This is a genomic window from Chroococcidiopsis sp. CCNUC1, from assembly GCF_023546805.1.
In the GTDB taxonomy this organism is placed as follows: domain Bacteria; phylum Cyanobacteriota; class Cyanobacteriia; order Cyanobacteriales; family Chroococcidiopsidaceae; genus Chroococcidiopsis; species Chroococcidiopsis thermalis.
Genome location: NZ_CP097482.1, coordinates 173,015 through 228,616 on the forward strand (window position 1 = coordinate 173,015; position 55,602 = coordinate 228,616).

The following is a 55,602-nucleotide window of genomic DNA, read 5'->3' on the forward strand; positions in this document are numbered from 1 at the left end:
CTCGAATTTTACTTTGTAGTGATGTCTTGAGATGAGGGATGGCTCCAAGGATTAGTTAGATTTAACTATGTCGTCGAGTTCTATGCCATTCTGGAGCAGCACAGCCACGTAAATTAGCTCCTTGAGGGCATACGGTAAAGGGCAGTGTTGCAGATGTGTCGGTCAATCTGGAAAAGTATTTGCTCCTTCCTACCGCGATCGGCATCAGCAACAGCTTTAGATTATTACCCTAGATGCGCCTACAACTACAAGTTCTAGCTCTGAGCTGTGAAACCTTTGTGATTCAGGCAGTTGCCCAACTCAACTTCGGCTTGACTTAGTTTGGGGTTAGCTTTGAGGTTGAAAGCTCGCTCCAGCTGATCGTTGCCCATTTCGTCCCAGGCACGCTTGAGGCTGGGCTGGCTGAGTTGCTTGGGTAAGCAGCTAATGAGAGCGTTTAGACGCTCACCACCTTGGGCGGGAGCTGCGATCGAGGCAAGAGGATTGGGCATGGCTAGTGCTGAGTTGAAGGGAAGCCCTGGCAGCCAGATTAAGCCAGCCAGCAATCCTGTGAGGAGCGTACGACGCAGTAAATTAAGAAATTGGTTAAAGGTAAACACTGTCAAATTCCCTCTTCCTAAGCGAGCTGATTTTTGAAATTACGTGAGAGCGGCAGAGAACCCTTCTGTTGGATAGCCGATTGCTTTCCAGGCTGCTAGACCATCTAACAGTTCAGCAACGTTCTCATAACCCGCTGCACGCAGATTGGATGCTGCTTCAGCGGTTTGCTCGTTCGTCTCTCCGTAAACATAAATGTCGCGGATGAGTTCAAGGTGAGCGATCGCACGGGCAACTAGTTCGTTCATGGGTATCGAAACAGCTCCCATGATGTGAGTAGCGTTGAAGGCATGGCGATCTCTGACATCAACAATCGTTAAGGCTGGTTCGCCCCAATCGAGTCGCTCTTTAAGGCTGGCAACGCTGGACTTATCCTCGATTGGTTTAGGAATGGGAATGAATTTAGATAGAATATTCATGTTTCACCTTTGGTATACTACCAACAGCAGTCGATCTGAGGCAGTGTAAAACAGTTGACCGAAAACTACGGTTTTACTGATTTCTCTAAATAGCCTATTTGTAAGTGAGGCTGACCTAGCCGACGGCAAAGGCGCGATCGCGGTCAGCGTCACAGCAGGACAACTGCTAACCTATAGAAGATTCCAGAAGTGAAGAAAGCCTTGACCGGAAAACATCTCAATTAAGACGGCGGACATAAAACCAATCATTGCCAAACGACCGTTCCAAATTTCAGACTGGGGTGTAAATCCCCAAAGCCAGGCATTGCGATTTTTGAGCGAAGGAGAGGTAAGATTTGTGTTAGCAGACATAGTTAATACTCCAATTTTTGGTAGCGATTTACTTGGTGATGTAAAGTCATCACTGATTCTTAGTTTTCAGCGAATCAAAATCTCGATCTAGCTTCCAATCCTTTTTCAGGAGTTCTTGATACGTCGTTTCCTGAATCATCATGTGCTTGTATTGCACGAGCAAGAACTCTTGAGCTTGTTCGCGTGACATTTGCTGCACTTGGTCGGCAAAATTTCTCAGGCTAAATTCCTGCTCTAAAGTTAATTCGATAGTTTGAGCCATAGCTGCCTCCTGTACCCAATTTAGGGTGAAAACTGTCAGCCGATGTTGCATTAATTAGCTGGAAATCTAAATCTGAAACTAATCGACTCGCAGTGTTAACATCTCGCCAAAAGCAAAGGCAGTTAACCCAATTGGCGTAGCGATCGCGACAGTAAAGACATCTTGGAAAGCATCACAACATTGCTCTCCATATATGGGGTACTCGGATAGGAAATCGACTCTTGAATCGTGTAGGTATCGAACGCGCCTTTGCGATCGGGGCGTACAGAGCTAGCTCTCCTACTTTTCGCCTCACACAGTCAATGTAACATACTATTTACAAATTTAGATACCTTGCGCTGATTGTGATATTATTTTTATCTTTGCCAATAATTATGCACCGATCGCGTAGAAGTATGTTAAACCTTGACGTTAAAGGCTGACTTCCGATCGAGGATACTTTGTAAATAGAGCGTGAGACTAATCGTAGATTTTTTGAGGAGGAGTTTTTAAATCCCATACAATTCCCAGCCATGAAAGTAGCTTCAGGATGTAATGGGTAATATCTATTTCCCACCAGTAAAAACCTTGTCGTTCTGAAGCAGGATAGTAATGATGGTTGTTATGCCACCCTTCACCTAAAGTAATCAGCGCTAAAAGTAAGTTATTGCGACTACTATCTACTGTATTGAAACGACGAGTACCAAAGACATGAGCTAGAGAATTAATCGTAAAAGTTGAGTGATAAAGCAGCAAAGTACTTAATAAAAAACCCCATACAAGCATCTGCAAGCCAGTTGTTTCGATCTGAGGTATGTAATGCTGTAACAACAGTCCAATCGCGGTTACTGCGATCGCCAGGATTACAGGAATGATGACTGGAAAGCGATTCAAGTACCTTAATTCTGGGTATCGAGCAAAATCTCGAATATTCTGCTCGTTAGTTTTAGAATACTTAGGACACATAATCCAGCCGATATGCGACCACCAGATGCCGTCGATCGTAGGAGAATGAATATCCTGTTGTGTATCTGCATGGCGGTGGTGATGGCGGTGATGCGCCGCCCACCATAGGGGATCTAACTGCGCTGAAGAATTGCCCAGAACAGCAAGAATAAATTGAAACCAACGCGATGTTTTATAAGTGCGATGTGAGAAATAACGGTGATATCCGGCTGTGATGCCAAACATTCGCACAAACCAGAGAATGAAACAGGTGATTAGAGCAGTCCAACTAAAACCTGCCCAAAAAATTAGTAGGCAACCAAGGTGAATCAAGATAAAGGGAATATTGGCTATAATATCTATCTGATATTTTTGTTTTGATAGCATGTGTGAGGTTATATTGTGGCGAAGAGCCAAAATGAAGTAAAATAAGCTTGCAGTGTTTGATTTTGTTGCAAAAATTTAAAAATCGGACGATACCGCAATTTCATTTATTATTTATTATTCAAAGTCATTCAAAGCCTAGAACTAAGCATTCCTTGAATTTTCGCAGAATAAAACTCTCAAACTTAACTGGAGTTTCCAGGATAATGAATGTTTGAGTTAATTTCATTACCTTAATCATTAGTGTAGATCTCTTAAATTTGTCTAACTTCGACCGAGCGACTGATTAGTAGCGCGGAGAAAATTATACACATATAGGTATAGGTTTTAATCAAACAGGTTAAAAATGTTTGATTTTTTGATTCAGCGCGATCGCCTGTGGCAAACAGTCCATTTAGCTAGAACGAGAGATAGGTTAGCCGATGCCTAATATTTTTAATCGGTTCGGATGACTGCTAAACTGACTAATTACCTAGTTGTAGAGCTTGATACGAGCTTTCCTTGGCTCAGCTCTATCGTTGGAGCAGTTGACTTCTGGGTAAGTTGCGCTTCAATTTCGCCACGCACGATTTCTCGATAGTGGAAGAAATGCTCGCCTAGAGCGCAATTGCTCAGATAAGAGACAAATACTTTGGGACGATGCTGGATAATTGCAATTAACTGTCGCCAAAATTGGAAGCGTGTTTTGCGTTTGAAACCCTGTTTCCAGAAGATCGATAACACTGCTCGCAGCTCGATCGGTTCCAGCATTCGGAATGGGACTTGATGAGGAGTAGGCTTGAGTTGCATATAATGCCGATAAACTCGTGACAAGTAACGGCTCGGCTCGTACAATTCCCAAAAACAACTGAGGTACTCGCGGGCTAACTCTTCTACAGGACGGGTTGGCACAAAGTTAGTCAGTGCCATTTGATGCCCTTGCGTCTCTTGCATTGCCTCCAGCAACCGACCTTCCGTTTGGAGTCGTTTCCATAAAGCCGTATTGGGGAGAGCTTGTAGCATCCCGAACATCGCTTTATGAATCGCTGTCGCTTCTACGAAATCAATGATGCGTTGACCCGCACCCGATCTTTCACCATCGAAGCCCAAGATAAAGCCAGCCATGACGCTCAAACCCGCCTGATTAATTTTTTGGACGGATTCAATTAAGGAATCGCGAGTATTTTGAAATTTCTGCGTCAGAGCTAGGGAATCGGTGTCTGGTGTTTCAATACCGATAAAAACAGCACCGAAATTAGCATCGATCATCAAATCTAGCAATTCACGATCTTGTGCTAAATCGATAGAAGCTTCAGTCGCGAGGCGAAACGGGTAACGGTGCGCTGCCATCCAGGGACCGAGTTCGCGCAATAACAGCTTGACATTGCGCTTGTTGCCAATAAAGTTATCATCCACCATAAAAACAGAACGCCGCCAGCCAAGATCGTAAAGAGCTTGCAATTCAGCTAGCAACTGCGTTGGTGTTTTCGTGCGGGGCTTGCGTCCATAAAGGACAATGATATCGCAGAATTCGCACTGGAACGGACATCCCCGTGAAAACTGTACCGACATCTCGTTATAGGCGCTCAGATCCAGCAGGTCGTAGCGTGGAATCGGCGTATTGGTGACATCTGGCTTCTCGCCTTCAGCTCGAAAGATACCGGAGGTTTTGCCTTGCGCGATCGCACTGACTAATAGATGCAGGGTAATCTCGCCTTCATCTAAAACTAGAAAATCTGCTCCTGCTTCCTTTGCTGGTTCTGGAACTGAGGTAACGTAAGGTCCACCCACAGCTACTAATTTGCCTCGTTGCTTTGCCTGAAAGATTAAATGCAACATATCTGGCTTCTGGACGATCATGCCGGAAATAATCACAAGTTCTGCCCAATCCCAGTCTGCTTCAGTCTCGCATCGGACGTTGCGGTCTACCAAGCGGAACTCCCACTCTTGGGGCAGGATAGCTGCGACGGTGATGAGTCCTAAAGGAGGCATTGAAACTTTACGCCCAATCAGTTCTAGAGCTTTGTCAAAAGACCAGAACGATGGGGGGAAGAGTGGATGAAGGAGTAAAACTCGCATTTTAAATGGTAATTAGTAGTGTAATGAAAATGGGAATTTAAACAGAGGCATTGTTCTACAGAGGGCGATCGCTCGCACTCACGTAACAACTGGGGTGTTGGATGGGTCGAAGCAAAGGTTTTGCTTCTGCACGATGACAGGGTGTTGTTTGATTTCTTTAATGAATTGCTTGATTACGTTACAAAAGTTTAAAAAAATCTCTATCCGCGCTCAAAAATAGCTATTGTCGAGCTGGATAGCGAAATAAAACATACAATCGGCAAGATTGCGATCGCAATTACCAGTTGTCAAGCTAAAAAGTCCTAAAAACAGTTTTGTCAAATTTTTGCAATTTGGATAAATACCCCAAAACATATTGATTTAGGTCAAAATAAAAATAACCTCTATTGGGGAATAAGTATGCCAGAGCAGAAAAAAGGTAATAAAGAAGCTAAAAAGCCAAAAGCAAAATCTGATGGCGCTAAAAAGCAAAAAAAAGACCCCAAGAGACATGATGGAATAGCATGATCGAATAGGAGATAATTAGTCTTAGTTTTTCCGCCTTTACTTGACTACCCAGGTATACCCCCGATTTTTGGATCGGGGGCTAGTTTTTAGGTGCTAAAGCTGTCACGCCATACCTTGTCCTCTTGCTCCTATGCGATAATTTAACCCAGCATCCCTTGAGAAAATAACCCCAGAATTTAATCTAGCCGCTTGAGATTTTTAGCAGAAAATATACAATTTATACACTATTCAAACATTGCTGAAACACGATTTCTAACACTAGGGTGTGATACTAGTTTTTGTTAGCAGAATACTGTTAGCAAATTGCACAAAACCAGGTGAATTACATGGCTGATATTGTTGATACTGCCGTCAAGGCTGGTTCTTTTAACACGCTGGTTGCTGCTGTCAAGGCTGCTGGTCTGGTAGATACTCTCAAAGGTGCTGGTCCGTACACTCTATTTGCACCTAACGATGAGGCGTTCGCCAAGCTTCCAGCAGGCACAGTAGACGCATTACTGAAAGACATTCCCAAACTCAAGAAAATCTTGACTTATCATGTTGTTTCCGGCAAGGTAATGGCGGCTGACGTGGCTAAGATGAAGTCAGCTAAAACGGTTGAAGGTTCAGATGTAAAAATTGATGCTTCCAAAGGCGTTAAGGTGAACGATGCCACAGTCTCAACAGCAGATGTTGCGGCTGATAACGGTGTGATCCATGTCATCGATACAGTATTGATGCCTGCATTAACACCTGCTTAAGTCTGGGATGACAACAAAGTCAAGCGCTCCGACTAAGTAAAGGCTCGACTACTCTGATGGCATTTACTTCAACGGCGTAAATGTTTTGGAACCCGTGTAGTTGAGATTCCCCAACCCCCTAAAAAAGGGGGCTTTCTCGTTTCCTCCTTTAATTAACATCTTTAGGGGAGAACATTTGTCAGGAGATATGGTGTGCAGAATAAGATAAAAGCTCTACAGCAGGAATTCACCGCAGGCAATTGTACCAAAGCCGCAGAACTGGCACAGAATTGGCGATCGCGCCTAGTTTTAGACTGTCCAAAACAAGCTGCTGCAACGAGAGAGAGTATTGTTTGCTGGCTCGTAGGAGAGGATTTAGAGCGGTTTGAGATGCTCGACTCTGCTCAGCTAGAAATTATCCGGCAAGAATTGGCATACCGCTACCGCCTTTTGCAGCAGAGATATCTAGATCGATCGCCACAGCAAGCTTATTACAATTTAATGACTCGCTTCACTAGTTTAGTCGTGTTGCAGAAAATCTGCGATCGAGTTTTCTTCTGCCGCGATCGCGAAGCGCTGCCCCCAAAGCGAGATCGCATCTTGACCGCAGTGGATGTGCTACAAGCAGCGATCCAGGAATTACTGCAAAGCGATCGCTACATGCAGCAGCAAATCGCTTGGATTACTCAATGCACCAACGATCCTAGGTTGCGGAATGCCCTGCTTTTAGCCAATCTGGAAGAGTATTGTTTACAACCAATCGATCGTCAACCATCGATCGTTTATCTGTTTGTCAACTATATATATTGTGCTTCTATAGTGGTGTGAAGCAGCTGTCTAAAGGTAGCGTTTGATTTTATTACAAAACTTATAAATACTCCCAGATGCCTCGCCACACCGCAAGCTGGGGAAGCAGATGCCGAGCTATTGCAAGCTGGAAATCTAGCGTCTGCCTGCTTTTCGAGCAGACGAATTTGCTCGGAAATCGCAGTAGGAAACGCTTTTAGCTGTCGATTGACTGACCGATTGAAGTGTAACTCCTGCGATTTTGTATAACTTAGTCGCAGGAAAATGCTGATAGCATAGAAAAGAGTATAAGATTTTGCTTATTAACATAAGTTTAAGATTTTTGGCAATGGTAATTTATCCAAGCTCTTTTTTATGGCAAAACGATCGCTGCAAGCGTCACTTACGGGAATTCAACAGGCTAAAAGAGCGTTTGCCCTGAAGGGATGGACTCAGGAAAATCTGGCGGGAGAAATTAACTTAAAGACTCGCCAACCGATTTGGCGGTTTTTCACTGGTCGTCCGGTCGATCGCTACATTTTTCTGGAAGTTTGTTCTGTATTAGAGTTGAATTGGCGGGAGATCGCGATCGATCCGCCAGCAGAATTCTCCGATCCTGGAGCCATCGCAGCAGCCCAACTTCTAGATATTGATGTTTTGGTGCAACAGGTGCGATCGCAACGCCGAGACAAAATTCAAGACCAGTGCGGGACGTTGCAGCTATTGGATACCAGCCGTCTGGTTGGCATAGACGACATTTACATTGATGTGAATATTTTAGAAGAGATTGCCAGCGATCGGTGGTTAGAAATCGCTGACTTGCAAAGCTTGACCTCAAAAGAATTTGACCGCTTTGGTTTGGGTGAGGTGTCCCAAAAACAAATCGCCGGTACGAAAGCAGTCGAAACCGATTCTAAGCTCAGGGTGTTGGGTAAACCAGGCTCGGGTAAAACTACTTTTTTGCAACATCTGGCAATCCAGTGCGATCGTGGCGAGTTTGCAGCAAACCGAGTGCCAATTTTTATCACCTTGAGAGATTTTGCCGACGAGCTTGTAGAGGCAGACGATTTCAGCTTATTAAACTACATCCAGGCAGAATTTCTCACGTCTGAAATTTCCACCCCGTCCGTTCTAGAAACCCTGCTGCGTCAGGGCAGAGTGTTGCTGTTGCTGGATGGACTGGATGAAGTACTCGATCGCGATCGCAACGTCGTTTTAAAGGAAATCCGCCGCTTTTCTGAGAAATATCAAAAGAACCTGTTTGTCGCCACCTGCCGAACTACAGCTAAAACATTCAAGCTTAGGGGCTTCAGGGATGTCGAAATTGCCCCGTTTACCCAAGACCAAATTGCCGCCTTTGCTCTGAAATGGTTTGCGGCATTTACGCAGACGAATCCCCAAGATGAGCTGGAACGGTCAGTTCAGTTCATTCAGAAACTAGACTTGCCCGAAAACTTCCAATTCCGCCAACTCGCAGTCACTCCCTTATTTTTGCACCTTGCCTGCTGGGTGTTCCATCGCCAAGAAAAATTCCCCACCAAACGAGCCGAGTTTTATAAGCAATGTCTAGACCTACTCTTGGTCAAATGGGATGAAGCTAGGGGCATTCAGCGAGATCGAGTTTACCGAGAGTTTTTATTGCCACAAAAGCTCAGGCTGCTAAGTCAGATTGCAGCGGTGACTTTTGAGCAGGGGGATTACTTCTTTAAGCAACGTGCGATCGAGCGACACATTAGCAACTATATTCGCGATCTACCGAATGCTTCCACCCAACCAGAGGAATTGCAACTTGATAGTGAAGTCGTACTCAAGGCGATCGAACTGCAACACGGATTATTGGCAGAACGAGCGCGGGGAATTTTCTCCTTTTCCTATTTAGCGTTTCAAGAATACTTCACCGCCAGAAAAATCGTTGCCAGTCATAATTTACAAGCATTAGAGCAAGCCCTAGAACGTCTGGTGAGTCACATTACAGAACCCCGTTGGCGCGAAATCTTTTTGTTGACGGCTGCCATGCTGCGGAGTGCAGACTCTCTGGTGCAGTTGATGAAGCAACAAATTGATGCGTTAGTTGCCCAAGATCCCTATCTCCAAGAATTTTTAACCTGGGCAAGCCAAAAATCCCTGGTTCTACCCCAACCATCGCTAGCTGCAACTCGTGCGTTTTACCTTGCCCTGACCCAGACTCCTCACCTTGCGCCTCACTTTGCCCTGAGCTGTACCCTCGACCAGGGTATGTTTCTGGATGTAGCGTTGGATAACCTGATGTTGGAGTGTGCCATTGACTCCAGCTCGGATTTTGCCCATGCCCATGCCCTCAGTAATGCTTTAAGCAATGCCCTGGCAATTGTGCTGGATGTTGGGTTACATCAATCTCTGCAACAACTCAAAGACCAACTCCCCGATCCCCAGCAGGATCGAGAAAGGTTTCAGGCATGGTGGTCAACGCACCATCTAGCTTGGGTTGAGCGCTTAAGAGCGGCGATTGCCCTGCATCGAAATATTCAGCATCACTGGCACTTTAGCCCCCAGCAACAGCAAACATTGCAACGCTATTATGATGCCAATCAGTTGCTGATCGATTGCCTTAATAGCAACTGTGAAGTCACAGTTGCAGTGCGCCAGGAGATTGAAGCTGCCTTGTTATTACCGCAGAAAGAACTTGAAGAGAGAGAATGGCAAAAGTTCTGAGTATTAATCTGGGTTAGGTTCTATCAGGATTTCAGGGAGTTTCCAGAGAACTAAAGTGTTTCCAGGCAGAGTATTTTAGCTTCTTTCCCTACATCATTTCCCCAATACACTAATCGAGCTATTTTCATTTTTTAGTGGTAGAAAGAAAATTGTAATTAAAAAAACAGTATATGCTGATACGCCAATTCCATAAGAAAACTGCTCGAACGCATTTACAAAATAAACCCAAGTAAGACTTGGTTTAGTATTGTCAACTTAACCCTATTTTGTCACTCTCGCAGTGGTATAATCCCTCTTCTGTTGCTTTGGCAGGATTAAAATAGAGAAAGAAGTGATAGAAGCTAAGCTGTGACTATGGTTGAGCGTAGAGAGCCAGTATCAACGGTAGCCTTTATTGATGAATACTGCCAAACTTACCGAAATCTTTTCCCAGATGTCAGAAATTTTGAAGCCTTTAAGTTTCTACATTTAGGCGTAATTTCTGAAATTAACCGAAAATCTTTACCAGCACTTGCTCGGATTGTTGGGCTGTCTGATGGGCAAGAATTACATCATTTCTTGCGAGATACACCTTGGGATGTGAAAGGATTGCGAGAACTGCGATTGCAGATAATTAAAGCATCAGTTGGGGATGAACCAATCGTACTATGTATAGATGAAACAGGGGATGAAAAAAAGGGTAAAGCAACAGATTACGTCGCCAAACAATACATTGGTAACTTGGGCAGAACAGCGAATGGTATTGTTTCGGTTAACGCTTACGCAATAGTTGATAATATCACTTATCCATTGAGTTTTAAAATCTTCAAACCACGTCACCGACTCAAAGAAGGAGATGTCTATAAAACTAAACCACAGTTAGCAGAAGAAATTATTCGAGAACTTTTAGCATTTGGATTTAAATTTCACCTAGTTCTAGCCGATAGTTTGTATGGCGAGAGTGGGAATGTGATTGGAGTTTTAAAAGAGCTAAAGTTAAATTTTATTGTGGCGATTCGCAGTAATCATGGAGTCCTAATTGCGCCAGGACAGCGCGTGCGCTACAACAGTTGGCGCGCCTACCAGCAGAACTTATCTCACCGTCAACCAGAAAGACGCTATATTCGGGAAATTATTTTTGGCAAGCGGCGCACGGTTCGCTACTATGAAATCACTAAAAGCGATACGAAGAATCCCAAATCAGACACCTGGTTTATTATGACTAACTTACCTGGCAACATTCAGCTTGTTGTCGGCAACCTCTACAGCTTGAGAAATTGGATTGAGTATGGTTTTAAACAGGTAAAAAATGAATTGGGTTGGGCGGATTTTCGCTTAACAGATTATGCTAGCATCGAGCGGTGGTGGGAAATAGTTTTTAGTGCCTATTTGCTGATTAGCTTGCAGGCTGAAGCTTTCAAAGACGAAGCAGCTAGAAGCAGCTTATATCTGAATTCTAGATTGTTAGAACTGACTGAATTTAAACGGCATCCCTACTGGGAGTCAGGCACTAATTGGAAGAGTGCTTTAAATAACTTAAGACTAATTATTCAGCCCCACATCTTTTGGTGTTTAATTGAGCCGTGGTTGAGGCTATTTCCGATTCCTGGAATGAAACGAAGCTTTTTCAAATTGATAAAAATTATGAATGGTTTTCGAGCTGTTCCTATCGAGTATGCTGTGGCAAGTTAGATGTCTCTTTTATTTTACTCCGCTTGTAGTAACAGAAGAGGGGTTATACCAATTTAATATGAAGGAGCATAGAATATCAGGAGGAAATCAAGCATGAGTGAGAGCTATGAGCCGCCAATTCAAAATTGAGATTGCCGAGAGCGAAGCAGATCTGAAGAAACGACTGCAACATGCTCGCGAAGCGATCGACAAAGAGAAACTCCAGATGCTTTGGTGGCTGAAAAGCGGACAAATCACTCAGCAACAGGAGATTGGTCAACGACTGGGGCGAGATACTTCAACCGTCAGTAGGTGGCTCCAGAAATATCGCCGTGGCGGACTGAAGGAATTGCTGCAAATCAACAAAGCACCTGGCGCACAGCGAAAACTGAGTGATGCGGTGCTGGCGGATTTGCAACAGCAGTTGAACCGTCCTGAAGGCTTCAGTAGTTATGGAGCGATCGTGGAGTGGTTGCAACTCAAACATGGGTTAAGCGTTGAATATGGCACAGTTTACCATTGGGTTCACTATCGTCTGGGTGCCAAGCTCAAAGCGCCACGTCCTGTGAGTTACCAGCAAGATGAGGAGGTGGTTGAAGCCTTTAAAAAAACCTTGGTGTAGTCCTGCTGACATTAGAGAGTCTGCTGGCTCAGGGGAAAGTGATTCATTACCTGTGTCAGGATGAAACACGAGTGGGACTGAAGACCCAGCAGGGCAAGGTGATTACTGGCAAGGGTGTGAAGCCCAAGGTGGAGGTGCAATGGGGGCGAGAGAATTTCTGGATTTATGGAGCGATTGCGCCTTTGAGCGGGGCACATTTTTTACACGAGTACCCCAAGCTCAATGGACAATATTTTCAGGAGTTTTTAGATTGGCTCTCCGAGCAACTTGGGGAAGATTGGGCGATTTTACAGCTCGACCAAGCTCCAGCTCACATAGCAGCAGCGATCCACTGGCCAGAGAACATTATTCCTTTGGCTCAACCAGCTCACTCTCCTGAACTCAACCCAATTGAGCGGTTTTGGCAATCGCTCAAACAACCCCTCAAAAATCAGTGTTTCCCTTCACTTCAAGCGTTACGGGAATGCGTTCAAGAACTGTTCGATCAACTCACATTGGGGTAAAAGTAGCGAAGAGAGAATTTGCCGCCATGCTTTGGCTGAAACGATTAGTGGATAAGGATTTCAGATTTATTTCTCCGAGGATGATTTCTTTGGTGACTGTCTGTGGCGTTTGACAATATCATTGACAGTTGTCTTGCTGAGGTTGAGTTTGTCGGCAATTTTGCGGTAAGAATACCCGTCATTAACCATCTGCAAAACTTTGGGTGCCAACTTATCTGCTTTCACACGTTGTCCTGGTTGCCTGCCAAACTTTTGACCTCGCGCTTTAGCCGCCGCTACCCCCGAACGCACCCTTTCTCGCAGCAAATCTCGTTCAAATTCAGCCAAAGATGCCATAAGATGGGCGATTAACCTGCCTTGTGGTGTATTCAGATCGAATTGCAATCCGGTTTGAGCAATTAAGGAAATATGCCAACTATGGAGTGACTGCAACGTCTCAATCAGGTCAATGGTGCTACGTCCCCACCGGGTCATCTCTGTCACCAAAATCGCATCAATGCTATGACTTTGCGCTAACGCCATAATCTTTTGTCGCTCACAGCGGTTGTGTTTAATTCCAGAGGCTGTTTCCTTCCAAACACCAACCACCTCAAAGCCACAAACAGCAGCATACTCTAATAAGTCCCGTTCTTGCCGCGTACAGGACTGGTCAGTTGTAGAAACCCGACAATAAATGGCAACTCTTTGTACCAATTAAACCCTCTGAATTTTTTCGGTCTCAAACCTGTACTGCGCCGTTCAAATTTAGTGTACCAAATAACTTACACTTTAGCTGATACGATAATTAGATAAACTTTTGTTTCATATGGCTAGAGTGAGGAGCGGTAAGAATTGAAACGTCAATGGGATGCAGAAGAACTGGTAGAAAATTTTACCCTCCTGCCATCCGAAATGGCACTGCTGTTAAACAAAAGTGAGGAAAATCGCCTAGGCTTTGCTGTGCTACTGAAATTCTTCCAGATGGAAGCAAAATTCCCCCGCACCAAACAGGAAGTTCCCAAACAGATTGTTTCTTACATTGCGAGACTTCTCTCCGTTTCGCCAAAACAATATGCTGAATACTCGTTTAATGGACGCACTATTGAACGTCATCGTGCTGAAATCCGGGAGTTCTTTGGTTTTCGAGAATTTAACCCACAAGACAAAAAAGAACTGATTGTTTGGTTGTGTGAATTTGTTTTAGCATACGACCGTCAAGTCTCCTCATTAGAAGCAGCAGTGTATCAACGTTTACGGGAGTTAAAGTTAGAACCACCAATACCCGAAGCAGTGGAACGGCTGATTCGGTCTGCGAGCGTCACTACAGAAAAAGAATTCTGTGCTGGCATCTTCAAGCAAATTGAATCAGGAACGCTGACCAAAATGGATGCCCTTCTCAATACTCAAGATGCTCTAGATGATGACCAGAGCCAATTTAAACAGTCGGTCTTCAATTTCCTCAAAACAGACCCCGGTCGTACCAGTCTCAAGAGTATCTTCAAAGAAGTCTCCAAACTTGAATGTATCCGGGATTTGGGACTACCAACCAAACTGTTTGCTCATGTTCCCCCCAAAATTATTACTCACTACCGTCGGCGGGCAAGTGCAGAGACACCCCGCGAACTGCGTCGTCATCCGGCGAAAATTCGCTACACATTGGTTGCCGCTTTCTGTTGGCAACGCAACCAGGAGATTACCGACAGTTTGGTGGAGTTGCTCATTCAAATTATCCACCGCATTTATGTTAATGCCGAACGGCGGGTGGATCAACAACTCATTGAGGAATTTAAACGGGTGGATGGTAAGCCACGCTTGTTATTTGAAATTGCTCAAGCTTCACTCGAACGTCCTGAAGAACCTGTTAAGGATGTTGTTTACCCAGTAGTTGGCCCGAAAACACTACAAGCAGTAGTCAAAGAATATAAATCTAACAGTCCTACATATGAGGAAAAAGTTTACACAGTGATGCGTTCATCATATCTGCATCACTATCGGCGCATGGTTCCTCAACTGCTATCCACACTGGAGTTTCGCTCTAACAACGATATGCACCGCCCAGTAATTTCTGCTTTGTCATTGCTTAGAAGATACCAAGACAGCAATCAGCGATACTATGCAATCGGTGAGGAATTGTTCATCAATGGTGTTCTCTCCAAGGAGCAACGCCACCTGATTTTAGAAGAGGACAAGGATGGGCAGGAACGGGTAAATCGAGTCAATTATGAAATATGCGTGCTACAGGCACTACGAGATAAGCTGCGCTCGAAGGAAATTTGGGTAGTTGGGGCTAAACGCTACTGTAACCCAGAAGAAGACTTGCCCCAAGACTTTGAAGTACATCGAGAAACCTACTACAAGGCTTTAGGACAACCATTAGACGCGCTCACTTTTATCAGCCAACTCCAACAGGAAATGACCCAGGCTTTAACAATGCTGGATAGAGCAATGCCAAGCAATACTAAAGTCAAGATTCAAAAGAAGAAAAATGGCTGGATTAGCGTTGCTCCTCTAGAAGCACAGCCAGAACCACTCAATATCTTGCAACTTAAGCGTGAGATAGAAAGACGCTGGCCCCTTACCAGTTTGCTGGATATGTTGAAAGAAGCTGACTTGCGGATTGGTTTTACTAATCATTTCAAGAATACGGGTGTGCGCTCTAACCTAGACCGAGAAACCCTGCAACGACGACTATTGTTATGTTTGTATGGATTGGGTAGCAATACCGGACTCAAGCGTATGTGTGGGGGAATTAATAGTGACTTAGAGTACGACCTGCGTTATGTCAAAAAGCACTACATTCACCGAGAACACTTGCGTAATGCTATTGCAGAAGTTGTAAATGCTGCTTTTAATGTTCGTAAGGTAGCAATTTGGGGAGAAGGTACAACAGCGTGTGCTAGTGATTCCAAAAAGTTTGGCTCGTGGGATCAAAATTTGATGACAGAATGGCACATCCGCTACGGAGGTCGGGGGTGATGATCTATTGGCACGTTGAGAAAAAATCTGCCTGCATCTACTCTCAACTTAAGACTTGTTCCTCCAGTGAGGTGGCAGCAATGATTGAAGGCCTCTTACGTCATTGCACTGATATGAAGGTAAAGAAAAACTATGTAGACACTCACGGTCAAAATGAAATTGCCTTTGGCTTCTGCCGTTTACTGGGCTTTGAGTTGATGCCTCGGATCAAGCGCATCGGCTCCCAAAAGTTATATCTACCAAGTGCTGGGCAAAAACAAGATTTTCCTAACTTGCAACTTGTACTTACTAAAGCAATTGATTGGGAACTGATCGCAACTCAGTATGACCAGATGATTAAATACACTACTGCTTTACGTTTGGGAACGGCGGAAGCAGACACGATTTTGAAACGTTTTAGCCGTTCTTCTCCTCAACATCCGACACAAAAAGCACTTTCTGAGCTAGGGAGAGCGGTTAAAACCATCTTTCTCTGTCACTACCTCAACTCTGAAGCATTACGGCGTGAGATTAATGAAGGGCTGAATGTGGTGGAAAACTGGAATAGTGCTAATGGTTTTATTTTTTATGGCAAAAACAGTGAAATTGCTAGCAACCGCCTGGATGAACAAGAATTATCGGTTTTGTGCTTGCACCTGCTGCAAATCAGCCTTGTTTACATCAATACCCTGATGATTCAAAGGGTTTTGGCAGAAGCTAATTGGATGAAGCAGATGAGAAAAGAAGATTTCCGGGCGTTATCACCGTTGATTTGGGTACATGTTAACCCTTACGGCACTTTTCGACTGGATATGAACGAGCGATTACAAATTGATGCTGTGCTTCCTTGAGTTTTTTTCTGAAACCTAATCTGGGTAAGTTTTTCAGCCGTTGCGTGGCGGCAAATTAGCTCTTCGCTACTTTTACCCCATCTTAGGTAGAGCAGATTCCCTCATCCCTGACGACTCTATGATGGAAAAATACCACAAACTAATCAAACGCCAACGTTCTGCAAAGAGTGAAGAAAGTGCTGATTCTGGTTTGCCAGCATCAACGCTAGCTCAAGCCGAGCGACCGATAAAGTCTCCAAAAGCACCTGATGGGGAGCAAGAGATCGATGAAACAGCGGCAGTGCCAAGCTCACCAGAGCGATGGGAACCAATAGAAGTATATACACCGAACTCATTGACTTATTCTCAATGGCAGCAAGAGTTGAGGGAGATTGAGTGGGAGATTGAGAACGAAGTTTGGGAGTCTTGTCCCTATGACTAAATTGTTAGTAGTTTTGACCTAATGGGAATTTTAGCTCGATTGCGCAAGCGAGAGAACAACTTGGTTTGAGGCTATTTTTGCGGAAGAAAGTTTTGCGATTGAGTGCTCTTTGAACTATGCCGAATCTTTCATTCATCCCGCTAATTTTGGGTAAGAAGTAGTCCCGATCAAACTTTGCCTGTATTCGATATCATCAATCCTTAAACATTTATGTTTCATCTAATTGTAAGACAGCGATCGCACCTAAAGAAACCCAAACTCCAGTTTGACTGTAGAAATCTTCCCGTTGTTCTAACTCAAAATCTCCCGACAGAACAGCTAACCAAGTTTTGACTAATCTCATTTTCCGCTCTGGCTCTAATGTAGTTGGAGATTGAATTTGCCATGCGAGTTCGACCAAGGGTAAAGATTGGACAGAGGTATTGAAAAAATAATTAGCAATCGCACCTATCCAGCTAGAAACATCTTCGTCATGCGCCACTGCAAGCGCTTTTTGTTTCTCTTCTTCCTCCGAGTGCGGTGAGGAGGCAGTAATTTCGCAGTTGCTTTCCAACTGTCGCACCATTTCCAGGACGGCAGATTTATCGACTGGAGCTACGATAGAAGATTCCACCTTAAAGCTGGGTACGATGCGACGCTTGCGCTTTGGAGCGGGTTCGATCAAATCGCTCAAATCCACTGCCATTGACTGCCGCACTAAATCTGAAAAAAAACCATTAGATACAACTGGGTCGCGGTAGGAATGCTCCCAGCTCTCGATCGATACCTCAGCCCGGAATGCAAGTAGTTGCGCTACTTGAAGCATCGCTGACCCAGCGACTTGCAATTGTAGAGACTCCGGCAGTTGGGCGACGATCGAGTCCACCCGATCCAACAATACTCTTAAATCGAGAGTTTCAGGAGTGAGCCTTGCAGCTTGTAGTTGAAACCAAAGAAGATTCAGTTGCTCGGTCGCCATCATCTGCTGGGTGAGAATTGGTAAGGGTTAAGGTGAGCGGCATGGTAGGAGCAGGGACGCACGGGACATTGAGCAATTGAGTGCTGCTCCTCACGAGCAAAGCGTTCAAATCCCGTTCGCCTCCCATGACCGTATTTCAAATAAAGCGCCTCCAGCAACTGAAGAGCATACTCTTTGACTAAGCGAGGCGGATATCCAAAAGTATGTTCCGGTCGAGTCATTGCTTTGGGAGCATTCCCCAGCCAGAATTCGGCACAAATAGCATGAATGACGACTGCATCGTTCGGCTGACGGGGTTTGTCCAGGTAGGTATGCAGCACTACATAGGGAATTTCTGGAACGGATACTACCACTTCGTCAATCATCGGACGGCGTTGAATCGGTCGCTGCCTGCCCTTACGGTAATACGAGCGCTTACTGTGGCATGAATCTCCAACCCAACAACCATCGCCACCACAAGCAGCATCGTGGAGTTTTCGAGCTTCTGCTGGTGTGAGTAAGCTACACGCCCAACACTTTTCATTTAACGGTCTAGACATTGAAGAACAATAATGTGGACAACGCTTAGCTTTGGTTTTCTGCGGCAATAACTTTCGCCAGCAAGTCTGGTGCAATCCGAAACCCCGCAGTTGCTACCAGAGCATCGATCGCTTCCGACAGAGAGTGTAATTCGCCTTTATGTTTCGCCCGCAGTAGAATCCCCAAAACTCCAGTTACCCTTAACCCAAGGGACTTGGCAACCTTGCGCCCATCTCGTTCATCCAGTAATGTCCAATCTGCTTGCATTTCCATTGCTAGAGCAATCGCCTCCGCTTCACCTTTATCTAGAGTTTGTTGCAACAATTTAATGCTGGAGAGTGAGTTGACCGCTCGTACCTGAATCCATCCTGCCTTTAGTGCTGCTTGAATCTCCTTCGAGCCTGGTCTGTCCTCTTGCACTTTTAATTCTGACAACACCGCAGGTGGAATCTGCACCGTTTCAAACTGCTGATACATCAGCTCAAGCTGTCCCACAATTGCCAAGTTGAGAATTGGCGATGTATTACTCACCACTGGCATAATTCAGGTCATCCTCTAACTCCTGATTCGTATAGTGTCGTAGGACTCCCCGTTGTCCTAACAACTGTCCAAATTCATAATTATCCATTTGGGCTAGCTCTCTAGCTTTACCCAAAGATAGCAACTCTTGAGCGTAAAGAGCGATCGCTAACTCCTGTAGTAAAGCTTTCTCAATCCGAGTTTCTGGCAGTCGGATAGCAGATAATACATCGTCAGGAATAGACAGTTGCAGGCTCATGGGATGAAGCGCGATTTTGGATTTTCTCTAGCTTATCACCACTATGGTCTGCTAATATTCTGAGAATAATCAAAGAAAGATAAGTGAAGTTATCTTTACCTAACCATGAGCGATCTTTCCTCTGACGACCCGATTCTGCCTATCGTTATCGTTCCCCTTGACGGCAAACGACAGCAGGAGCAACTGCGATCGGAGCAGAAAGACACTCTTGCCGACTTACGCCATTGGCAGATTGAAGAATTCTTGCGGCAGACGGGGAAGGCGGAGAATACGCAGCGCTCTTATCGACAGCAACTGAAAAAATTTGCCTGCTGGTGCAACAAGTCATGGCTGGACGTAACAGCTAGCGATCTTGGCAAGTACCGCACCCAACTAAAGCAACAGGGGCTAAAGCCTACCTCTATCAACCACGCGCTCGATAGTTTGCGCTCGTTTTACCAGTGGCTGCGGCGCAGTAACGGTTATCCAGTCAACCAACCTCTCCCGACTGATGCGATTGGCAAAGAGCGCCTTGAAGAACCACAAGCCCTAGACATTGACAAGGAAGACATGGCTGAGATTTGGCACTTCCTCGATTGTCAGCGACCGACCGGCATTCGCGATCGGGCGATCGTGGCGATTCTCTCTCATGGGTTAAGGGCTTCTGAATTATCAGCCTTGGATGTCAAGCACTGGAATGGCAAGAGATTGATCGTGCATCGTTCCAAGGGGCAAAACGTCAGCGAAGTCCCCTTGAGCCGAGAGGCAAGACAGCACTTAGAAGCTTATTTGGAGTGGCGGCGCTCTGTTGGGGGGATATTTACTCCCACGAGCGATCGCCCCATGTTTGTCTGCCAAGACCCCAAGCATAGTGGAGAGCGATTGGGATACAACGGACTCTACAAAATGGTGAAGAAAGTGGCGGCGAGCGCGACGATAGAGGAGTTAAAACCGCACCATTTTCGGCACTCTTTTGGCAATACCATCACGCGAGCGGGTGTCGATCCTTTATATGGAAAGGAGTTGATGGGGATTAAGACGGATAAGGTCTACAGGCGCTATACGCAGGGATCGTTAAAACAAGCCGCTGCCCAGGCTTACTTAAGGGCAATCGGTGAGGATGAAGGGAATAACGAACAGCCCGAAGAGAATTGACGCGCGATCGCCTCCTAATTGGAGAGCGAAAAATTTCGGGGGAGATGAGGGACACAACGCGGTAGGATGACTCAATCGTGTAATGCTACTTATTTTTGTCCGTGTGCTATGCCAATGTCTATCCCTTCATCAAGACATTGTTTTGTTAACCAATCCTGAAAGCTGTAATGATATAGGCTGTAACGTGTTTCTGTGCTTACTTTCCGCTGTACAAGAAACTCAAACCAATTTTCTAGCACTTCTTGAACTTCGTATTCATCTTCATCAATTATTTTTGCGATCCTCTCTGGTGATATTCCTCTCCCGTTTTCCTGGTGGCTAAGGACGCTTAGTACACTTAACACCATATGAGATAAACCCTGCTCCTTCATCTTCCGCCAATGTTGCTGGTAATATGCCTCTAAATCAGGGGGAAGTCGCTCAAACAAGAAGGGTTGGGAGTAGAAAGCAGAGGCAATGGCAGCTAATATCTGACTCAAGTACATGAAATTGTTTTTGCTTTGCGATGTTAGCTGTTGACTGAATTCCTCCTCAGTTAAATGGTGCGCCCTCAGCCAGGCTTTTAAGTTTGCTCCTACCTCGCCTAAAGTGAGACAATGTTGAATGTATGAGCATAGATCTTTCCAATTTTGTTCTGGATAATCATCTAAATTAAAGATTTGGGATGGGGTTTCGATGAACAAATCAGCTTTCTCTCTCACAAAGGGTCGGCGGGAGAGAAGGAAATAAACTCTCTTTGGAAGATATCTAGGGAGATAGAACAGATTTGAGGCTAGGCGTTGGCTGCTGTGGTCTATTGCATCCAAGGCATCAATAGCAATAATCAGGCGTTGATTAGGTTGTAGCTGGTTGCTGATTTTCTGAAGGAGGAAAGAGAGAAACCGACTCCCCTGTGTGGTATTACCAGCTGGAGATGTGGAAGGGGAATCTTCTGTAGTTAAACCATCGTCGAGCGAGTAATGAGTGACTAGTTGGGTGCAGATAATAGGGAGAAACTGGTCAACCCGATTTTTACCCGAAACTTGGGCGTTGTAGTAAATAACAGCGGAATTTTCGGTTGCGTATTTAGCAAGAATGGCACTTTTGCCACTGCCAGGTGCGCCAACTAGAGTGAAGTAGCCTCGGTCATGGCGGTAGAGGAAGTCAGTAATGCCTGCAGAGACAAATTGGCGAGCGACAAAGTTTTTGCTTTTCTCTTGAAGGAGTTGCTGAAATTCAGTTGGGTAGAGAGCAGTATTATGGGGGGTTGGCGGTCGAGGTGTAGTATTCACGGGGTTAAGTTGTAATATTAAGTTTGTTTCAACCGTAAATAGTGCATCCTCCCTGATTTTTCTCCTGCCACAATTGTTATCCCATCCACATCCGATTCTGCCCCAAACTTTATCCCATCTGGTGCAACAGCACAGCACAATATCTCACTATCCCCAGTGAAGCTGGCAATTACATTTCTACTAAATAAATTCCAGACTTTAAGAGTGTTGTCAGAGGAACCAGAAATCGCCAAGCAGCCATCTGGGGTGACGGCAACTGCATTTACCGAGTCCATATGACCTCGAAGAGTAAACAACTCTTTCCTATTTGTTAGATTCCAGAGTTTGAGAGTGTTGTCAGAAGAACCAGAAATCGCCAAGCAGCCATCTGGGGTGACGGCAACTGCATTTACCGAGTCCATATGACCTCGAAGAGTAAACAACTCTTTCCTATTTGTTAGATTCCAGAGTTTGAGAGTGTTATCAGAAGAACCAGAAATTATCCATGGCGAATAGGGAATAACGACAATAGTGTTGACCGAATCTCTGTGACCAGTAAGGGTGAACAGTATGTTTCTAGATTTTAGAGCCCAGACTCTGATATTGCCCCCTCTTGAACCAGAAATGACCTTCTCACCATCTGGGGTGATAGCAAGAGTTACATCAGAGTTATTTGATTCTATATTATAAAGATTATAGAGTCTAGGATACTTTGCTACTATCAGGCTTATGGGTATTACGACTATGAAAAACAACAAAGCAAAATAAAAAAAAGTTTTACTCTGACGACACATAATCTCAGCATGATTTAGGTTGGGGGAGGGCAATAAGGAAGGGGGCGAAAAGGAGGAGGGCGAAGAGGAGGGCGAAAAAAAGGACGAGAGATAGGCAATAAAATCACAAGAATAGTTAATTAAGAAGTAAGAACACACTAATCCAATACATAATATTAGACAAGATAATACAATTTCTAGCCATTTTTTACAGGGATCAAACGATTGAAGAGGTAAAAAATTTTCCTCAGTTTCTAGATTAGAAACGCCAAGCTCGCTGTTACTTAAGCTAGATATCACCTGATTGCTATCGGGTGTGATGGCGAATGCATCACTTGAAGGGAGATCGAAAGACACCTTTTTTCCCTTCTTAAGTTCCATATCCAAAGCCTTGAGGTTTTTGCCAGAGAAAGCCGTAATTAACCACTTACAATTAGAGGTGAAAGCGAGAGCTTTTAACGGGGTGCTTTTAACATCATTAATATCATCGATATCATCAATGTCATCGATATCATTAATTGTCACATCGGTATCTTTCAACTTCCAGACTTTGAGTGTATTGTCAGACGAACCAGAAGTTACCAATTTGTTATCTGGAGTGACGGCGATTACATTTATTGAGTTACCATGATCTCTAAGGGTAAACAATTTTCGTCTATTTTCTAGATTCCAGACATGGAGAGCATTGCCAGACGAACTAGAAGTTATCAATCTACCATCTGGGGTAACGGCAACAGCTCTCATAAATCTGGTAAAACTTATGAGTATGCCCTCATTCTTTCTACTTTTTAAGTTCCAGGTTGTGAGAGTATTGTCAGATGAACTAGAAATTATCAGCTTGCAATCTGGAGTGACAACGATAGCTTGTTTTAAGTTATTAACAATCTTTTTATCTAACCTTACAGTTTCGTTGCTGAGAAGCTGTTTTTTCCCTGTTTCCCAATTCCAGATTATTAGCTTTCTTTCCACAGTCTTTGCATTCGCAGTTATGTTCGTGTTAACTGAACTATAAATTACTAGCCTGCAATCTACTGGATTGACAGCAACTGCATTTATTGAGTCGGTTTTATCAGAAACCTTCATCTTCCCAGTATTCAGGTTCCAGACTTTTACAGTCTTGTCAGAGGAACCAGAAATTATCCACTTGCCATCTGAGGTAACGGCAACTGCATTTACCGAGTCGGTATGCTCAGGGAGAGTGCGTAGCAACTGCCCAATATTCAGGTTCCAGACTTTTACAGTCTTGTCAGAGGAACCAGAAATCACCCACTTGCCATCTGGGGTGACGGCAACTGCATTTACCGAGCCGGTATGACCAGTGAGGGTAAGCTTTATATTCCCAGTCTTCAGGTTCCAGATTTTTACAGTATTGTCAGAGGAACCAGAAATCACCCACTTGCCATCTGGGGTGACGGCAACTGCATTTACCGAGTCGGTATGACCAGTGAGAGTGCGTAGCAACTGCCCATTAGGGCGAATTAAGCTAGCTTTCAAGGGATACAGCAAAGTCAGTTCACTCTGCTTTGCTTGTTTCAGTAATTCTTGAATATCTGGCATTTTATAGTGTTGCAAACGCCCGCACAATTGCCCTGCCAATTGCGTCTTATCCTTATCCAAAATATGCGCCGATAACTGCAACGCATCTTGAATTGATTTCAGCGTGTGTTTCTGCTCCGGTGGAGTTGAGATTTCTGAATTGTCAATCAAGTCATAATCATTAATCAGCGCCTGCACTCCAAAATCATCATTGTCAATCTTTACTGCTATGAACTTGAAATGAGTCAGAATTTTGTAATACTTTGCTAAATTTTCTGGTTTTTCTGATTCCACTAAACTAGATAAACTTCCCAGATAAGCGCGTAATACCGCAGGGCTGTTGGCAGCCAGTCTATCGGTAATTTTCTTCATGTTATGCCATTCCTACGATTTAATATAAATAGTCAGAAATGCGTTGATGAACCTCCTTAAGTAGTTTCCGCTTTGAATCCAAATCTTTCTTTCCCTTTAGGAAGTCAAGGAAACTGGTGTGATAGATCCTGTAACAGATTTCCCCTTTTTCTATTTGCTCCTTTAAATACTCAATCCACTCATCTAGAATTGATTGCACATCATATTCATCTTGCTCAAGAATATCAGCAATTACTTTACAACTTGGCCTACAAGCTAACACCAAAGTAAACAGAATCTTCACCTTTATTTCATTGAGTGCGTCATCCATTCTCATCCGCACCCAATGAGTATGATAATAGTTTTGAAGACCAACGGGTAATTGCTTTAAACTCAGGTCATCATAATCGCCGCGAGCAATAGCTGGTAAAATATACCTCAAGTACATAAAATTGTTTTCACTTTTATCCGCTAGCTGCTCAACAAAGTCTTCAGGAGTAAGGTTGCGGTTTTGAATCCATTTTCTTAGTGCATCCCTATAATCTGGGTCTTCGTTGAGAAATAAGTGAATATACCCCTTCACATCCTTATGATTAAACTCAGTTAGATTTAATTCCTCTACCGGAACTCCTGGAGACACAGTTAATCGTTTTGTGTCCTGGGTATAAGGTCGTCTGGTCAGTAGGAAATAAACTCTATAAGGAAGTACTGTCGGTAGATATAAAATATTCTCATTTTTACTCGATTCTTGTTTCACTTCATCCAATGCATCAACTACAATCACAAGGCGTTCAGTAGATAAAAGTTTTCGACTAACTTGAGTGAGTAAATCTAACAAATTAGCATCCTTCGCATTGTGCAGATCGTAACGCTCAATCAGTTGGTCTCGAATACTCTTTAAAAATAGTTCCGGTTGATTGCGACCCTCTGCAAGAATATTGAAGTAGCAAATGGCACAGTTATCAGCAGCATATTTAGCCGCGGTCGCGCTTTTTCCCATTCCTGGATACCCCAACACTATGATATACCCACGGTGATTGCTGTCTAGGAAACTTTCAATCTTTTGAAAAACATCGTTCCGACCGTAGAATCTCTGAGTTAACTCTCCAATTAGTGGCTCAAACTCTGGTGGTAGCTGCTGTCGATACCAATCTTTAGGGTCAACTATATCCGTTGGTGACAAACCAACAACTTGAGCAAGCCTTTCAACTTGCCATCTTGTAACTCTATTTACCTCTGCTTGTTTTGATTTTGTACCGAGTAATCGCTTAACTGTATCAATAGTTATACCATCACCAGCTGCATCTGCTACACCCTGTTGAGACCATCCTAATTTCTTACACGCCTGCGTGAATCTGAGCCTTCCTTCTTGACTAGCTTGAAGTGTATCAAACATGGTTAAGTAGCCTTCTATGAATTTGCGTACTAACAATATACAGTCAATTGTATTTAACTGTATAGAGCAAATAAATTTATCTGCTCTACCTTATTTGCCCTAGAGCAAATAATAAAATTCAAATTAATTTGTTTGCTTCTAGACATTTGAAGTTTTGCCTGAGTAGCATACACATATAGCTAAGAGAAAAGATAAATTGACAGCGAAAGCTCATCGAACTTTTCACTTACTAAATAGCAAGACCAAAATCTTTTGAACCAAAAACCAAGGAGAGCAATAATGCTTAATATCAACAACCCAGTCAGTATGAAACCCAAAATGACTGCACTTGTTGCAGGTGCAATGCTTGCTATTACTGCGGCAATGCCAGCATCAGCTAGTGTATCAAACACAAATGGTCAAGCTCTTACGGGTGAACAACAATCAAGGCTACTGTTAGCAGAAAAAGGAAATACCAAAGGTGGACAAAGTACAATTGTTACACCACAAAACAACAAAACTAACAAATGGCAATTGGATAAAAAAAGTGCAAAGCTTAATCAACTCACCTCAGTCGAAAAGCAAAACTTGGAGAAATTTCAGAATGCGCTTAATCAGGGACTATCTCCTCAACAAGCAGCACAGAAAGTTCCAAATGCTAAATACACAAGGGTGAAAGGAACCCAAAATCAATATCAGATGCGCTTAAGTGAAAAAGCGCGAGCTACATTTCTTGTCAATAACAAAAACCATTCAGTGGAACTGCTTCAAGTTAGTGACTATACACGGCAGATGAAGACGAACACGCACCGTTAATAATAGGCTTTTCGTTTTCCCATCTCCTCTTTTCCTAGCTCCTGGGCTACTTGCCTGGGGGCTTCTTTTAAGAGGCAGCAGCCTCTTTTTAACTAGGGAAATCTCGGCAAATGAAGGTATTCTCGACCCAAACTGTTTCCAAAGGGTTCGGTCTCTCTCCCGCTTGCAAATTCAACGGATGAAGGAGCATTTACAAACTCGATATTAAACCAGGTAACAGGAGATTGCATAAAAAACACCAAGCAGATTAATGAATTAGTGATTAGTCGAAGAAACAATGTCTAACATTAACAACTACGGAGTTAATATGAAAGCTCAGATGTCTGCACTTATTGCTGGTACAGTTTGTACGATGCTAGTTAGCACTAGTTTTATCTTACCTGCATCAGCTCAACACCGACACAAACTACCACACCTGGTATTGCCGATGCCATCACGTCCACTCCAGCTTCCGCAAAATGGACGAGGTTCTGTACTACATACAACTGCATACGGTCCGATGCGAAACACGCCTCGACCATTAAATGCCCAGCTGCTTCGCTCGGCAGAAGTGGTAATTGCTAGTCTGCGGTTCGAGCATCTACGAGGCGGTGCAAGTAGTCATATAGTCCAAGATGTTGGGCATATCAGAATTGACCGCCAAGGTCAAACTGCCAACGGGGATCAGAATATTCAAGTGCAGGTCAACGGGCTGAGGGGTGATAGCACCATTGCGACAGTGCTAATACCAGCCAGGTATTTAGGAAATAATCTAAACATCCATAGTCAGCGAGAGGTGGCGAATCAAGTACGACTCGCATTACGCAGAAGTTTAGCCAGTTTTCGACAGAATCGTCCCCAGATTTATACCCTTGCAGGCCGCCTCTCCAATGCCAGAATTTTACCAAGAAATGTACAACCAAGAAGGGCAGGTGGTGGGTTTACAGCATCATGTAGAGATATCAATCTTTTCACCAATATTGACCGTAGAGGTGGAGCCAATTTGAGTGCTAAATGTTACAATCAAGCAGGGCAGCTTTTACCAACTGCTGTAGCAATAAATAATAACATAGTAAACAACGGTGGACGTTTAGCCTGGCAGAAAGATGGTGGTTTCACCGGTTCCGTCCGAAATTGTAGCTTAATAGTTAGGAAATTTACGATATTACGTTGCGAGGCAGGCAATGGAGCTGGTTCTTGGGTAACTTCAGCTATCAATTTGGACACCGGAATAGTAAATAACAATGGTCGTTTAACTGTGGTTAGGGGTCGCTGATAAGCTAGGTAACTTTTTCCTAATTTGGCATCTTAGCAGAACCCTTGGTAAGCGTGTACTGAGGGTTTTATTCTAAATATCTTGAACAACCATTTACTTTCTTTGATAGCCAGAAAAAAGTAAAGATGCTACCGTTTTTGGTCATATAAGCTACAAATAGAGTAACAATGATTGACTTTAACGATCGGCTATGCCGAGACGATTGGGTTGTGTTGTTTCTCTAAGTACAGGACAAAAATTGTAACGAGTGGAGAAACTCATCAGATTTTAAGTCTAAATCGGTGACAATAGAACGAAGATAATCGAAGCCATAACGAAAAATACTCGCTTGTCGTCGTCCGTGCTTCTTCATTTTGATGGGTTGATGTTGATGTAACCACTCGCCAGTTTTGATCGCCCAACATAAAGCCAAAGTCATCAAAGCTAAAAGTTTGCTTAAACGTTCTGAGTCAGTAAAATGAGTTGATTCGAGACAAAAGCCTCTAGTTTTCAACATGCCAAATAAAGTTTCAATCCCCCAACGCTGACCATAGTCAGCAAGAGCTGTAGTGGGCGAATCATCCGAGATAATAATCAACAGTTCTCCATCGTCTAGACGTAAGGCTCCCACATAGACGAAACGACCCCAAACCCAACGACGACCTGATAAAACCTCGGATTGACCAGGTTGGAGATGGGCAAAAATAATCGTTGCACAAAGGCTTTCTTGACCATCATGAATTTTTTGATTTGCCTTGATTCTCAGCCTAAAAGGGAGCGTGGGTTCGAGCATGAGATAGGTTAACCACTCTTTACCGATAAACTCTCTATCTCCGCACAGATAAGCAATTTCTGCATCGGGGAAAATTGCTCGGAACTGCTCGACTAAATCCATCCGCTCATCACTGTTAGAGTTGCCCCTCTTCGGTAGCATCGTCCAAACTATTGGATAAGCGATTCCCTGATGCACAACACCTAGCATAAAGATATTGAAACGAGTTTGCCCAAATGACCATTCTGTACGGTCGATGCTTAACACCCAAGGCTGCGGAATATTTATCAAGGCAACAATCAATTGAGCAATCCAAGAATAATCAAGGTCAAATTTTCTGAAAAACCGTTGTAATCGCTTATAGCTTGAGTCAGTTCTTGCCTCACTCCGAAATCCTGCTGCTAACTGAGCCAAGTTTATCGTTTTCACTCTGATGAGGGCAATTAAAAGCAAAGCAAAGATTATTGAGTCGAGCACCGTGCCATGGGAGATGAGGTTTCAAAGTGTCTCGAAGTAGGTTAACTTGGTTCATAGGGTTTCAAAGATGGTGTGGTAACTTTCTATGAAACCCTTTCTCTGCCACCTGTTGCAACCCCTACCCTATTTTTTTGTCCTGTACACAGGTTGTTTCTACAATAAGTTGTAAGCAACATAGAATCCTTCATCAGAATTCCAGCGCATTCAAGTAGCTGTCCCAGAAAGAGATTGCGATTCTAGGGTAGTAATTCACTAGCAACACCCATCTCTTAGCGGGGCATTGGGAGCGAGGAAATCTGTACCTACCTGGGGCAAGTCATCCTTCAGCCATTGCAGCTATGCTTCGCAATCGCTCTTCTGACATTACCCCCAACCTCCTGCATCTAAATGTTGATAAATAAAGGCTAATCTTAGATGATTTCCACTTGAATATCTGAAGTTTACGGGTTGGCAATTGCCATTACCTTTTTTCTACACTACAATGGCGGCGACCTGTTGAGCCTTAATTACTATGAATAAAGCCGAACTCGTTGACGTTATTGCTTCCAAAACTAACGTAACCAAAAGAGAAGCCGATACAATCCTCAGTGCCATTACAGAGACAATTGTGGAGGTCGTATCTGGCGGCGATAAAGTTTCCTTAGTCGGTTTTGGCTCTTTTGAACCGCGTCACAGACAAGCCAAGGAAGGGCGTAATCCTAAAACTGGCGAGAAGATGCAGATCCCTGCCACTCGCGTTCCTGCCTTTTCTGCTGGCAAGTTATTCAAAGATAAAGTCGCTCCTAACGATTAGTTCTGGGGCAATCGCTCTTACCACCTTCTGACACGATCCTGACTACTGGCATTCTGTCGACACGAGATGTAAGGACGCTCTGAGCGAGGATAGCTGCAATCATCTGCTGCATCTCCGCCTTGCCTGAATTGACCAGTTGTTGATTTTCTGTTTTGGCAGCAGCCGCTCGTACTATCTTTGTACTCCCTCCAGGATGAGAGTCACCCAAATTCAGCTGAGAATCTGCTGGAACTGTCGAGCGATCCGAACTTCAGCTCTTTGCTTGGCAACGTTACAGGTATGTCGCGCTGCATCCCTCAGCACCGAATCGGCCACCATTGGAGAACGGTAAGCGCTGGCAATACAGGAAATTGCTGCTAAATAGGAGTTACAGGGATCGTACAAGCAAAAACGTTTGGCGCTGTCATAATCGCCACTTTGCAGCGCTTGCAGTGCCTCTTGCTCTAGCTGGGTTGATGGATCGCCTAATTCTTCTAGCAAATACTCTGTTAGAGATTTGATTATTTCTAATGGTAATTCTGTGAGTTTTTGGCGCGATTGCGAAACTTTTTGATTAGCACTAGTCATTTCTATTTTCCTCATGTGGGCAATCGGTTCTGGGGAAAAACGACTGATTGGTGAAGATTCGCTCGGTTCAAAAATTGTCAGCGATCGAGCTGACAAATCCTCAAACTCTCGCTCAGATGGCGATATCTGTCTAATGAGCTGCAAGCACCAGTAGAATTCTTCATTAGAATTCTTCATTAGAATTCAAGTAGTTGGTCGCTCGCAAGCGCGTCAGCGATGAGAATGCTAGCGCGCCACTGCAAGTCATGCACTAGTAGCAACAGCTTCCGCCACTGGTTCTTTTGGCTTTTTCTCAAAAATCCTCACCCCTGCTTCAACGACTTCAAAGCCATCTGCTGTACGTTGCCCTAACTTACCGCTTACTGCCCCACCCACCCCATTCACTGAAAGCTGCTGCATCCGCCTCTGCCTTACGCCAACTTTTTGCATTAATTAAAGCAGTGAAAAAGATCCCGTTTTGGTCAGTGAGCGTAATTTCTACTTTTTTATTCGCTGCTGGTTTAGCTTCTGGTAGCTCGTTAAACTTCAGCGTAATTTCCGCTCTGGCTGTAGTCATGTCACGTTTTTCCTGAAGAATTGCGATTTGATTATTCTATGCTTGTAACATTAACAGCGCATTCCAATTTGGCTATGCGACGACTTTTTGCATGAATCGAGAGAAAATAAATTTTTCCCTACATACTCTACTGCTTGAATATCGAGTTTTTGTCAGAGTCACTTCCCCTATTCGACGACAATACAAAAAGCTAGTGATGCCATCTACTCTGTCCGGTTGGAGGGATCTTCAGATCGCAGTTTGAGTTAGCGACAATTAGATAGCTGTAGCCAATGTCATAGAAAAAGCACTCTTATCACTTCCAAGAGGATGACGGAAGTAAAACTAGTGCCAACGATTCAAAATTATCAAGTCCAAGTGTACATGAGAGCACGAGAACAAGGCTGCACTCAGCAGCAATCAGCTGTTATCGCTGGGTTTTCTGAACGCAGCGGCAGACGTATTGAATCAGGACAACACCAACCGAAAACAGGAAGAGAGCGCGGCTGGCGCACCCGCCCTGACCCGCTGGCTGAGGTATGGGACAACGAATTAGAGCCAATGCTGCGGCGAGAGCCACGCTTGGAGCCGATGACGCTATTTGATTATCTAGTAGAAAAATATCCAGGGCAATACCAAAGCGTCTTACGCACATTGCAGCGACGAGTGCAGACCTGGAAGGCACTCCATGACGATACCAAGGAGGTGATGTTTGAACTGCGCCATGAGGCTGGGGAGATGGGCTTGTCGGACTTCACTGAAGTTTCAGATCTGAGCATTACGATTGCTGGTAAGCCGTTTGAGCACATTCTCTATCACTACCGCCTTGCCGGAGAGTGGTTGGCAGTACGTAGAAGCAATCCAAGGGGGCGAAAGCTTTATCGGCTTATCACAAGGACTTCAAAATGCGTTAGCTGCCTGTGGAGGGACTCCCAAGCTACACCGTACTGATAGCCTCAGTGCTGCATATCGCAATATGGCAGGCAAACGGAACAAGCCCTTGACCCGATTCTACGATGAGCTGTGTGACCACTATCGCATGAACCCAACACGCAACAACACAGGCATCGCTCACGAAAACGGCGCGATAGAGTCGCCACACGGACACTTCAAACGCCGCTTGAGACAAGCATTGTATCTGCGCGGCAGCTTTGAGTTTGAGTCGATAAAGGTGTATCAAGCGTTTATTACTGAAGTGGTCGAAAAGCTAAATGCGCGATGCAGCCAAAAGTTTGAAGTCGAAAAGCAGCATCTGCAACCGTTGCCAAGCTACCGCTACCCAGACTATGAGGAACTGACGACGCGGGTGAGTTGTCACAGCACCATTGAGGTGCGCTGTATCCTTTACACGGTACCATCACGCCTGATTGGACAGCAACTGACCCTCCACCTTTATCACGACCGATTGGTAGGCTATCTCGGCAAGACGCAGGTGGTAGAACTGCCTCGCCTTCGAGTGGCAGACCCTGCCAAAAGTCGCAGAGCACGCTGCATTAACTACCGTCACATCATTGCTGGGCTGCGTCGCAAACCTAGAGCGTTTCTCTACTGCACCTGGCAGGGTGAGATTTTGCCCACAGAGCAATGGCGCGCTCTCTGGCAGCAGATGGGTAACCAATTTGACCCCGACAGTGCTGCTAGGCTGATGGTCGAAGCACTCTACATTGCTGCGACCCAGAACAAAGAAACTGCCGTTGCCGAGTATCTCCAAGCGCAACTGCAACAACAAAGCTTGACACTTGCTGGCTTGCAGCGTTACTTCCAACTACTAAGCGAAACGGTACTGCCCAGTTTAGATATCCAACAACACGAGTTATCGCCCTATGACCAACTCCTCGGCTCAGCCCACGAGCCAGAATTCGCTCAACCCCTACCAGCATCTCAGTTTTCACCTCAAACAACTGCGTCTGTCCCACATGCTCAACCACTGGCAGAGTTTAGAAGCCAAGGCGACTCAGGAGCAATGGTCATACAGTCAGTTCTTGCGCTTCACTATGCGAATTAGAGGTCAATCGTCGCTTCCAAGTGCGATTACAGCGAGCACTGGCAGAAGCCCAACTGCCAAACGGAAAAAGTTTTTCGAGCTTTGAGTTTAGCCACTGCCCCAAGCTCAATCCAGCTGTGTTGATGCAACTGGCGCAAGATACCAACTGGCTAGAGCGCTCCGAGAACTTGCTGTTATTTGGCGCAAGTGGGGTGGGAAAAACACATCTTGCCGCAGCAATGGGGCGCGCCATGATTGAGTTAGGCAAGCGGGTCAAGTTTTCCCCTGCCACAATATTAGTTCAGCAGTTGCAACACGCCAAATTACAACTGCAATTACCCACTGCTCTGACCAAGCTCGACCGTTTCGATCTATTGATTATTGATGATGTTGGTTATGTCAAAAAGTCGGAAGCCGAAACGTCGGTGCTGTTTGAGTTGATTGCCCATCGTTACGAGCGCAGGAGCTTGCTCATCACTGCCAATCAGCCATTTAGCGCATGGGATGCTATCTTTTCCGACTCGATGATGACGGTTGCAGCTGTAGACCGATTGGTGCATCATGCGCTGATTCTTGAGATTCAAGCTGAGAGTTTTCGTAAGCAGTCAGCCGTAGTTAGAGCTAAAACTAAGTCGCACCATTGAGGCGAGCTAAAATCGGCTTGGAATTTGTTGCTTTATGCAAATCAGCAACACCACCACTAGCACTTTCAATGTTGCTATCTACCAAGAGATAAAGTTTAAGACTTTGAGGCACTGTCATGATAATGTACAGTTCCTTTTTAGTCCATAGTTGCACTACATCATAAGTAATTGACATTCTCAAATGTCAATCATTGTTTCACTCCTTAACCAGACAAGTAATCGTCGCCAACTGGAAAAAGTAATTGACATTTGACATCCCCTGAAAAATTTGTCCGTGACTACCTGAAAGAATATTCTTGCCATAATACTGGGTTGGAATAGTACTGTCGGCGGTTCAACCATGTGAATTACTGCCCAAAACTTCTGATACACGTCAGGGGCATCTATCATTAACCTGAGTACTCGGTCGAAGTATCGCTGCGTCAGTTGAGTCATGCGCTCCGGCTGCTCTCCTACTGTGGTTGACCAGCGCAAATCTTCTCCTGTTGCCATTAACCACGGAGTCGCGATTGTTTTTGCTAATTGCTTGCTCAAGCGTCGCGTTAACCCAGATAGAGAGTCACGATCACCTTGAAACTGCTGCTGGAGGCACTTGTCTAGAGTGAGGGCTTGCATCGCTGCGACTGTAATTCCTTGACCGTAGATTGGATTAAAAGCACACACTGCATCTCCCATAACTACCACTTCTTCCGGTAGCCTAGATAGCTGTTCGTAGTGATACCAGCGGTTTTCCGTTCTTCGGTAGGCATATAACCCAGAGAGGGGTCGTGCATCTTTGATTGCTTCATAAATTATCGGACTGCGAAGGCTGCGAGCAAATTCGAGAAAATCAGCTTCGCTAGTCGGTGGATAGTCGCGACCGACACCCCCTAGAGTTACCACCCAACGGTTGCCTTCTACTGGATAGAGTACGCCACCACGCCCTGCGTCGGGTGGCTTAGACATGATTGTTGCTCCTCGCCAATCTACCCTGGGTTCTTTGGGTCGCTGATACCAACGGCTAGCATAACCCAAAAAAGAATTAACAATCGTCTCTTGGGGTGAAGGATAGCCTAGAGCAGCTAACCACTTCGGCAGGGCAGAATTACGACCTGTTGCATCCACAATAAATCGGCAGCATAATCTCGTGTCTGGGGTGGGGTAGTTGGATCTACTCCTGCTTGGTAACGGCATCTTACCCCTGTCACTTGGGTTTTATTCGTGTTAGTTAATAGCTGGGTGACCTGGCATCCTTCCAGTATTTGCAAGCGCCGATCTTGGGTCAGCCGCTGTCGAAGTACCCATTCGAGGAAGGTGCGGCTACAAGTATAACCCGTGAAGCCGGAAGCAAAGCGTGGTCCCCAACCCCATGCTCCTAATACTATCCAGTCAGCGATCCAATCTACAGTAGGCGCGCCTGCCCCTGTTAGCTCATCCTTTAAGCCAGGAAACAGCTGTTCGAGAATTCGCTGTCCTTGAGTGAGGATGACGTGGACTTGATTTGCTTGTGGAATACCAGGGCGTGCTGTCGGCTGTTGGGAAAAGCGATCGCGCTCTATCAACGTCACCTGCTCAAAGTGGTCGAGTAATACTCGTGCCGCTAACAAGCCAGTAATACTGCCACCAATGACTATTGCTTGCTTCCCACTGATAAGCGTGTGAGTTGGTGTTGCGAGGAGAACGTGACTAACTGGTTCTGGCTTTGTCATTGAAGCTCGACTCGAAGCACTTTCCACTAAGGTACTACTTCTACATTAGTATTAACAGCCACAACCTTTGATTGTGTTATTCCTATGACCAGTTGACAGCATCAGTAAAATTCTTTACCAGAATTTAACACAATTCAAGTAGTAGTCCAACAAGGAGATTGTCGTGAATTGCTCCTCGTCCCCCAATTCCCTACCCCTGCTTGTTTGTAGAAGGGAGTCGCGTGCGATCGCCCTTCACCGACTCACACCATAATCTTTTTCCATCACTTCCAAGTACCACATCTGTCTTGGTGTCAAATACAACGAGCGCTGTATCGTCTCTAAAATCGCATAATCCACCGCTTCCAACTCGGCTTTCAACAAGACGCGGCTTAATTGTGGCGGACTTAGCAACGCAACCGCTCGCGAACCCTAGCCGTCTTCTCTCCTACACCCTACACCCTGTTCGTGACAAGAGTTAACAACGATTGCCTCGTATTGATGCTAACGCTACTAAGTTCGTGATAGTAGTGGTAGGTGTCGCTAGAGTTTTCTAGCATAGTCGATCTCCTGAAAACTATAGGTCACGAGGAAGTAGTTGCTTGATTAAAAAGTCATGAATATGGCAGTAGATCCAGAAAAATGTGCAACAGCTAAAACAGTTTTGCGTCAAGCACTTGCTGCTTGCGGTGGGAATACCAAGGACGAAGCTGTTATCGCTGCAATCTCCAACATACAATCTCTGAACCCAACAACAGCACCAGCATATAGTGACAGGCTACTGGATAGTAATTGGTTGTTGATCAGCGCACCGAATTTTCCAAAAGGAGAGCAGCTTCCAAATGGCAAGTATGCTTATACTCTTGGCCGCCTTACTTTCAATATGTTTCAACCGACAGCACTAAAGTTAGTCATCAACCGAGTTCTACAACCTGTTTTGTTGTTAGGTAATGGCGAACAGCGCAGCCACGATATCATTGTGGAATTTACTACAATTGACGAATCCCTTCCCCAACTGAGAGGAATTGTCCGCAACCAAGGAGTTTGTCACCCGATTAGCGAACGAGTACTGCAAGTAGAATTTACCGGAGGAATTCTAGCTTTGCAAGACCCAAATCAAATGGACGGTTGGCAAGCGGTTTTTAGCCAGCAGCGCCACTCTCCACCAAGAAGTTTGCTGGAAAAACTGATGAGTGGTTTATTCCGGTTGATGTTCGGTCTAGTTCCCCCACAAGCAATGAATCCAAAAACAGGAGAAGTTTCTTTTGCCATGCATCGTTCGCCTAAAGGTCGTTTAGAAATTCTCTATCTTGATGATGAACTTCGGATTACTCGTGGGCAACGGGAGACAATTTTAGTCTGTCAGCGGCAGTAATTCGAGCTGAAAAAAGCGGTTCTGTGGCTCTAGCTTAGGAAGCACTACAGCCACAGCCACGCGAAGCGCGAAGCGATCGTCGTAGTTATCGCCCCTTTCACCTTTCCTCATCTCGCCCGACATCCTCAACCCCGTACTCTTGCTCGATCAACCGCAAAACTTTATCCTCCAACGGCGTGAGATAAGTCTGTTTTCCTAAGTGTTCCAACATCGCATATGCAGCACGATCGCGAAATCCAGGTACTTCCCGCACCTTTCTTATCCGCTGCAAAATCTGCGGTAACTGCCGATGGGCTTCGGGAGAATCGATCTTATTTAAGTTTTCTGGCTTCACAGTAAGAGTTGCGTCGTGTACTTCAACAATCACTGTAAAGTCTCTTGGCTCTACTGCGATCGCCCAACAGCCGTTATATTTCTTTTCTTTACCTTCTAGCCTGGTCAGGATAAATACATCACCCACCTGGCAGTAGTCTTTGGCAAGTACCAGGGGCTTTTCTTTGAGCTGCTCGACGATCCCTTTGACCACCCGCCCTGATGGGACTTTGCCGTTAGATGCAACTAATGCTTGTTGCCAAACTTCACATTGCAAATCCTTCTCTAGGGCAATCAAACATCTAACTTGACGTTCGCTGGTGGGTAGAATTTGGGAACCAATGGTTCCCATTTGTAGATTTTCTACCACTTGGGAACCAGCAATCAGGTAGTTTACGTGACGGCGAGTAAATCCAAACCTATCTTGGCAGTAAGTTTCAAAAGTCTTATGGGTACTGCGATACAACCGCCGCTCCCGTAATTCTGCCAATGCTTTACCCGCCTCACAGAATGCCCTTTCTACACGCAATTCTAATCGGTGGCGCTCTGCTGCTTCCGTTTCGGTGAGTTCTGATAAAACTTCTACCGCTACAAGTTGATTCTTCACACTTGCTAGCTTATTATCTAATTGTATTTCTGGCTCTTGATTGCTGAGATTTACTCTTTCTAGATCGAGTGGATTGCAAGAGAGAGTCACGGCGATTTCGCGCTCGCTGTCGAACTGTATCCAAACTTCTGGCAGCGCAAAGCCCAAGTTGAGTTCTTGAAATACTCCTAGCTTCTGGGTGACTTTGTGGCGCACGCGCTCACCGCGCTTGAAGCGATGTGCCGCAGCTAGACGAGCCTGTGTCACATCCTGCGTATCTTTATCCGATTTCATTTTCGGCATGGTTGTACTCGTTGGGTCTTTGACGTTGTACTCGTTGGGTCTTTGACCAAGATTTCAAGTGGAGAGTGTCAGGCAATCAGCAAAACTAGGTAGTCTTTATCACTGGTTCATAGCGACCGCCATTGCTCGATCGCATTGTTGCTGGCTCTTTCTCTGCTTGATTTTCTCAATCTGCTCTTTGCACTTTCTCAAGCCATCGACGCACATCTGCCGACCAACATCGAAGCTATCGAGCGAACGCTCCATGAACTCGGCAACCGACACCACAAACCGATTCACCGTCACTACCTGTTGCCCGCTTGTCATCCACCACGTCCCTGTATCGCGCCATCCTCGCGCTCTTGCGTTGGCAAGCTTTTCGTCCAGGCTACCTGTTTCAGCAGTTGACGTGTTAATTTCGTTGACTACTTTGTTGGCAGGGAGAGCAGAAGTACCCTGTAAGGGTACTTCTGCCTCCTGCTGGCTGTTAAATTGCTTTACAGGTTCATCTGTTGTACAGGTATCTGAGTTTAATTGGCTGGTATCATTGGCTCTAAGTTGGACGACTTTACTTTGCTGTTTGGTAGTAGATTTGTTCTGTTCGGGGATAAGTCTGTGCCAATCAGAAAACGGCGTTAGATAAAACACCGATTTCTTCCCAGCAGCGCGATCGCAAGAAATTAAATTCATCTTTGACAAGTCAGACACCACCCGTAAAACAGTTATACGGGTCAACTTGCACATCCTGGCTATGCTTTCACTGGACTCTGAAACTACGCCATCCACCGCATTCTTGAATAAATGACAGTAGATGCGAAATTGGTTGGGAGTTAGCCCAAATTCGTCTAAGCGGTCTAATACATCTGAGAAGTTGTCAAAATTCTGCTCGGTATTCTGCTTGGTTGCTATCATTATTCAGATTCCAATTGTGTTAAGCTCTTGCAATCCACAAGAGCCTAGTAGATTCTTATGCGGACGGTTGGGCGGGTGATTGCTCGTCACTAGTCATGTAAACTTGCTTTAATTCGTTGACCTTAGTAATCCAGGCGGGTGCTTTCCTTCCTGGTGGTGCGTCTAATGCATCGAAGTGGGCTTGGATTTCCTCAACAGTTAGATGTGGCAAACATTCACTCGCCCACGAAATCGCATCACTCACCGAGCGCCAGGAGCGATAAATCTCTTTTTGGTTTGGTGGCAACTGAACTGAAGGAGGTGATGGAGAAATCTCAATCACATTCCCTTCCTCGTCTACTGTTGCTCCCAACTCCTCTGGCGTATAGACTGCCGCACCTAAGAAAATATCCGGCACAAACCAGCGACAGCCGTTGCTCATCGCCCTTGCAAATAGCATATTCCTGGGAAACTTCCCCATATTTTGGGTTCCGGCTTTTTGTGCGTCAGCGGCACTAAACTCGCTTCTTCCGGTTTCTCTATCTCCATCGAAAAAGGCAATCTTACAAATGCGATCGCTTAATTCAAGAACTCGATAGTCGTAGCGAACGCTTCTCTTCACCGCTGCCGCCATCAAATTAGCACCAATTGCTGGCTTTCCTTTAATGATGTAAATGCCGCACATCGAGGAAAAAGCAGGGAAACCCAACTCCGCTCCTGCTAAAATCTTCACGACTGCTTGCGCTGCTTGTTTACAATCTTCAAAGAATCCAGAGCGAGACAGAATTTCACCTAGTCGCTGTAGATCGTCAATCGTGTCGATCTTCAGATTGTTGGCGATCGCCAGTGTTGATAAATCTTTTTGAGTTGGGACGATATTGCTCATCGTTTTCTCCTACAAATTAAGGCTTGGAGCTATCTGCCCCAAGCCAATTGAATTTATTTAGAAGGGAGCCTCGTCAAAGCTCGGTTCGCTGTAGGAGACAATCGAGTAACCCTTTAACCAGCTACACGCTGCAATCAAAGAGGCGATCGCATCAAAAGTTGGCTGCGTCACTACTACATCAATTGTTCTGGTACTGACTGGAATGGCGCGATCGTCAAGGAGTTCGTACTTTCTGGAAACCAGCTCAACCAAAAATCTATGTCCGACGAGCTTTCTAGAGAAGACTTCAGGGGCAGTTAGCACTGGGAAAATGCGATCGCAATTAGCTGTATCTGTTGCAATCGCTGGTTCATCAAATGTAAAATTTGGCATAAGAAAAGATTCCTTTTTGGCAACGAAAGGGAAAGCGGTGCGGTTAGCTTTGATTTCTCAGGTCAGGAACTAACCGCTTTCGCTCTATCTTAATAATACGTGTTAAATAAAAGATTGTCAATATACGGGTATATTAGAAAGTGTGAGTGCTGGTATATTTTTCTTGTTATGACTAAAAAACCTGTTTACGCGCATGGGAAACACCCAAACACGTTGGCTAATCTAATTCACGAAGGCAGACCCAGTAGTGAAGAAGTTTACGGCGAGCCAAAGAAAAAACGTACTTTAACTGTGACCGAATCTGGTTGGCAGGGTTTAGTGGAAGCATCAAAGGCAACTGGATGCAATAGCGTGTCTGAATTTTTAGAATTGCTTGGGCGATCGCAAGCTCAATTGACCGAGTTGTTGGTAGAAGACAGGGAAACGCAGGTAGCTTAAACAACTGCTAGCTAGAGCAAGATCGGCAAGCACACGCATTTTGGACAATTCTTCCATCCTCTGACAATTAGTAGTCAAGCAATTAGTAGTCAAGCAAGAAGGCGACAAGTATACAACGCTTCACTTGATCTGGTAACTACTCTGTCACCTCTAGTTCTCCCATCAATGCTGTGATGAACTAGGGTTTTCAGGTACGCGATTGTTATGTTGCGAATCATCAGGTGAGTTAGTGGTTTGAAGTTGCTACCGGATCGTTGAGGAACGAAGCTACTGGGCATGGATAGCTGTAACGACAAATTGTAACTACAATAGGAAATTGTAACTGTCGTTCGCTCATGGAATACGAATGGGATGAAGCAAAACGTCTTGCCAATCTTCGCAAGCACGGCATTGATTTTCTTGATATCCCAGATGTATTCGATGGAGATACTTTAACAGTTGAGGATGACCGTTACAGTTATGGGGAGCAGCGTTTTATCACACTCGGTTTGTTGCAAGGGCGAGTTGTTGCTGTTGTTCATACCGAGCGAGAGGATTGTACCCGAATTATTTCTGCTAGAAAAGCGACGAAATATGAACGACGAATCTACTTCGAGCAACTCTCAAACTGATTGGCAACGATTGGATGCGATGACCGATGAAGATATCGATCTATCGGATTGCCCAGAGATTACGCCAGAAATGTTTGCCAAGGCAGTAGTGCGACGGGGTTTACCTGTTGCCAAAGCCAAAACTCAGGTGACACTTCGCATTGATAGCGATGTACTAAAATGGTTTAAGTCTCAAGGGCGGGGCTATCAAACGCAGATCAATCAATTGCTCCGTGCCTATATGGAAGCACATCAATAGTCGGCTTTGTTTGCTTGTTTTGAAGCTCAGAAGCGGTGGTGGCGGGATCGCGCTTAGTGAAGCTGAAATTAGGGTAATACTCGATAGTCAAGAAATTCTCGAATTATCTAACGAGCGGGTGAAACTAAAGCGCTTGTTTATGGCACCCGTGACGCATTGACTTACATTCAGTTAAGCTGAGTCAAGCCTGTTTTGGTGCTGCTGCGAGATCGCTTGCGCTATGACTCAAATTGTAGATTCTTTACCCGACGAGTACCCTGAACGTATCTTGTGTAACTATAAGAACGCAACCAATACAATCCAGATTGCTCGGATTACAAACATTCCGCACTGGTATCTGGAACGAATTGTCTTTCCCGGTCAGCACTTGTTGTTTGAGGCAGTCAAAGACGCACAACTGGAAATTCACTCTGCTAAGGTTGCTAGCGCCATACCTGCTGATACGATTGATTGCCAACGACTGCAAGTCAGTATGGGGGAGGAGAACAACTAACCACTCGGAGAGCGCGTTAGCGTTCACGGAGTGTAGCGCAGCGAAAGAGCGCGAGCGTAGTTATCACTCTTTTTGGCTCTCCGAACAAGTAGCGCTGCTGATTGTAGAGACAACCTCACCCTCACTAGTACGCCCAACAAAACCGTTAAGCTAAATACTTAGCCACAGCAGTGCTGAATTCTTCGTAGGGTTTAACACCGACGAGCGTTTCTACCAATTCGCCTTGCTTGAACAGCATCACAGCCGGAATACTGCGAATACTAAATCGTTTGGCAATCGGTTGGTTAGTATCTAAGTCTAGCTTCAAGACCCGAGCGCGATCGCCATACTCCTGTGCCAATTGGTCGATCAAGGGAGCAATCAGTTTGCACGGTCCACACCAAGTAGCTGTGCAGTCTACGATAAGCACTGGCTCAGTTTCTAGTAGCGCATCAAACTCGGTTTGGGATTGGATGTAAGCAGCAGTCATAGAGTCTCCTACAAAGGTAGCATTATCCCATAAAAACGCTACCGCAAAAGAATTTAGATGGCTCTCCATCGATCGACCAACATCGCAAACTCAGCTCGCCTGTAGGAACGTAACTGTTTGAGCGCAAAGTGCGATCGCTTCTTTGCACTCGCTCGCGCATCGCGATTGCTGCTCGTTTTTTGCGTCCTGCACGCTTCTACACCTCAAAACTGCTACACTACAATCCTTCAAGTAATTAGAAAGTCAAGCAAGATTTGCCATTAATTCCATGAACTCGACGGTTATTATAGATGGTAGAAGAAAATTTCTGGGATTGAGTCGATTTTTTGATGGATTCTTCGCAACAATTGAAGCAGTTACTAACCAGAGCATAGAATAGTGAACAGTTTAGGCAGCTGCGTAAGCAACATGTTTCTCGTGGAAGAAGTTTTGCACAACGTGAGGAAAACGTTGTGTACTACGTAAATAGCTGCGGATGTTGCCAATCATCTCGGTTTTGTTTTTGGCGCGTTGCCGTCCGACAGCATTGGCTTTAATATCGTGTTTGAGTAACTCATCAGGGTTTAATTCGGGGCTGTAAGCAGGTAAGAAAAACATGCGGATGCGGTCGGAGTGTTTTTCTAGCCATTTATGCACTGCACGAGAACGATGCACTGGATGACCATCGACAATCAAAAATACCTTTTGAGTACTGTGACGAATCAGACGACGTAAAAAATCCAGCATTACAGTAGAATCAAAACGTTGTGTGAAAAGCTTAAAGCACAACTTGCCACGATTGGTAATCGTGGAAATCATATTACAGCTAAAACGCTGCCCAGTAGCTGGTACGACTGGTGTCTTTCCAACCCGTCCATAGGAATATCCAGCTTGGTAGTCAGAACGGACACCCATTTCGTCGCCCCAGTGAATTTCAGCTCCCTCGCGCTGAGCACAGGCGCAAATCTGAGGATACTCAATTTCTAGCCACCGCTTTACAGCTTTGCGATCTTGTTCGTAGGCACGACGCAATGGTTTTTGTGGCGTAAAACTCCATTTCTTCAGATAACGTCCTACTGTCCACACCGATACCGATAACCCAAAGCGTCTGAGGAGAAATTGCTGCACTGCTTCACGTGTCCAGAGGTAAAATGGTAATCCTAGAGCATCTGGGCATTTTTGTTCCATCAACCGTACGGCTGTAGCTGCTTGATGCGGCAGCAGACGTGAACTAGCGCTCTTGTCCACGCTTTTTCGCTTTCAACGATGATGCATTCCCATTTGCTACTGCCTTTGTCCAATGATGTACTGCTGTGCGTGATACCTGAAACACGCGAGCTGCTTCTGATTTACTCATACCATTTTCGACTGCATTGACAACGCGATATCGCAGTGCTTCTTGGGCTTCAGCTGATAGATGGCGAGCGTCTTTGAGTTTCATCACTGACTCCGGACGTATCTACACCTATTATGTTAACCAATCCCTGCTCTGGTTAGTAGTCAGCGCCGATCTACAGAGCTTAACTAAATATTACCGAGGAATGGTTGCCGAGCAAGGAGCGGGAGTCTTGGTAGTCAACTACTACCCGACTGGAGGAGTCGCACAGATGGAGGCGAGATTTCTCACTTCGAGTCAAATTCCTCGACTGTCTAGACAAATGGGACTGCCCAGCCTTCAAACCGAATTTGAGCAGCACGATCGCGAAAAAGAAATGACGCTCGCGATTGTCACAGCCGAGACTAAAGGCGCGATCGCCGTTGATTTACATCTCCCCACTCAAGTATCCGAGACAAAAACGCCATCATCAAACGATCGCTCTGCGTCGGAGCCAAAGAGTAAGTCTGTTGCCTCGACTACACAAAAGCGCACGGATTCTGCAAAGACGACAGCACAGCGCCCAGCCAAGAACAAGCCAAGCGCAGCTGCAACATCAAAATCCATTGCCACGCCAGAACAGACCAGCCAACCGTCTACTCAGCCAAGCACAGAGGCGGAAGTTACGACAGTAGAGCCAGCAGCTACTACTAAATCTGTTTCTAAAGGTAAGACGACTGCCAAGACTTCCCAGCCTACCAAAAATGGCAAGACTGCGACGAGAGCGAAGACAAAACAGCGATCGCAGCCTGTTGCCTTGCCTGAAACATCCTCTGCACCAACAGTAGAACCAGAAGCGACTCCACAACCAATAGTAGAGCCGGAAACTACTGCCAAATCTGCATCAATTGGTCAGACGACCTCGAAGACTTCAAAACCAGCTACCCGTGGCAAAACTGCAACTGGGGCAGCGACAAAACAGAAGTCACAGCCCGACGCATCAACTGAAACACCTACACCTATACCCGAAGAGCGCTCCGACGAACCAGAGCCAGAAACTACTGCCCAACCACCAGTCAAACGCAGATCTTCTACCACTGCTTCTACTAGGCGCAAGTCTTCTTCTGGTGGGACAACTAGACGCAAAACGACAACACGGGGAGCCAGAAGTAAAAAGCAGAGTTAACTGTCAGGTTTGAAGCTAAAATAAAAGCTAGAACGAGAGTAAGAGTTTTACGCTCTAGAGAGCATAAGGTTTTGGCTGCTCAGCAGTCTATGTACCAATTGCCTTTGAAAATTACCATAGGGTATGAACTACAAGAGTAGCAAATAGCTAAAGCGAAAATGGAATTAGATGAGGATTCCTCAAGATCTTGACTATTACGTAGCTTGCTTCTTTGCACTTGGTGCGAGTATTACGAAGTCCGCAATTATTTAGTCAACTCTCTTATATCCTCGCTTTCCTCTTCGCTTTTGCAGCTTGTAGTAAGTTTCTAAAGCAGCTTGATAATCAGGGCAATCTAAGTCCTTTGATTTGCCGAATCCCCGATAGACAGCACTGCTCCAAGTCTTGGTAATCATCCACTCTCCAAACAGGTTTTGCCAAAGAGTTAAGGTGTAGAATCGCGTATCTCTTTGCCACTTCGATTGAAGCCATTTGTCAAGTTCGTAGGCAATTTCTACAGTCATCTCAACCACGTTTTTGCCGCTCCTGGGCAAGACTTTATAGACATAATGATTTTAATAATTAGGCTCTGAAGAGTGCGGTACTGAGTCAAAAATACCAGTTAAATTTTGTAAATCTTTCTGCTTTGTTAAAAGGGAGTTATCATGGGTTACGTTGTAGAAGAGTTTCACAAAAGTCAGTCAGAGCGAGGTTTCTACGATGTGGACTCTGCATAAAGGGGTACATAGCGGAATCAAGTTTTCTGGTTGGTTCTCTTCTGGAGTGAAAGAGCGCATGGTAGACCCAGAGAGTGACAAGCATCCACTTAGAACGAGCGAGCGAGTCAGGTTTTTCTCCAGGGCGCTTTCCACAACAGTTGCCTACAATGCTGACAACGCCAAGAGGCTGCTTGTTTGACACTCAGGGCAATTTGGTTCCAGTTTTGGGGGTAGCGTTGTCGATCGAGAGGCATAAGCTGAAGATTGGTTGGACTTGAGTGAGGAACATTACATATAGTACATGTCGAACCTGGACTACAGTAAGAATAACTCCTCGATCGCTACCTCGTCGCTAACAAGATCTCTAACAACCCAGATGCGATCGCAAAACTGCTTCATCTGCGATTCGCCCGCACCACCAATTAAAACTCCATAAATACTAAATTCTCGCTGTTGCTGCTTGACTTTTAACTGCTCTAAAAATTCCCGTTTCACGTCGCACTTGCCGTCTGTAACCATGACAATATCTGCCCGATCGAAGTGTTGTTGCTGCTCAATACATTCGGTGGCAGATAATATTGCTGGCTCCCAAGTAGTGCCACCACCATTGTAAAAAGCCAGCATCGACTCCAGCAGTCGAGAAAAGTCGTGGTGGTGGGGTGGAAAGTCATCAACTCGACAAACCTAGTTGCAAAGTCGAATCACTCGCAAGTGCCGTCCTCTCCTTAAAGCAATTTGTCCCAGCACTGCCGTCACTGCTTTTGCCCAAATGTCAGGTAATCCATCCATCGAACCAGAGGAATCCAAGCACACCACCAACGGTCCTTTGCATTGTTTCTCCTTTCCCCTTGTCTTGTATTGCAATAGGGAGCGATCGTAATACGAGAGCGCAAACAGAGGAAAGAGATCGCTCGTGGAGAGTTTCTGAAGTTCGGTAGGCAACAACCGTGACAAGTTATCTCCTAACTCAACCGTCGTTATCTCCCCAAAGGCATCTAGAGCTTGACTACGACGCTTGCGCTCGGCAATCAGTTGCAAACGTCCGGCAACAACAGCGATCTGCTTGAGCTTGGCATGACCTGCGATCTTTTGAGCCAACGCCATTTTTTCGGCAGGAGAAACATGCAGTTCTCCACCGATTTCATTTCCCCAGCTCAAGCCCAGCATCTCTAACCACGCAGATGCTTCGCTCAATTTTTCAATAGCAGCACTCAGGGCAACTCTTAGCATTTGCCTAACTTGCGTTTCATCGAGACTATCTGCATACTGTTGAGCCTGCCATACAGCTTGTTTTCCCTCCTGTTGTAAAAGTTGGATCAGTTCAAGGGAGCGATCGCTACTATCTTCTATCAGCTGCGTCAACCACTGCTGTCGTTCCTGCTGCTGTCGGGTTTTGGGTAGTGGCAAACCAGTAGGGGATTTGGTTGAGTGACAGAGATGAAGATGCTCAAATACCTTAGATGGTGGAACTTCAGGGTAATGCTTCAGTTGCTTAATCAAATCCCGATACTGTTGTGGGTTAGGGAATCGAGGCATGGGTGGCGGCAGTCGATCGTACACTTGACGGCAATACTCTACCGTTGCCAATCCCGCTGCCAATTGATTGCCTTGACACTGCTCCACCAGCTCGTCACAGCCGATGAGCTGTTGAAACTCCCGATGCAATAAGAGCGCCCAAGCACTTTCGGGTGGTGGCGGGTCTAGCTCCTCTGGTTCGCTCTCGTAGTAAAGCCGATGAAAAACTTCTAGAGTGAAACTGGGAAAGGCAAACAGCTTGCTAGTTCCTACTCTCACCATCGTCCGAGCATCTTCAAAATAGTTGAGGTATTCCTGCCAGAAAAGTTTGGAGATGCTTGCAACTCGATACACTAGCGGTTCAAAGTCATACACCATACGATTTAAAATCTATCGAGCATCAACACTGCCTCAACTGGCAAGAAGCGCGATCGCGCCTTGGCTATCTTTAGCTAAAGATAGCATAATATCCGTGTTAATATGTTAAAGTTAAGCGATCGCGCTCATGATTGTTGCATTTAAAGATCGAGGAACGGAAGATATTTTTGATGGCATTGACTCAAAAGTGGCACGAAAAACTTGTCCAATCAGCTTTTGGAATGTGGCGCGTAGAAAGTTGGATCAACTAAATGCTGCTGTATCTTTAAACGATTTGAGGTTCCACCAGGTAGACAAGTTAGAAGCCCTGCAAGGAGATCGCGAAGGTCAGCATAGTATTCGCATCAACGACCAGTATCGGATTTGTTTTGTCTGGTTGGAGCAGGGAGCGGATTCGGTTGAAATTGTCGATTATCATTGACATTTTTATGTGAGGTAACAATAGATGAAAATTCCTAAATATCGCCCTCCCACACACCCAGGAGAAATCTTACTCCTAGATTTTTTAGAACCACTAGGACTGACTCAGCAGGATTTAGCAAACAACATCCACGTTCCCTACCAGCGAGTCAACGAGCTGGTGAATGGCAAGCGCGGCATAACCCCAAGTACGGCATTGCGGCTGTCGAAATTCTTTGGCAACAGTCCAGAGTTTTGGCTGAATCTGCAACAAAATTGGCAGCTATTCCAAACACTGAAAGAAGAAGAAGAGGAAATAAATGCGATCGTCACTATTGGCAGCTATTCCAAACACTGAAAGAAGAAGAAGAGGAAATAAATGCGATCATCACTTTTGCCTTGCGAGAAGAAGAAAGAAGTGCTTGAAGTATCAGCCTGAAAAAATTTCTAGTAACTCGATTCGGGATGAATAGTACTGAAAAAATTGAAGTCCGCGCTCCAAAGTTCGAGCTATATCAGTCAGTTACTCTTTTCTGGAATGGTGAAGCGCGCCTAACTCAGATTGTGCGATGTTGGTTTGACATGGACGATGGAAATTCAGGTTACTGGTGGTACAAAGTGACAAATGACGAGCAACTCTACCCAAACAAGCAATCTGAACCACATAACGAATAGAATCTACTATACAACTATTGATAAACTTCTATTGATAAACTTATTGATAAACTTTGTTTTTGTAACCGCCAACTTCAACCAGTAAATCCTCACGAATATCAGTCAGTATTCTCTGCGCTCGTCGAGCATTGCGACTCTTGTTATCGGCGATTAACTTCTCAATCTTGCGAGCAATATCTTCTAAGCGACTTGCAGCATTGTCGGCTGCTTCGATCAATCTTTGTTCGGACGAATTGTTCGGACGCAAATCGTATTCTCTGGCTGCCCTCACTACAGTGCCGACCTCTTCCTTTGCCGCATCGTACCAAGAGATAGCTTGTTGGTTGAGATCGGGGACGCAAGCATTCAAAATTTGACCGATCTTCTGCCGCTCCTTGGGATCTCTTTGCCACAGGCAATCTGGCAGCAATTCGTGAAAAGATTCTGGGTACACTTGCAAATCGCCCTGCACCAGTGCGTGAGCTTGCAGCAGTTTGACTAGCTGTTGCAACTTGCGATCGCTAATCAAAAAACCCTCCTTCTCCAGCGCCAATTGGCATTTAATTAACTCTTCTGCTAATTCGTCGGAAAAATGTACGATCGCTGCTTGTTGCTGTAAAGCTTTAATTTCAGTCAAACTCAGGCGCACTACTACCTCTGGTTTGATGTTATGTCTGGCGCGGTAAATTAATTCCCGCTTGGAACCCATTTTGCGGACGTACTGCAACCAAGGGCGATAGACGAAGCGATCGACAAAGGCATCCAAGTCTCCATCAGTGGGAACGTTATTGGCAGCACCGCACAAGAACAGTAGCGGGACTGGCTGCGGTTCTGGATTCTCGAATACTCGTTCGTTCATCAACCGCAATAGGGCGTTGAGACTAGTGGAGTTACTGCGAAATACCTCATCTAAAAAGGCAATGTGTGCTTCGGGCAATCGCCGCTTAGTGTTGCGAATTAACTCGTCTTGCTGCTGTAATGCTCGCAGCGACAGTTGCCCTAGTAACTCGTCAGGAGTAATCGTCGGTTGCAGGAGGCGATCGAAGAATACAGCTTCAGAGATTGCCCCGCACAACTGTTGTAACATCCAACTTTTCGCACAACCAGGCGGACCAAATAAAACCACATTTCCACCTGTTAGTAGTACGGCTAGCACTCCATCGACGATCGTAGAACGCTCCAAGAAAATCTGATTCAACTCTCGCCGTAACTGCTGCAACCGCTCTAGAGCAGAGCCAGATGGGGCATTATTGGGGATTTGAGCAGCTAACTTTTTGGTGTTTTTAGCGATTGTCATAATTTGATTTCGCATTACAGCTAGAATGTGAGTTGTTCTAGAATCCCGCCTCCCAGTCGTAAGGTTTGCTAATGGAGTCACGATCGCCATCGCCGCGCTCGTCGCTATTGACGGCATTTGAAGCGGTAACGAAATCCTTTGTCTTGGCTGTTGCTTCTAAATCCAACTCCTGGCGCACGGCTGCCTCAGCAATCCCCAGCGTTTGAGCCAAGTCTTTCGTCCTGAATTTAAACAAATTCTCCATTGATGCCAACTTACCCTTGAGTTGCCGCAACTGCTCCGGATCTGGTTGCTGCGCGATCGCGTCTAGTTGCCTCAATAACTCGGAGTAACCCGCATCCAGCGCCAAAGCCTTCGTCAAGTTGGCAAGCCCCTCTCCAGTCGAGTTTTTCTGCTGCACGCGCTGCTTCAGCATGGCTCGGAAGTCTTCCAAGTGCTGCTGTATCCGATCTAAGTCGGGCTGTCGCTTCTGGTAGAGTTGCCCAACTGCCTCGCCCTCTCCACAATCGGCTCTAGATCGCGATCGTATTGCATCAAGACTTGCAAGCGAGCAATTAAGGTGTCCCACTTCTGCCCCGTTCTTGATGTCGCATCCGCTCCCGACAAATTGAAGCTCTCTAGCAATTGTGCTAGCTTTGCGTCAGCTTCGTCCCGACTTCTGATTTGCGCGTCATATAAAGTTGAAATTAAAGTCTGCTGTAACGTTTGTTGCGATCGCTCGATTAACTTGAGTTTTTGGCGTTCGACAGAGGCTACCTCTACCTCTGCCTGCTGCCTTTGCACTTCTGCTTCGCGCTCCGAACGCTCTAGCAGGGAAGGAATTTTTATCGGTCCTTCCACGAGAATTTGCAATGAATTTGTTTGCAGTTCCTCTTTAGTAGGATAAGCACCAGCATACTGCCGCAACGCCAGGTGGATTGCTTTTGGTTCTAATGCTGCCGCTTGTAGTACTTGCTCCACCCATGACAAAAAACCAGCGTACTCTGACTCGTATGTTGCTAAAATTCCCTGCCTCAAAGAGTCAGCTTCTGCCATCATCCCTTCAATTGCTTCTAGGGCATCGGGCAGTGCCGACTCGTGGACGAAGCGGAACGGTTCGCTCAAAAGGGTGTAGCGATTGTAGATAATTTTCTGTCGTGCTTGGAGTTTGGTAGCAGCATCTTTGAGGCGGTGGTTAATTTTCGCTGCGTAGCCGCCCTTTGCCCCACTCTCCAACAATCTCAGTACGTCATCCCCAATCCCTAAATGGGAGCCGTCTAACTTCAACGATTGTACTCCCACTTTGACTGTCAGCTTGAGTAAATAGATCGGCTCTTTTTCTAGCTGCAGCCACTCATGCTGTTGTCCTATACGAGGATTTGCTGCACTAGTCGGTTGCATTCTACTCATCTGAGTTTGGCAGCGCTCTTGCACGAGTTGGGCTACGAGCTGGTCAACTGGTGGCATACGATGTCTGTATTTTGCAGTTTTCTATTTGATATTCTAAATATAATATCAATTTCATTTTCCAATTAGAAGATTAAACTTCTCAACGCTCAACTGGGTAAGTTGTGGCGAAGTGCGGAGTGTAGTTATCTGTAAACAAATAAAAAAGTGAGAAAATTTAGGGACACGGAATCCTTATTCTTACGTGGCACAGTAGCAAGCACAGAAAAAAAGAGCGGAAAATTACGAGAAAATTTGGAGATTTTCAGTCAAGTTTTGGATAATACAGTTGGAAAATTTGAGTCAAATTTAACCTGCATCACCAGAATCGAGGGCTAATAATTCTCCCTACTACTGCGGTCGATCCAACCAACGCCTCCATTGTTTAGCTCAGGTGCGATCGCTTGCGTCCAGTCTCTCCTACCCAAGCGCCATAATCAAACCTTAGCAAGGGTTACTTGCAGATCTACCCTTGCTGAGAGATTTTCCAACTTTTTTATTCGTTTGCACAGGGTTGGAAGGGTGCTGGGGCTAGAGTGTGGCATAATTAACAGCGACTTTGCCGAAAAATTTAGTTGTGTCATTCCATGCCCAGGACACCGCCGCCGCTCAAAACTGCATTTGTCAAGTACCGCGAACGGGAATTCCTCTACCTGCATGAAGTCGATGCAGTCATCGCGGCGATGGAAAAGACTCGCTACCCTACTAGGAACAAGGCGATCGCCTTATTGCTGTTCTGCCAATGCTTACAGCCATCCGAACTATGTTGGCTGCGTTGGTCTGACCTAGACTTGACCAGAAAAACGCTCTACATCATCCGCAACCGCGAACTCAAAAGTGGCGCTCGCCTGCACAAACAAGTCAATCTTCAACCTCTGTGTGCTCCTGAAATGGAATTGCTACAACACCTAGCACAAGAGCGTCGATGCGATTGGTTATTCGCCACAGAACGGCGATCGCGCCTGAATCAGCGCTCGCTACACTATATAATTGCACTGGCAGGCGAGAGTGCCAATCTTCCCTTTCCAATTCATCCCTATATGCTGAGGCGCTCTGGGCTATATTATCGTGCCGCATTGCTACTGCAACCGCTTCATTTATCGCTACAGCAGTGTTGCTTGCTGTGGAATTGGTACGGCACGAAAGTTAAGTTTTCTAAGCAGCAAGAACGGGAGATGAGGGCGATAGGAGAGGCAACGTCGCAAGCATTTTTGGCGGTACTAACACAGATGCAATCTTTCACCCGCATCCAGAGCTACGACAATTTGATCGATTACCTCCTGGGCGCTTTCTTGCTATTTCCCGAGCGAGATCGTCCGATCTACGACTACTGGCTCGCCCCTAAGAGTTGGCAGAGCCAACTTTTCCGAAAACATCTATTTACAACTTCATCTGCTTCTGCCTCAAGTGCTGGATTGTAAACTAAACCAACAGCGCGATCGCCGACTCGACCTGATCTGGCTTCACTTCCAGATAACGTTGGAGAGCTGTGAGCGATTTATGTCCCGATATTTCTTGAATCACGCGGATCGGCACGTTGGCATTAGACATGTTCGTCAGTGCCGTGCGACGAAATGAATGAGTTGAAGCGCCTCTAATCCTTGCTCTCTTACAAGCAGCTCTGAGGATCAAATCGGCAGCTGCCCTGGTGAGTGGCTTGTCTCCACTCCGCCTGGAAATAACAGACCCAGACGGCGGATTATAAGCTGCTAAATATGCTTGTAGCTTCGGGTGCGAAGGCAAAGTGCGCGTGGCAATTTTGCCTTGGTGGTAGACTTATCGCAGCGTTACCACACTACCCGCTAAATCTTCCGCCATGAGCGCCAGCACTTCACTAACGCGACAGGCGCAGTAGTAAGCGATCGCAAATAGCAGTTTGTCTCTAGGGCTGAGAAATCCGCGTGTAAATAGACGCTCTAGTTCGGCTTGAGTCAGGATCTTAGCGCGTCCGTTGCCTTTGATCTTCACTTGTGAGTTTGAGTTTAGATTTACTTCACAATTACTATCCTACGGTAAAGAGTGACTTGATGTTTTGGATATTTCGTCAAGTCATTGAAAACGGCTTAAACCCAATCTAGCAAACAGCTTTACTTCTTCTTTCGCATTTCGTTGCAACAAGGCTTTTCGGATTTGTTGAGAGTACTTCTCAATTGGCTTGAATTGTCTCTAATAACGTACAGTTTGGAGATCGCGTCAATCAGTTCCCAGCGGGTCACGGGTGGCTGAGAGTTTTGTGGTGGTGTTTTTTGTGGTGTTGTGTCCTTCAAATCGATTGCCTCCTAAGTATTTAATGGCTACTGCGCGCTTTTGGCGTTGGCGATCGGTATCGTCAAAGAGTTGAGAGGCGATGCCGAAGGCTGAACGCTAAATCGCGACCATCGTACCCCGATCGCGGATTGCTCTATTGTCAAACGGCAACAGATGAAGCTACTTGGGGCTGTGGGACGACGCTATTCGTCCACAAAGCGGCGAGTTTTTGTGCCTCATCAAGCCATTCGGGACTGACCGAATGCATCCGTCTGGGACGACCACGCCCTTCGACTTTCTAAAGACGGCTCGCGAGTGCTTGCTCTGATAAAATGATAGCGCCGCGTACAACACTGTATCGGAGAGACGGTAGTGAGGGTATTCAAACTCTAGCTTTTGAATCAGTCGGGTGCCGTATGATTCGCCCTCAAGTAAAACTGACAGCACGTAGCAAACTGCTTGCTCCTGCGTCAGATAAACTGGTGGTTGGGCCGCAAAAAACTGATAAATCTCCTCAAGTGTCATAAGATGAATTTTTTGAAAGCGATCGCGTACTTGATTTCAATCTCACTTTAATTGTTCCCTTAACTGCCTCAATTCTTTCTTGTCGTTGTAGGAGAGTTGCTCGATTTAGTTTGAACAATTACCGCTCTCCCTCGCTGAAATGAATCAAGTTGGTGGCGCTAGTTGACGAGCGATATCTGCCTTTGAGGGTAACTGATGCACAAAAGTTTTAGAGCCTCTTTTAGCATGAATTAATATTTCATCTACTAGTCATCTACTAGTAAGTTTTGTCACGGAACTTTTATTCGTTACCAAGCTAAATAGGGAATCATAAGTGGGAAAATTTTTGTTACCGGATGAAAATGCTACTGAAAACTTTTGTTGTTTTCTCCCTACTTGTAGTTTCCATTCCAGCAGGAGCACAAAATGCTTATTAAGACGGCATGCAAAGATACGACAAGCCTTCTGGTCAAGTCGCTCGGTTGTTCGGTCTAGTAGCGTAATCTATAAAAGGCTACAGGTATCTTTAGTTGCCAGGTTAATAGTTGTGTTGTAAAAATTCTTCCAAACACTAGCAACAGTGTTGTAACGCACTATTTCAACCTTACATATAGAGCTTCTCAAATTTTTTTTTGACAACACAACTCTATACCTACTGCCGCCTGGCGGTAAACCCAGCGACCACAGTGTTGGTATTGAGAAATCGGATCTCGCGTTTGTTGTCAACGACGACAAACGCAACCGTAGTAGGTCCATCAAAGGGTGCCCCTGAGAACTCGGCAACGCTGTTGCCTGTACCATCAGGATTGACCGAATAAGTGCATGTTTTGGAAGTGAGAGGTCCAAAGATTTTCCCGTTGACGTTAACGGTTGCGGCGATCGTACATCCTCCGTTTCCATCAAAGACTACCGTGCCGAGGGCGGCGGTCGGCACGGGTTGAGGGACAGAGGGAGACGCAATCATTCCGAATTCCCCCGAAAATCCCCACCTTCCCTTAATGCTCTTTTCGGAAAATGCTGGTTGTCGATCTTGAATTTTGAATAGTGTCATGGCGGGTAGTGTTTTAAACTTGCGATCTACTACTAAATTGACCAGCCGAACTTGTAGCGATTTATCAATAGGGCGTTTCTGCAAACTAAAAAATCAATGATTTTGAGCTGATGAATATTACCCCAAAGCTAAGCCTTTCTTTTACAGTAAGATGTCATTTTTCGTAAAAACTCTTCACAAAATTTACTCTGTAGACAAGTCCTAATTCGACTGGCTCGCGCTCGCCCTACCATTAACTTCAAAGCATTCGTTTCTAGGTCAGCTTCTTCCCACCTTCCCTGCCGAAGTAGGTCGTGTAATTAGCTATAATCCGTCCCTACTTCTGAAGGTAACTTATTCAAATTTACGCTACTATCTACTTCGTTAAGCGAATCGCGCTCGCCAACTCTAGATTCGCTGTTTGCGGTTCTTCCCTGGATCTTTCTTTTCACTGCTGGGGGCGATCGGCAATTACACGACGCGACTGTTTCCATCCATCATCGGTCTTTCGACAGAGCGAGTTGCGATCGGTTGCCTGATTCTAAAAGCCTACCGAGAGCTTCAATGGACTGCCGCCAGCCGCTTTCCATGCCGCTTGCCACCATGCCGTCACGGTCTTCTTAGTTCATAGCGGTGCTGTGCGTCCGAATCTCAGTTGTACGATCGTTAATCGCTACAAACTCGGCTTTTTCCAGCATGACGTGTCCGCGTTCTGGCATCCCCAAAAATTCAAATGTCTGCACGATCCGTCGATTTTTAGCGACTTCGTGAAAACAGCCAGTAAATTCATATTCGTTACCATCTGACGATCGCTCGGCGATATGCCAGCTGCCGCCGTCTCTACAATCAAAGCGATACACTTTCATCGGATTACCGCGACACCACCATTGAGAGGCTATTTATAAAGTAAAAATAAAGGGAGAACAATCGAGAAAAAGACTAGCGGTAGGATGCAAATGGAGAGTAGATTGACGTAGCAAAAATGTCTCGCAAGCCATATCCTACTGATCTGAGTGATGCTGAATGGAAAATCCTGATGCCTTTGATTCCAGAGGCGAAACCTGGTGGTCATCCCCGTACTACTGACATGCGAGCAATCTGTAATGCCATCTACTATCACTTGAAAACCGGATGTCAATGGAACATGCTTCCGAGGGACTTCCCACCAAGCTCAACGGTA

At 45.4% G+C, this 55,602-nt stretch carries 64 protein-coding genes and 4 pseudogenes (1 of these 68 running past the window's edge); 26 read left to right on the top strand and 42 right to left on the bottom strand.

Going from position 1 to position 55,602, the window contains the following annotated elements; translation table 11 throughout:
* Positions 1-254 precede the first annotated feature (254 nt).
* The 6 genes from M5J74_RS31780 to M5J74_RS31805 all read right to left on the bottom strand — a co-directional run bounded on the left by M5J74_RS31780 (position 255) and on the right by M5J74_RS31805 (position 4,995).
* A complete protein-coding gene (locus M5J74_RS31780) occupies positions 255-599 on the bottom strand; it encodes a hypothetical protein (RefSeq protein ID WP_250017718.1) in 345 nt (114 codons plus the stop codon).
* A gap of 39 nt (positions 600-638) precedes the next feature.
* Positions 639-1,016, bottom strand: a complete 378-nt coding sequence (locus M5J74_RS31785) for a rhodanese-like domain-containing protein (RefSeq protein WP_250017719.1) — start codon at positions 1,014-1,016, stop codon at positions 639-641.
* 171 nt (positions 1,017-1,187) lie between these two features.
* Positions 1,188-1,367 (bottom strand): chlorophyll a/b-binding protein, encoded by a 180-nt coding sequence (locus tag M5J74_RS31790; protein WP_250017720.1) that lies wholly within the window; start codon positions 1,365-1,367, stop codon positions 1,188-1,190.
* Positions 1,368-1,416: 49 nt separating this feature from the next.
* Complete coding sequence (locus tag M5J74_RS31795) at positions 1,417-1,629, bottom strand: NblA/ycf18 family protein (protein ID WP_250017721.1); 213 nt, start codon at positions 1,627-1,629, stop codon at positions 1,417-1,419.
* A gap of 459 nt (positions 1,630-2,088) precedes the next feature.
* Positions 2,089-2,940 carry an acyl-CoA desaturase gene (locus M5J74_RS31800; RefSeq protein ID WP_250017722.1) on the bottom strand — a complete coding sequence of 284 codons (852 nt, stop codon included), beginning with the start codon at positions 2,938-2,940 and terminating at the stop codon, positions 2,089-2,091.
* Positions 2,941-3,405: 465 nt separating this feature from the next.
* Positions 3,406-4,995 (bottom strand): B12-binding domain-containing radical SAM protein, encoded by a 1,590-nt coding sequence (locus M5J74_RS31805; RefSeq protein ID WP_250017723.1) that lies wholly within the window; start codon positions 4,993-4,995, stop codon positions 3,406-3,408.
* 833 nt (positions 4,996-5,828) lie between these two features.
* Here M5J74_RS31805 and M5J74_RS31810 point away from each other — a divergent pair.
* The 6 genes from M5J74_RS31810 (at position 5,829) to M5J74_RS31835 (ending at position 12,473) form a co-directional block, all read left to right on the top strand.
* Positions 5,829-6,242 (top strand): fasciclin domain-containing protein, encoded by a 414-nt coding sequence (locus M5J74_RS31810; protein ID WP_250017724.1) that lies wholly within the window; start codon positions 5,829-5,831, stop codon positions 6,240-6,242.
* A gap of 192 nt (positions 6,243-6,434) precedes the next feature.
* Positions 6,435-7,049 carry a hypothetical protein gene (locus M5J74_RS31815; protein ID WP_250017725.1) on the top strand — a complete coding sequence of 205 codons (615 nt, stop codon included), beginning with the start codon at positions 6,435-6,437 and terminating at the stop codon, positions 7,047-7,049.
* 333 nt (positions 7,050-7,382) lie between these two features.
* Positions 7,383-9,698, top strand: a complete 2,316-nt coding sequence (locus M5J74_RS31820) for an NACHT domain-containing NTPase (protein ID WP_250017726.1) — start codon at positions 7,383-7,385, stop codon at positions 9,696-9,698.
* A 354-nt stretch (positions 9,699-10,052) separates the two neighbouring features.
* Positions 10,053-11,369 (top strand): IS701 family transposase, encoded by a 1,317-nt coding sequence (locus M5J74_RS31825; protein ID WP_250015617.1) that lies wholly within the window; start codon positions 10,053-10,055, stop codon positions 11,367-11,369.
* 106 nt (positions 11,370-11,475) lie between these two features.
* On the top strand, positions 11,476-11,970 hold the full coding sequence (locus M5J74_RS31830) for a helix-turn-helix domain-containing protein (RefSeq protein ID WP_250017728.1): 495 nt from the start codon (positions 11,476-11,478) through the stop codon (positions 11,968-11,970).
* 38 nt (positions 11,971-12,008) lie between these two features.
* Positions 12,009-12,473, top strand: a complete 465-nt coding sequence (locus M5J74_RS31835) for an IS630 family transposase (protein ID WP_250017730.1) — start codon at positions 12,009-12,011, stop codon at positions 12,471-12,473.
* Between the two features lie 66 nt (positions 12,474-12,539).
* On the opposite strand, the gene M5J74_RS31840 is transcribed toward M5J74_RS31835, so the two are convergent.
* Positions 12,540-13,166 (bottom strand): recombinase family protein, encoded by a 627-nt coding sequence (locus tag M5J74_RS31840; RefSeq protein ID WP_015155286.1) that lies wholly within the window; start codon positions 13,164-13,166, stop codon positions 12,540-12,542.
* Between the two features lie 138 nt (positions 13,167-13,304).
* Here M5J74_RS31840 and M5J74_RS31845 point away from each other — a divergent pair.
* Positions 13,305-16,258, top strand: a pseudogene (locus tag M5J74_RS31845) (Tn3 family transposase).
* Between the two features lie 118 nt (positions 16,259-16,376).
* The gene (locus tag M5J74_RS31850; protein ID WP_250017731.1) at positions 16,377-16,679 is read left to right on the top strand and encodes a hypothetical protein; all 303 of its coding nucleotides are present in this window, start codon (positions 16,377-16,379) and stop codon (positions 16,677-16,679) included.
* 208 nt (positions 16,680-16,887) lie between these two features.
* On the opposite strand, the gene M5J74_RS31855 is transcribed toward M5J74_RS31850, so the two are convergent.
* The 4 genes from M5J74_RS31855 to M5J74_RS31870 are packed head-to-tail and all read right to left on the bottom strand — an operon-like array spanning position 16,888 to position 18,934.
* A complete protein-coding gene (locus tag M5J74_RS31855; RefSeq protein WP_250017733.1) occupies positions 16,888-17,640 on the bottom strand; it encodes a hypothetical protein in 753 nt (250 codons plus the stop codon).
* Positions 17,637-18,176 (bottom strand): hypothetical protein, encoded by a 540-nt coding sequence (locus M5J74_RS31860; protein ID WP_250017735.1) that lies wholly within the window; start codon positions 18,174-18,176, stop codon positions 17,637-17,639. Before M5J74_RS31860 ends, M5J74_RS31855 begins: the two co-directional genes overlap by 4 nt.
* 25 nt (positions 18,177-18,201) lie before the next feature.
* On the bottom strand, positions 18,202-18,696 hold the full coding sequence (locus M5J74_RS31865; RefSeq protein ID WP_127023856.1) for a DUF3368 domain-containing protein: 495 nt from the start codon (positions 18,694-18,696) through the stop codon (positions 18,202-18,204).
* Positions 18,680-18,934: a UPF0175 family protein gene (locus M5J74_RS31870; RefSeq protein WP_250017737.1), complete on the bottom strand. Its 255-nt coding sequence runs from the start codon at positions 18,932-18,934 to the stop codon at positions 18,680-18,682. The genes M5J74_RS31865 and M5J74_RS31870 overlap by 17 nt, the downstream gene beginning before the upstream one ends.
* Before the next feature lie 105 nt (positions 18,935-19,039).
* On the opposite strand from M5J74_RS31870, the gene M5J74_RS31875 reads away from it, so the two are divergent.
* Positions 19,040-20,068 (top strand): tyrosine-type recombinase/integrase, encoded by a 1,029-nt coding sequence (locus M5J74_RS31875; RefSeq protein ID WP_250017739.1) that lies wholly within the window; start codon positions 19,040-19,042, stop codon positions 20,066-20,068.
* Positions 20,069-20,157: 89 nt separating this feature from the next.
* On the opposite strand, the gene M5J74_RS31880 is transcribed toward M5J74_RS31875, so the two are convergent.
* From M5J74_RS31880 to M5J74_RS31890, 3 genes are read right to left on the bottom strand one after another with little or no spacing between them, the layout of a single operon-like run.
* On the bottom strand, positions 20,158-21,339 hold the full coding sequence (locus M5J74_RS31880) for an ATP-binding protein (protein WP_250017741.1): 1,182 nt from the start codon (positions 21,337-21,339) through the stop codon (positions 20,158-20,160).
* 17 nt (positions 21,340-21,356) lie between these two features.
* A complete protein-coding gene (locus tag M5J74_RS31885) occupies positions 21,357-23,999 on the bottom strand; it encodes a WD40 repeat domain-containing protein (protein WP_250017742.1) in 2,643 nt (880 codons plus the stop codon).
* 19 nt (positions 24,000-24,018) lie between these two features.
* Positions 24,019-25,374: an AAA family ATPase gene (locus M5J74_RS31890; protein ID WP_250017744.1), complete on the bottom strand. Its 1,356-nt coding sequence runs from the start codon at positions 25,372-25,374 to the stop codon at positions 24,019-24,021.
* A 279-nt stretch (positions 25,375-25,653) separates the two neighbouring features.
* Between M5J74_RS31890 and M5J74_RS31895 the strand changes: the two genes are divergently transcribed.
* Positions 25,654-26,169 (top strand): hypothetical protein, encoded by a 516-nt coding sequence (locus M5J74_RS31895; RefSeq protein ID WP_250017745.1) that lies wholly within the window; start codon positions 25,654-25,656, stop codon positions 26,167-26,169.
* A 277-nt stretch (positions 26,170-26,446) separates the two neighbouring features.
* Complete coding sequence (locus M5J74_RS31900; RefSeq protein ID WP_250017747.1) at positions 26,447-27,424, top strand: CVNH domain-containing protein; 978 nt, start codon at positions 26,447-26,449, stop codon at positions 27,422-27,424.
* Positions 27,425-27,644: 220 nt separating this feature from the next.
* On the opposite strand, the pseudogene M5J74_RS31905 reads toward M5J74_RS31900, so the two are convergent.
* Positions 27,645-28,707 (bottom strand): annotated as a pseudogene (locus tag M5J74_RS31905) (IS4 family transposase).
* A 456-nt stretch (positions 28,708-29,163) separates the two neighbouring features.
* Here M5J74_RS31905 and M5J74_RS31910 point away from each other — a divergent pair.
* Positions 29,164-29,445, top strand: coding sequence for an HU family DNA-binding protein (locus M5J74_RS31910; RefSeq protein WP_250017749.1), 282 nt, complete (start codon positions 29,164-29,166; stop codon positions 29,443-29,445).
* A gap of 210 nt (positions 29,446-29,655) precedes the next feature.
* Here the strand turns inward: M5J74_RS31910 and M5J74_RS31915 are convergent, their stop codons facing one another.
* The 3 genes from M5J74_RS31915 to M5J74_RS31920 form a co-directional block, all read right to left on the bottom strand.
* Positions 29,656-30,189 (bottom strand): hypothetical protein, encoded by a 534-nt coding sequence (locus M5J74_RS31915; RefSeq protein WP_250017750.1) that lies wholly within the window; start codon positions 30,187-30,189, stop codon positions 29,656-29,658.
* A gap of 66 nt (positions 30,190-30,255) precedes the next feature.
* The gene (locus tag M5J74_RS33045; protein WP_256498809.1) at positions 30,256-30,387 is read right to left on the bottom strand and encodes a hypothetical protein; all 132 of its coding nucleotides are present in this window, start codon (positions 30,385-30,387) and stop codon (positions 30,256-30,258) included.
* Positions 30,365-30,568 carry a hypothetical protein gene (locus tag M5J74_RS31920; protein ID WP_250017752.1) on the bottom strand — a complete coding sequence of 68 codons (204 nt, stop codon included), beginning with the start codon at positions 30,566-30,568 and terminating at the stop codon, positions 30,365-30,367. The genes M5J74_RS33045 and M5J74_RS31920 overlap by 23 nt, the downstream gene beginning before the upstream one ends.
* Positions 30,569-30,877: 309 nt before the next feature.
* On the opposite strand from M5J74_RS31920, the pseudogene istA reads away from it, so the two are divergent.
* Both istA and istB read left to right on the top strand, forming a co-directional pair.
* A pseudogene (gene istA / locus M5J74_RS31925) lies at positions 30,878-32,637 on the top strand (IS21 family transposase).
* Positions 32,573-33,175, top strand: a complete 603-nt coding sequence (gene istB, locus M5J74_RS31930) for an IS21-like element helper ATPase IstB (RefSeq protein ID WP_371934121.1) — start codon at positions 32,573-32,575, stop codon at positions 33,173-33,175. The pseudogene istA and the gene istB overlap by 65 nt, the downstream one beginning before the upstream one ends.
* On the opposite strand, the gene M5J74_RS31935 is transcribed toward istB, so the two are convergent.
* From M5J74_RS31935 to M5J74_RS31950, 4 genes are all read right to left on the bottom strand, one after another.
* Entirely contained in the window at positions 33,159-33,350 is a 192-nt protein-coding gene (locus M5J74_RS31935) for a hypothetical protein (RefSeq protein ID WP_250017754.1), read from the bottom strand. The genes istB and M5J74_RS31935 overlap by 17 nt on opposite strands.
* Before the next feature lie 2 nt (positions 33,351-33,352).
* Positions 33,353-34,279: an NAD(P)/FAD-dependent oxidoreductase gene (locus M5J74_RS31940; RefSeq protein WP_250017755.1), complete on the bottom strand. Its 927-nt coding sequence runs from the start codon at positions 34,277-34,279 to the stop codon at positions 33,353-33,355.
* A complete protein-coding gene (locus M5J74_RS31945) occupies positions 34,237-34,863 on the bottom strand; it encodes an NAD(P)/FAD-dependent oxidoreductase (protein ID WP_250017757.1) in 627 nt (208 codons plus the stop codon). The genes M5J74_RS31940 and M5J74_RS31945 overlap by 43 nt, the downstream gene beginning before the upstream one ends.
* 234 nt (positions 34,864-35,097) lie before the next feature.
* Positions 35,098-35,256 carry a hypothetical protein gene (locus M5J74_RS31950; RefSeq protein ID WP_250017758.1) on the bottom strand — a complete coding sequence of 53 codons (159 nt, stop codon included), beginning with the start codon at positions 35,254-35,256 and terminating at the stop codon, positions 35,098-35,100.
* 208 nt (positions 35,257-35,464) lie between these two features.
* Between M5J74_RS31950 and M5J74_RS31955 the strand changes: the two genes are divergently transcribed.
* Positions 35,465-36,217 carry a PAP/fibrillin family protein gene (locus M5J74_RS31955; protein WP_250018018.1) on the top strand — a complete coding sequence of 251 codons (753 nt, stop codon included), beginning with the start codon at positions 35,465-35,467 and terminating at the stop codon, positions 36,215-36,217.
* Here the strand turns inward: M5J74_RS31955 and M5J74_RS33050 are convergent.
* The 5 genes from M5J74_RS33050 to M5J74_RS31975 form a co-directional block, all read right to left on the bottom strand.
* The gene (locus M5J74_RS33050; protein ID WP_256498810.1) at positions 36,197-36,328 is read right to left on the bottom strand and encodes a hypothetical protein; all 132 of its coding nucleotides are present in this window, start codon (positions 36,326-36,328) and stop codon (positions 36,197-36,199) included. The two genes, M5J74_RS31955 and M5J74_RS33050, sit on opposite strands and share 21 nt — an antisense overlap.
* Positions 36,315-37,418: a hypothetical protein gene (locus M5J74_RS31960; protein ID WP_250017760.1), complete on the bottom strand. Its 1,104-nt coding sequence runs from the start codon at positions 37,416-37,418 to the stop codon at positions 36,315-36,317. The genes M5J74_RS33050 and M5J74_RS31960 overlap by 14 nt, the downstream gene beginning before the upstream one ends.
* A gap of 99 nt (positions 37,419-37,517) precedes the next feature.
* Positions 37,518-38,309 (bottom strand): hypothetical protein, encoded by a 792-nt coding sequence (locus M5J74_RS31965; RefSeq protein WP_250017762.1) that lies wholly within the window; start codon positions 38,307-38,309, stop codon positions 37,518-37,520.
* A 55-nt stretch (positions 38,310-38,364) separates the two neighbouring features.
* Positions 38,365-39,174 (bottom strand): hypothetical protein, encoded by an 810-nt coding sequence (locus M5J74_RS31970; protein ID WP_250017763.1) that lies wholly within the window; start codon positions 39,172-39,174, stop codon positions 38,365-38,367.
* Positions 39,175-39,231: 57 nt separating this feature from the next.
* Entirely contained in the window at positions 39,232-39,546 is a 315-nt protein-coding gene (locus M5J74_RS31975) for a hypothetical protein (protein WP_250017765.1), read from the bottom strand.
* A 168-nt stretch (positions 39,547-39,714) separates the two neighbouring features.
* Here M5J74_RS31975 and M5J74_RS31980 point away from each other — a divergent pair, with 168 nt between their 5' ends.
* The 4 genes from M5J74_RS31980 (at position 39,715) to M5J74_RS31995 (ending at position 41,326) form a co-directional block, all read left to right on the top strand.
* Positions 39,715-39,984: a hypothetical protein gene (locus tag M5J74_RS31980; RefSeq protein WP_250017767.1), complete on the top strand. Its 270-nt coding sequence runs from the start codon at positions 39,715-39,717 to the stop codon at positions 39,982-39,984.
* Positions 39,985-40,319: 335 nt separating this feature from the next.
* Complete coding sequence (locus M5J74_RS31985; protein ID WP_250017768.1) at positions 40,320-40,595, top strand: BrnT family toxin; 276 nt, start codon at positions 40,320-40,322, stop codon at positions 40,593-40,595.
* On the top strand, positions 40,558-40,833 hold the full coding sequence (locus tag M5J74_RS31990) for a BrnA antitoxin family protein (RefSeq protein WP_250017770.1): 276 nt from the start codon (positions 40,558-40,560) through the stop codon (positions 40,831-40,833). Before M5J74_RS31985 ends, M5J74_RS31990 begins: the two co-directional genes overlap by 38 nt.
* Positions 40,834-41,053: 220 nt before the next feature.
* Positions 41,054-41,326, top strand: coding sequence for a DUF1830 domain-containing protein (locus tag M5J74_RS31995; RefSeq protein WP_250017771.1), 273 nt, complete (start codon positions 41,054-41,056; stop codon positions 41,324-41,326).
* A 145-nt stretch (positions 41,327-41,471) separates the two neighbouring features.
* Here the strand turns inward: M5J74_RS31995 and trxA are convergent, their stop codons facing one another.
* The 4 genes from trxA to M5J74_RS32015 all read right to left on the bottom strand — a co-directional run bounded on the left by trxA (position 41,472) and on the right by M5J74_RS32015 (position 43,215).
* A complete protein-coding gene (gene trxA / locus M5J74_RS32000) occupies positions 41,472-41,795 on the bottom strand; it encodes a thioredoxin (protein ID WP_250017773.1) in 324 nt (107 codons plus the stop codon).
* Positions 41,796-41,817: 22 nt separating this feature from the next.
* Positions 41,818-41,955: a hypothetical protein gene (locus M5J74_RS32005; RefSeq protein ID WP_250017775.1), complete on the bottom strand. Its 138-nt coding sequence runs from the start codon at positions 41,953-41,955 to the stop codon at positions 41,818-41,820.
* A 227-nt stretch (positions 41,956-42,182) separates the two neighbouring features.
* Entirely contained in the window at positions 42,183-43,022 is an 840-nt protein-coding gene (locus tag M5J74_RS32010) for an IS630 family transposase (RefSeq protein WP_250017777.1), read from the bottom strand.
* Entirely contained in the window at positions 43,006-43,215 is a 210-nt protein-coding gene (locus M5J74_RS32015) for a helix-turn-helix domain-containing protein (RefSeq protein ID WP_250017778.1), read from the bottom strand. The genes M5J74_RS32010 and M5J74_RS32015 overlap by 17 nt, the downstream gene beginning before the upstream one ends.
* On the opposite strand from M5J74_RS32015, the gene M5J74_RS32020 reads away from it, so the two are divergent.
* Entirely contained in the window at positions 43,205-44,275 is a 1,071-nt protein-coding gene (locus M5J74_RS32020) for a hypothetical protein (protein ID WP_250017780.1), read from the top strand. The two genes, M5J74_RS32015 and M5J74_RS32020, sit on opposite strands and share 11 nt — an antisense overlap.
* 248 nt (positions 44,276-44,523) lie before the next feature.
* Here the strand turns inward: M5J74_RS32020 and M5J74_RS32025 are convergent, their stop codons facing one another.
* The gene (locus M5J74_RS32025) at positions 44,524-44,787 is read right to left on the bottom strand and encodes a hypothetical protein (protein ID WP_371934122.1); all 264 of its coding nucleotides are present in this window, start codon (positions 44,785-44,787) and stop codon (positions 44,524-44,526) included.
* Positions 44,788-44,974: 187 nt separating this feature from the next.
* Here M5J74_RS32025 and M5J74_RS32030 point away from each other — a divergent pair, with 187 nt between their 5' ends.
* Positions 44,975-45,172, top strand: a complete 198-nt coding sequence (locus M5J74_RS32030; RefSeq protein WP_250017782.1) for a hypothetical protein — start codon at positions 44,975-44,977, stop codon at positions 45,170-45,172.
* A 116-nt stretch (positions 45,173-45,288) separates the two neighbouring features.
* On the opposite strand, the gene M5J74_RS32035 is transcribed toward M5J74_RS32030, so the two are convergent.
* Positions 45,289-45,597 (bottom strand): hypothetical protein, encoded by a 309-nt coding sequence (locus M5J74_RS32035; RefSeq protein ID WP_250017784.1) that lies wholly within the window; start codon positions 45,595-45,597, stop codon positions 45,289-45,291.
* A gap of 60 nt (positions 45,598-45,657) precedes the next feature.
* Positions 45,658-46,866, bottom strand: coding sequence for a hypothetical protein (locus M5J74_RS32040; RefSeq protein WP_250017786.1), 1,209 nt, complete (start codon positions 46,864-46,866; stop codon positions 45,658-45,660).
* A gap of 127 nt (positions 46,867-46,993) precedes the next feature.
* On the opposite strand from M5J74_RS32040, the gene M5J74_RS32045 reads away from it, so the two are divergent.
* From M5J74_RS32045 to M5J74_RS32055, 3 genes are all read left to right on the top strand, one after another.
* Positions 46,994-47,287 (top strand): type II toxin-antitoxin system RelE/ParE family toxin, encoded by a 294-nt coding sequence (locus M5J74_RS32045; RefSeq protein ID WP_250017788.1) that lies wholly within the window; start codon positions 46,994-46,996, stop codon positions 47,285-47,287.
* A gap of 24 nt (positions 47,288-47,311) precedes the next feature.
* A complete protein-coding gene (locus M5J74_RS32050) occupies positions 47,312-47,623 on the top strand; it encodes a HigA family addiction module antitoxin (protein ID WP_250017790.1) in 312 nt (103 codons plus the stop codon).
* 107 nt (positions 47,624-47,730) lie between these two features.
* Positions 47,731-47,940: a hypothetical protein gene (locus tag M5J74_RS32055; protein ID WP_250017791.1), complete on the top strand. Its 210-nt coding sequence runs from the start codon at positions 47,731-47,733 to the stop codon at positions 47,938-47,940.
* A gap of 40 nt (positions 47,941-47,980) precedes the next feature.
* Here the strand turns inward: M5J74_RS32055 and M5J74_RS32060 are convergent, their stop codons facing one another.
* Genes M5J74_RS32060 through M5J74_RS32070 form a run of 3 tightly spaced genes read right to left on the bottom strand, consistent with a single transcriptional unit; the run spans position 47,981 to position 50,662 of the window.
* Positions 47,981-49,216 carry an AAA family ATPase gene (locus M5J74_RS32060; protein ID WP_250017793.1) on the bottom strand — a complete coding sequence of 412 codons (1,236 nt, stop codon included), beginning with the start codon at positions 49,214-49,216 and terminating at the stop codon, positions 47,981-47,983.
* A 37-nt stretch (positions 49,217-49,253) separates the two neighbouring features.
* Positions 49,254-49,631, bottom strand: a complete 378-nt coding sequence (locus M5J74_RS32065) for a hypothetical protein (protein WP_250017795.1) — start codon at positions 49,629-49,631, stop codon at positions 49,254-49,256.
* Positions 49,632-49,666: 35 nt separating this feature from the next.
* Positions 49,667-50,662, bottom strand: coding sequence for a hypothetical protein (locus M5J74_RS32070; protein WP_250017797.1), 996 nt, complete (start codon positions 50,660-50,662; stop codon positions 49,667-49,669).
* 566 nt (positions 50,663-51,228) lie between these two features.
* Here M5J74_RS32070 and M5J74_RS32075 point away from each other — a divergent pair.
* The gene (locus M5J74_RS32075) at positions 51,229-52,062 is read left to right on the top strand and encodes a tyrosine-type recombinase/integrase (RefSeq protein WP_250017798.1); all 834 of its coding nucleotides are present in this window, start codon (positions 51,229-51,231) and stop codon (positions 52,060-52,062) included.
* A 1-nt stretch (position 52,063) separates the two neighbouring features.
* Here M5J74_RS32075 and M5J74_RS33805 read toward each other — a convergent pair whose 3' ends face one another.
* From M5J74_RS33805 to M5J74_RS32095, 5 genes and pseudogenes are all read right to left on the bottom strand, one after another.
* Complete coding sequence (locus tag M5J74_RS33805; protein WP_371934123.1) at positions 52,064-52,384, bottom strand: tyrosine-type recombinase/integrase; 321 nt, start codon at positions 52,382-52,384, stop codon at positions 52,064-52,066.
* 33 nt (positions 52,385-52,417) lie between these two features.
* Complete coding sequence (locus M5J74_RS33810) at positions 52,418-52,609, bottom strand: hypothetical protein (RefSeq protein ID WP_371934124.1); 192 nt, start codon at positions 52,607-52,609, stop codon at positions 52,418-52,420.
* A gap of 439 nt (positions 52,610-53,048) precedes the next feature.
* Positions 53,049-53,413 (bottom strand): annotated as a pseudogene (locus M5J74_RS32085) (PadR family transcriptional regulator).
* A gap of 631 nt (positions 53,414-54,044) precedes the next feature.
* On the bottom strand, positions 54,045-54,527 hold the full coding sequence (locus tag M5J74_RS32090) for a hypothetical protein (RefSeq protein ID WP_250017800.1): 483 nt from the start codon (positions 54,525-54,527) through the stop codon (positions 54,045-54,047).
* A gap of 515 nt (positions 54,528-55,042) precedes the next feature.
* Entirely contained in the window at positions 55,043-55,288 is a 246-nt protein-coding gene (locus tag M5J74_RS32095; protein WP_250017802.1) for an SRPBCC domain-containing protein, read from the bottom strand.
* A 116-nt stretch (positions 55,289-55,404) separates the two neighbouring features.
* Here M5J74_RS32095 and M5J74_RS32100 point away from each other — a divergent pair.
* The gene (locus M5J74_RS32100) for an IS5 family transposase (RefSeq protein WP_250017804.1) occupies positions 55,405-55,602 on the top strand (it continues 596 nt past the right edge of the window). Within the gene, positions 55,405-55,602 belong to an annotated coding region that runs on past the window's edge; the region does not span the whole gene.

Bases quoted from the DNA above. Each gene is read 5' to 3' on its own strand.
- M5J74_RS31870 (WP_250017737.1), bottom strand. From the start codon at position 18,934: ATGAGCCTGCAACTGTCTATTCCTGACGATGTATTATCTGCTATCCGA.
- M5J74_RS32040 (WP_250017786.1), bottom strand. From the start codon at position 46,866: ATGGTGTATGACTTTGAACCGCTAGTGTATCGAGTTGCAAGCATCTCC.
- M5J74_RS32050 (WP_250017790.1), top strand. From the start codon at position 47,312: ATGAAAATTCCTAAATATCGCCCTCCCACACACCCAGGAGAAATCTTA.
- M5J74_RS31920 (WP_250017752.1), bottom strand. From the start codon at position 30,568: ATGACTACAGCCAGAGCGGAAATTACGCTGAAGTTTAACGAGCTACCA.
- M5J74_RS31910 (WP_250017749.1), top strand. From the start codon at position 29,164: ATGAATAAAGCCGAACTCGTTGACGTTATTGCTTCCAAAACTAACGTA.
- M5J74_RS31985 (WP_250017768.1), top strand. From the start codon at position 40,320: ATGGAATACGAATGGGATGAAGCAAAACGTCTTGCCAATCTTCGCAAG.
- M5J74_RS31975 (WP_250017765.1), bottom strand. From the start codon at position 39,546: ATGCCAAATTTTACATTTGATGAACCAGCGATTGCAACAGATACAGCT.
- M5J74_RS32060 (WP_250017793.1), bottom strand. From the start codon at position 49,216: ATGACAATCGCTAAAAACACCAAAAAGTTAGCTGCTCAAATCCCCAAT.
- M5J74_RS31955 (WP_250018018.1), top strand. From the start codon at position 35,465: ATGGCAGTAGATCCAGAAAAATGTGCAACAGCTAAAACAGTTTTGCGT.
- M5J74_RS31810 (WP_250017724.1), top strand. From the start codon at position 5,829: ATGGCTGATATTGTTGATACTGCCGTCAAGGCTGGTTCTTTTAACACG.
- M5J74_RS31850 (WP_250017731.1), top strand. From the start codon at position 16,377: ATGATGGAAAAATACCACAAACTAATCAAACGCCAACGTTCTGCAAAG.
- M5J74_RS32015 (WP_250017778.1), bottom strand. From the start codon at position 43,215: ATGAAACTCAAAGACGCTCGCCATCTATCAGCTGAAGCCCAAGAAGCA.
- M5J74_RS31980 (WP_250017767.1), top strand. From the start codon at position 39,715: ATGACTAAAAAACCTGTTTACGCGCATGGGAAACACCCAAACACGTTG.
- M5J74_RS32070 (WP_250017797.1), bottom strand. From the start codon at position 50,662: ATGCCACCAGTTGACCAGCTCGTAGCCCAACTCGTGCAAGAGCGCTGC.
- M5J74_RS33050 (WP_256498810.1), bottom strand. From the start codon at position 36,328: ATGAGGAAAGGTGAAAGGGGCGATAACTACGACGATCGCTTCGCGCTT.
- M5J74_RS31990 (WP_250017770.1), top strand. From the start codon at position 40,558: ATGAACGACGAATCTACTTCGAGCAACTCTCAAACTGATTGGCAACGA.
- M5J74_RS32075 (WP_250017798.1), top strand. From the start codon at position 51,229: ATGCCCAGGACACCGCCGCCGCTCAAAACTGCATTTGTCAAGTACCGC.
- M5J74_RS32095 (WP_250017802.1), bottom strand. From the start codon at position 55,288: ATGAAAGTGTATCGCTTTGATTGTAGAGACGGCGGCAGCTGGCATATC.
- M5J74_RS31995 (WP_250017771.1), top strand. From the start codon at position 41,054: ATGACTCAAATTGTAGATTCTTTACCCGACGAGTACCCTGAACGTATC.
- M5J74_RS31935 (WP_250017754.1), bottom strand. From the start codon at position 33,350: ATGTCAATTACTTATGATGTAGTGCAACTATGGACTAAAAAGGAACTG.
- M5J74_RS31860 (WP_250017735.1), bottom strand. From the start codon at position 18,176: ATGTCTAGACCGTTAAATGAAAAGTGTTGGGCGTGTAGCTTACTCACA.
- M5J74_RS31795 (WP_250017721.1), bottom strand. From the start codon at position 1,629: ATGGCTCAAACTATCGAATTAACTTTAGAGCAGGAATTTAGCCTGAGA.
- M5J74_RS31820 (WP_250017726.1), top strand. From the start codon at position 7,383: ATGGCAAAACGATCGCTGCAAGCGTCACTTACGGGAATTCAACAGGCT.
- M5J74_RS31915 (WP_250017750.1), bottom strand. From the start codon at position 30,189: ATGAAGAATTCTAATGAAGAATTCTACTGGTGCTTGCAGCTCATTAGA.
- M5J74_RS31960 (WP_250017760.1), bottom strand. From the start codon at position 37,418: ATGCCGAAAATGAAATCGGATAAAGATACGCAGGATGTGACACAGGCT.
- M5J74_RS31830 (WP_250017728.1), top strand. From the start codon at position 11,476: ATGAGCCGCCAATTCAAAATTGAGATTGCCGAGAGCGAAGCAGATCTG.
- M5J74_RS32045 (WP_250017788.1), top strand. From the start codon at position 46,994: ATGATTGTTGCATTTAAAGATCGAGGAACGGAAGATATTTTTGATGGC.
- M5J74_RS32065 (WP_250017795.1), bottom strand. From the start codon at position 49,631: ATGCTGAAGCAGCGCGTGCAGCAGAAAAACTCGACTGGAGAGGGGCTT.
- M5J74_RS32035 (WP_250017784.1), bottom strand. From the start codon at position 45,597: ATGCTGGCTTTTTACAATGGTGGTGGCACTACTTGGGAGCCAGCAATA.
- M5J74_RS31890 (WP_250017744.1), bottom strand. From the start codon at position 25,374: ATGTTTGATACACTTCAAGCTAGTCAAGAAGGAAGGCTCAGATTCACG.
- M5J74_RS31965 (WP_250017762.1), bottom strand. From the start codon at position 38,309: ATGATAGCAACCAAGCAGAATACCGAGCAGAATTTTGACAACTTCTCA.
- M5J74_RS31895 (WP_250017745.1), top strand. From the start codon at position 25,654: ATGCTTAATATCAACAACCCAGTCAGTATGAAACCCAAAATGACTGCA.
- M5J74_RS31865 (WP_127023856.1), bottom strand. From the start codon at position 18,696: ATGCCAGTGGTGAGTAATACATCGCCAATTCTCAACTTGGCAATTGTG.
- M5J74_RS31885 (WP_250017742.1), bottom strand. From the start codon at position 23,999: ATGAAGAAAATTACCGATAGACTGGCTGCCAACAGCCCTGCGGTATTA.
- trxA (WP_250017773.1), bottom strand. From the start codon at position 41,795: ATGACTGCTGCTTACATCCAATCCCAAACCGAGTTTGATGCGCTACTA.
- M5J74_RS32005 (WP_250017775.1), bottom strand. From the start codon at position 41,955: ATGCGCGAGCGAGTGCAAAGAAGCGATCGCACTTTGCGCTCAAACAGT.
- M5J74_RS31785 (WP_250017719.1), bottom strand. From the start codon at position 1,016: ATGAATATTCTATCTAAATTCATTCCCATTCCTAAACCAATCGAGGAT.
- M5J74_RS32055 (WP_250017791.1), top strand. From the start codon at position 47,731: ATGAATAGTACTGAAAAAATTGAAGTCCGCGCTCCAAAGTTCGAGCTA.
- M5J74_RS31970 (WP_250017763.1), bottom strand. From the start codon at position 39,174: ATGAGCAATATCGTCCCAACTCAAAAAGATTTATCAACACTGGCGATC.
- M5J74_RS31900 (WP_250017747.1), top strand. From the start codon at position 26,447: ATGTCTAACATTAACAACTACGGAGTTAATATGAAAGCTCAGATGTCT.
- M5J74_RS32030 (WP_250017782.1), top strand. From the start codon at position 44,975: ATGTGGACTCTGCATAAAGGGGTACATAGCGGAATCAAGTTTTCTGGT.
- M5J74_RS31805 (WP_250017723.1), bottom strand. From the start codon at position 4,995: ATGCGAGTTTTACTCCTTCATCCACTCTTCCCCCCATCGTTCTGGTCT.
- M5J74_RS31875 (WP_250017739.1), top strand. From the start codon at position 19,040: ATGAGCGATCTTTCCTCTGACGACCCGATTCTGCCTATCGTTATCGTT.
- M5J74_RS31855 (WP_250017733.1), bottom strand. From the start codon at position 17,640: ATGATGGCGACCGAGCAACTGAATCTTCTTTGGTTTCAACTACAAGCT.
- M5J74_RS31825 (WP_250015617.1), top strand. From the start codon at position 10,053: ATGGTTGAGCGTAGAGAGCCAGTATCAACGGTAGCCTTTATTGATGAA.
- M5J74_RS31800 (WP_250017722.1), bottom strand. From the start codon at position 2,940: ATGCTATCAAAACAAAAATATCAGATAGATATTATAGCCAATATTCCC.
- M5J74_RS31945 (WP_250017757.1), bottom strand. From the start codon at position 34,863: ATGACAAAGCCAGAACCAGTTAGTCACGTTCTCCTCGCAACACCAACT.
- M5J74_RS31790 (WP_250017720.1), bottom strand. From the start codon at position 1,367: ATGTCTGCTAACACAAATCTTACCTCTCCTTCGCTCAAAAATCGCAAT.